Origin of the sequence: Cryobacterium tagatosivorans (assembly GCF_004402215.1) — a bacterium.
GTDB lineage: Bacteria > Actinomycetota > Actinomycetes > Actinomycetales > Microbacteriaceae > Cryobacterium > Cryobacterium tagatosivorans.
In genome coordinates, this window is sequence record NZ_SOEZ01000046.1 from 1 (window position 1) to 54,813 (window position 54,813).

The 54,813-nt window shown below is 68.6% G+C and carries 56 protein-coding genes and 2 riboswitches (1 of these 58 only partly in view); of the genes, 18 read left to right on the forward strand and 38 right to left on the reverse strand.

Annotated features, from left to right (window positions below; translation table 11 throughout):
- Positions 1–160: 160 nt before the first annotated feature.
- Positions 161–445, forward strand: a complete 285-nt coding sequence (locus tag E3O23_RS09330) for a hypothetical protein (protein ID WP_134490373.1) — start codon at positions 161–163, stop codon at positions 443–445.
- Between the two features lie 170 nt (positions 446–615).
- Positions 616–2,166, forward strand: coding sequence for a succinic semialdehyde dehydrogenase (locus tag E3O23_RS09335; protein ID WP_134490375.1), 1,551 nt, complete (start codon positions 616–618; stop codon positions 2,164–2,166).
- Between the two features lie 9 nt (positions 2,167–2,175).
- On the opposite strand, the gene E3O23_RS09340 is transcribed toward E3O23_RS09335, so the two are convergent.
- Positions 2,176–2,568, reverse strand: a complete 393-nt coding sequence (locus E3O23_RS09340) for a sec-independent translocase (RefSeq protein ID WP_134490377.1) — start codon at positions 2,566–2,568, stop codon at positions 2,176–2,178.
- Between the two features lie 87 nt (positions 2,569–2,655).
- Between E3O23_RS09340 and E3O23_RS09345 the strand changes: the two genes are divergently transcribed.
- The gene (locus E3O23_RS09345) at positions 2,656–3,288 is read left to right on the forward strand and encodes an O-methyltransferase (protein WP_134490379.1); all 633 of its coding nucleotides are present in this window, start codon (positions 2,656–2,658) and stop codon (positions 3,286–3,288) included.
- A 92-nt stretch (positions 3,289–3,380) separates the two neighbouring features.
- On the opposite strand, the gene E3O23_RS09350 is transcribed toward E3O23_RS09345, so the two are convergent.
- The 3 genes from E3O23_RS09350 to dapE form a co-directional block, all read right to left on the reverse strand.
- On the reverse strand, positions 3,381–3,557 hold the full coding sequence (locus E3O23_RS09350) for a DUF3117 domain-containing protein (RefSeq protein WP_134490381.1): 177 nt from the start codon (positions 3,555–3,557) through the stop codon (positions 3,381–3,383).
- Between the two features lie 64 nt (positions 3,558–3,621).
- On the reverse strand, positions 3,622–4,836 hold the full coding sequence (locus tag E3O23_RS09355) for a hypothetical protein (protein WP_241983410.1): 1,215 nt from the start codon (positions 4,834–4,836) through the stop codon (positions 3,622–3,624).
- An 11-nt stretch (positions 4,837–4,847) separates the two neighbouring features.
- Positions 4,848–5,966, reverse strand: a complete 1,119-nt coding sequence (gene dapE / locus E3O23_RS09360; RefSeq protein WP_134490383.1) for a succinyl-diaminopimelate desuccinylase — start codon at positions 5,964–5,966, stop codon at positions 4,848–4,850.
- A gap of 8 nt (positions 5,967–5,974) precedes the next feature.
- Between dapE and dapD the strand changes: the two genes are divergently transcribed.
- Entirely contained in the window at positions 5,975–6,952 is a 978-nt protein-coding gene (dapD, locus tag E3O23_RS09365) for a 2,3,4,5-tetrahydropyridine-2,6-dicarboxylate N-succinyltransferase (protein ID WP_134490385.1), read from the forward strand.
- A gap of 76 nt (positions 6,953–7,028) precedes the next feature.
- Positions 7,029–9,671, forward strand: a complete 2,643-nt coding sequence (locus E3O23_RS09370; protein WP_134490387.1) for a penicillin acylase family protein — start codon at positions 7,029–7,031, stop codon at positions 9,669–9,671.
- A gap of 81 nt (positions 9,672–9,752) precedes the next feature.
- On the opposite strand, the gene E3O23_RS09375 is transcribed toward E3O23_RS09370, so the two are convergent.
- The 4 genes from E3O23_RS09375 to E3O23_RS09390 all read right to left on the reverse strand — a co-directional run bounded on the left by E3O23_RS09375 (position 9,753) and on the right by E3O23_RS09390 (position 13,704).
- Positions 9,753–11,021: a citrate synthase gene (locus E3O23_RS09375; protein WP_134490503.1), complete on the reverse strand. Its 1,269-nt coding sequence runs from the start codon at positions 11,019–11,021 to the stop codon at positions 9,753–9,755.
- A 248-nt stretch (positions 11,022–11,269) separates the two neighbouring features.
- Positions 11,270–12,370 (reverse strand): succinyldiaminopimelate transaminase, encoded by a 1,101-nt coding sequence (dapC, locus tag E3O23_RS09380; RefSeq protein WP_255453298.1) that lies wholly within the window; start codon positions 12,368–12,370, stop codon positions 11,270–11,272.
- An 8-nt stretch (positions 12,371–12,378) separates the two neighbouring features.
- Complete coding sequence (fdxA, locus tag E3O23_RS18310; RefSeq protein WP_134490389.1) at positions 12,379–12,702, reverse strand: ferredoxin; 324 nt, start codon at positions 12,700–12,702, stop codon at positions 12,379–12,381.
- A 66-nt stretch (positions 12,703–12,768) separates the two neighbouring features.
- Positions 12,769–13,704 (reverse strand): PIG-L deacetylase family protein, encoded by a 936-nt coding sequence (locus tag E3O23_RS09390; protein WP_134490391.1) that lies wholly within the window; start codon positions 13,702–13,704, stop codon positions 12,769–12,771.
- Positions 13,705–13,864: 160 nt separating this feature from the next.
- Here E3O23_RS09390 and efeU point away from each other — a divergent pair, with 160 nt between their 5' ends.
- From efeU to efeB, 3 genes are read left to right on the forward strand one after another with little or no spacing between them, the layout of a single operon-like run.
- Positions 13,865–14,731, forward strand: a complete 867-nt coding sequence (gene efeU / locus E3O23_RS09395) for an iron uptake transporter permease EfeU (RefSeq protein WP_134490393.1) — start codon at positions 13,865–13,867, stop codon at positions 14,729–14,731.
- A gap of 32 nt (positions 14,732–14,763) precedes the next feature.
- Complete coding sequence (efeO, locus tag E3O23_RS09400) at positions 14,764–15,936, forward strand: iron uptake system protein EfeO (RefSeq protein WP_174776622.1); 1,173 nt, start codon at positions 14,764–14,766, stop codon at positions 15,934–15,936.
- On the forward strand, positions 15,933–17,219 hold the full coding sequence (gene efeB, locus E3O23_RS09405) for an iron uptake transporter deferrochelatase/peroxidase subunit (RefSeq protein WP_134490397.1): 1,287 nt from the start codon (positions 15,933–15,935) through the stop codon (positions 17,217–17,219). The genes efeO and efeB overlap by 4 nt, the downstream gene beginning before the upstream one ends.
- Positions 17,220–17,315: 96 nt before the next feature.
- Here efeB and E3O23_RS09410 read toward each other — a convergent pair whose 3' ends face one another.
- From E3O23_RS09410 to E3O23_RS09420, 3 genes are all read right to left on the reverse strand, one after another.
- The gene (locus tag E3O23_RS09410; protein ID WP_134490399.1) at positions 17,316–17,750 is read right to left on the reverse strand and encodes a hypothetical protein; all 435 of its coding nucleotides are present in this window, start codon (positions 17,748–17,750) and stop codon (positions 17,316–17,318) included.
- A gap of 110 nt (positions 17,751–17,860) precedes the next feature.
- Positions 17,861–19,771, reverse strand: coding sequence for a translational GTPase TypA (typA, locus tag E3O23_RS09415; RefSeq protein ID WP_134490401.1), 1,911 nt, complete (start codon positions 19,769–19,771; stop codon positions 17,861–17,863).
- 5 nt (positions 19,772–19,776) lie between these two features.
- On the reverse strand, positions 19,777–21,495 hold the full coding sequence (locus E3O23_RS09420) for an ABC transporter ATP-binding protein (RefSeq protein ID WP_134490403.1): 1,719 nt from the start codon (positions 21,493–21,495) through the stop codon (positions 19,777–19,779).
- Between the two features lie 49 nt (positions 21,496–21,544).
- Between E3O23_RS09420 and E3O23_RS09425 the strand changes: the two genes are divergently transcribed.
- Complete coding sequence (locus E3O23_RS09425; RefSeq protein ID WP_134490405.1) at positions 21,545–22,159, forward strand: PH domain-containing protein; 615 nt, start codon at positions 21,545–21,547, stop codon at positions 22,157–22,159.
- 28 nt (positions 22,160–22,187) lie between these two features.
- Here E3O23_RS09425 and E3O23_RS09430 read toward each other — a convergent pair whose 3' ends face one another.
- The 7 genes from E3O23_RS09430 to E3O23_RS09460 all read right to left on the reverse strand — a co-directional run bounded on the left by E3O23_RS09430 (position 22,188) and on the right by E3O23_RS09460 (position 32,388).
- A complete protein-coding gene (locus E3O23_RS09430) occupies positions 22,188–23,252 on the reverse strand; it encodes an ABC transporter permease (RefSeq protein WP_134490407.1) in 1,065 nt (354 codons plus the stop codon).
- Positions 23,252–24,784 carry an ABC transporter permease gene (locus E3O23_RS09435; RefSeq protein WP_134490409.1) on the reverse strand — a complete coding sequence of 511 codons (1,533 nt, stop codon included), beginning with the start codon at positions 24,782–24,784 and terminating at the stop codon, positions 23,252–23,254. Before E3O23_RS09435 ends, E3O23_RS09430 begins: the two co-directional genes overlap by 1 nt.
- Positions 24,785–24,885: 101 nt before the next feature.
- Positions 24,886–26,697 (reverse strand): ABC transporter family substrate-binding protein, encoded by a 1,812-nt coding sequence (locus E3O23_RS09440; protein WP_241983411.1) that lies wholly within the window; start codon positions 26,695–26,697, stop codon positions 24,886–24,888.
- A 336-nt stretch (positions 26,698–27,033) separates the two neighbouring features.
- Positions 27,034–28,782: a dipeptide ABC transporter ATP-binding protein gene (locus E3O23_RS09445; protein WP_134490411.1), complete on the reverse strand. Its 1,749-nt coding sequence runs from the start codon at positions 28,780–28,782 to the stop codon at positions 27,034–27,036.
- Entirely contained in the window at positions 28,779–29,726 is a 948-nt protein-coding gene (locus E3O23_RS09450; protein ID WP_134490413.1) for an ABC transporter permease, read from the reverse strand. The genes E3O23_RS09445 and E3O23_RS09450 overlap by 4 nt, the downstream gene beginning before the upstream one ends.
- On the reverse strand, positions 29,716–30,645 hold the full coding sequence (locus E3O23_RS09455; RefSeq protein WP_134490415.1) for an ABC transporter permease: 930 nt from the start codon (positions 30,643–30,645) through the stop codon (positions 29,716–29,718). Before E3O23_RS09455 ends, E3O23_RS09450 begins: the two co-directional genes overlap by 11 nt.
- A gap of 126 nt (positions 30,646–30,771) precedes the next feature.
- Positions 30,772–32,388, reverse strand: a complete 1,617-nt coding sequence (locus tag E3O23_RS09460) for a peptide ABC transporter substrate-binding protein (RefSeq protein WP_134490417.1) — start codon at positions 32,386–32,388, stop codon at positions 30,772–30,774.
- Positions 32,389–32,625: 237 nt separating this feature from the next.
- Here E3O23_RS09460 and E3O23_RS09465 point away from each other — a divergent pair, with 237 nt between their 5' ends.
- Together E3O23_RS09465 and E3O23_RS09470 are read left to right on the forward strand one after the other, a co-directional pair.
- A complete protein-coding gene (locus tag E3O23_RS09465) occupies positions 32,626–33,018 on the forward strand; it encodes a thiol-disulfide oxidoreductase DCC family protein (RefSeq protein WP_134490419.1) in 393 nt (130 codons plus the stop codon).
- Complete coding sequence (locus E3O23_RS09470) at positions 33,015–33,800, forward strand: CPBP family intramembrane glutamic endopeptidase (protein WP_134490421.1); 786 nt, start codon at positions 33,015–33,017, stop codon at positions 33,798–33,800. Before E3O23_RS09465 ends, E3O23_RS09470 begins: the two co-directional genes overlap by 4 nt.
- 76 nt (positions 33,801–33,876) lie before the next feature.
- Here the strand turns inward: E3O23_RS09470 and gcvP are convergent, their stop codons facing one another.
- The 4 genes from gcvP to E3O23_RS09490 all read right to left on the reverse strand — a co-directional run bounded on the left by gcvP (position 33,877) and on the right by E3O23_RS09490 (position 39,139).
- Positions 33,877–36,762 (reverse strand): aminomethyl-transferring glycine dehydrogenase, encoded by a 2,886-nt coding sequence (gene gcvP, locus E3O23_RS09475; RefSeq protein ID WP_134490423.1) that lies wholly within the window; start codon positions 36,760–36,762, stop codon positions 33,877–33,879.
- An 80-nt stretch (positions 36,763–36,842) separates the two neighbouring features.
- The gene (gene gcvH / locus E3O23_RS09480) at positions 36,843–37,214 is read right to left on the reverse strand and encodes a glycine cleavage system protein GcvH (protein WP_134490425.1); all 372 of its coding nucleotides are present in this window, start codon (positions 37,212–37,214) and stop codon (positions 36,843–36,845) included.
- Positions 37,215–37,267: 53 nt separating this feature from the next.
- A complete protein-coding gene (gcvT, locus tag E3O23_RS09485) occupies positions 37,268–38,413 on the reverse strand; it encodes a glycine cleavage system aminomethyltransferase GcvT (RefSeq protein WP_174776623.1) in 1,146 nt (381 codons plus the stop codon).
- Positions 38,414–38,483: 70 nt separating this feature from the next.
- A riboswitch (glycine riboswitch) is annotated at positions 38,484–38,586 on the reverse strand.
- Between the two features lies 1 nt (position 38,587).
- Positions 38,588–38,685, reverse strand: a riboswitch (glycine riboswitch).
- Between the two features lie 226 nt (positions 38,686–38,911).
- A complete protein-coding gene (locus tag E3O23_RS09490) occupies positions 38,912–39,139 on the reverse strand; it encodes a hypothetical protein (protein ID WP_134490429.1) in 228 nt (75 codons plus the stop codon).
- Positions 39,140–39,318: 179 nt separating this feature from the next.
- Between E3O23_RS09490 and E3O23_RS09495 the strand changes: the two genes are divergently transcribed.
- Positions 39,319–39,891 (forward strand): TetR/AcrR family transcriptional regulator, encoded by a 573-nt coding sequence (locus E3O23_RS09495; protein ID WP_134490431.1) that lies wholly within the window; start codon positions 39,319–39,321, stop codon positions 39,889–39,891.
- A gap of 15 nt (positions 39,892–39,906) precedes the next feature.
- On the opposite strand, the gene E3O23_RS09500 is transcribed toward E3O23_RS09495, so the two are convergent.
- Positions 39,907–41,571 (reverse strand): ABC-F family ATP-binding cassette domain-containing protein, encoded by a 1,665-nt coding sequence (locus tag E3O23_RS09500; protein ID WP_134490433.1) that lies wholly within the window; start codon positions 41,569–41,571, stop codon positions 39,907–39,909.
- A 12-nt stretch (positions 41,572–41,583) separates the two neighbouring features.
- Positions 41,584–42,213 (reverse strand): LON peptidase substrate-binding domain-containing protein, encoded by a 630-nt coding sequence (locus tag E3O23_RS09505; RefSeq protein WP_134490435.1) that lies wholly within the window; start codon positions 42,211–42,213, stop codon positions 41,584–41,586.
- A 123-nt stretch (positions 42,214–42,336) separates the two neighbouring features.
- Between E3O23_RS09505 and E3O23_RS09510 the strand changes: the two genes are divergently transcribed.
- Positions 42,337–42,693 carry a LysR family transcriptional regulator gene (locus tag E3O23_RS09510; RefSeq protein WP_134490437.1) on the forward strand — a complete coding sequence of 119 codons (357 nt, stop codon included), beginning with the start codon at positions 42,337–42,339 and terminating at the stop codon, positions 42,691–42,693.
- Between the two features lie 131 nt (positions 42,694–42,824).
- On the opposite strand, the gene E3O23_RS09515 is transcribed toward E3O23_RS09510, so the two are convergent.
- From E3O23_RS09515 to E3O23_RS09525, 3 genes are read right to left on the reverse strand one after another with little or no spacing between them, the layout of a single operon-like run.
- Positions 42,825–43,199 (reverse strand): rhodanese-like domain-containing protein, encoded by a 375-nt coding sequence (locus tag E3O23_RS09515; protein WP_134490439.1) that lies wholly within the window; start codon positions 43,197–43,199, stop codon positions 42,825–42,827.
- A complete protein-coding gene (locus E3O23_RS09520) occupies positions 43,196–43,747 on the reverse strand; it encodes a hypothetical protein (RefSeq protein WP_134490441.1) in 552 nt (183 codons plus the stop codon). The genes E3O23_RS09515 and E3O23_RS09520 overlap by 4 nt, the downstream gene beginning before the upstream one ends.
- Positions 43,734–44,252 carry a hypothetical protein gene (locus E3O23_RS09525; protein WP_174776624.1) on the reverse strand — a complete coding sequence of 173 codons (519 nt, stop codon included), beginning with the start codon at positions 44,250–44,252 and terminating at the stop codon, positions 43,734–43,736. The genes E3O23_RS09520 and E3O23_RS09525 overlap by 14 nt, the downstream gene beginning before the upstream one ends.
- 338 nt (positions 44,253–44,590) lie before the next feature.
- On the opposite strand from E3O23_RS09525, the gene E3O23_RS09530 reads away from it, so the two are divergent.
- From E3O23_RS09530 to trxA, 3 genes are read left to right on the forward strand one after another with little or no spacing between them, the layout of a single operon-like run.
- Positions 44,591–44,875, forward strand: a complete 285-nt coding sequence (locus E3O23_RS09530; RefSeq protein ID WP_092321283.1) for a metal-sensitive transcriptional regulator — start codon at positions 44,591–44,593, stop codon at positions 44,873–44,875.
- 25 nt (positions 44,876–44,900) lie between these two features.
- Positions 44,901–46,184, forward strand: coding sequence for an MFS transporter (locus E3O23_RS09535; RefSeq protein ID WP_420897659.1), 1,284 nt, complete (start codon positions 44,901–44,903; stop codon positions 46,182–46,184).
- Between the two features lie 17 nt (positions 46,185–46,201).
- Positions 46,202–46,579, forward strand: coding sequence for a thioredoxin (trxA, locus tag E3O23_RS09540; protein ID WP_134490443.1), 378 nt, complete (start codon positions 46,202–46,204; stop codon positions 46,577–46,579).
- Positions 46,580–46,595: 16 nt separating this feature from the next.
- Here trxA and E3O23_RS09545 read toward each other — a convergent pair whose 3' ends face one another.
- The 8 genes from E3O23_RS09545 to E3O23_RS09575 all read right to left on the reverse strand — a co-directional run bounded on the left by E3O23_RS09545 (position 46,596) and on the right by E3O23_RS09575 (position 50,143).
- Positions 46,596–46,775 carry a hypothetical protein gene (locus E3O23_RS09545; RefSeq protein WP_134490445.1) on the reverse strand — a complete coding sequence of 60 codons (180 nt, stop codon included), beginning with the start codon at positions 46,773–46,775 and terminating at the stop codon, positions 46,596–46,598.
- Between the two features lie 98 nt (positions 46,776–46,873).
- Positions 46,874–47,020, reverse strand: coding sequence for a hypothetical protein (locus E3O23_RS18140; protein WP_166790471.1), 147 nt, complete (start codon positions 47,018–47,020; stop codon positions 46,874–46,876).
- Positions 47,021–47,404: 384 nt separating this feature from the next.
- Positions 47,405–47,854 carry a hypothetical protein gene (locus E3O23_RS09550; RefSeq protein ID WP_134490447.1) on the reverse strand — a complete coding sequence of 150 codons (450 nt, stop codon included), beginning with the start codon at positions 47,852–47,854 and terminating at the stop codon, positions 47,405–47,407.
- A gap of 73 nt (positions 47,855–47,927) precedes the next feature.
- Positions 47,928–48,407 (reverse strand): DUF5956 family protein, encoded by a 480-nt coding sequence (locus E3O23_RS09555; protein WP_134490449.1) that lies wholly within the window; start codon positions 48,405–48,407, stop codon positions 47,928–47,930.
- Positions 48,404–48,814 carry a VOC family protein gene (locus E3O23_RS09560; RefSeq protein ID WP_134490451.1) on the reverse strand — a complete coding sequence of 137 codons (411 nt, stop codon included), beginning with the start codon at positions 48,812–48,814 and terminating at the stop codon, positions 48,404–48,406. Before E3O23_RS09560 ends, E3O23_RS09555 begins: the two co-directional genes overlap by 4 nt.
- Positions 48,811–49,278: a helix-turn-helix transcriptional regulator gene (locus E3O23_RS09565; protein ID WP_134490453.1), complete on the reverse strand. Its 468-nt coding sequence runs from the start codon at positions 49,276–49,278 to the stop codon at positions 48,811–48,813. Before E3O23_RS09565 ends, E3O23_RS09560 begins: the two co-directional genes overlap by 4 nt.
- Before the next feature lie 70 nt (positions 49,279–49,348).
- Complete coding sequence (locus E3O23_RS09570; RefSeq protein WP_134490455.1) at positions 49,349–49,564, reverse strand: PLD nuclease N-terminal domain-containing protein; 216 nt, start codon at positions 49,562–49,564, stop codon at positions 49,349–49,351.
- Positions 49,565–49,567: 3 nt separating this feature from the next.
- Positions 49,568–50,143, reverse strand: a complete 576-nt coding sequence (locus E3O23_RS09575) for an HhH-GPD-type base excision DNA repair protein (RefSeq protein WP_134490456.1) — start codon at positions 50,141–50,143, stop codon at positions 49,568–49,570.
- A gap of 132 nt (positions 50,144–50,275) precedes the next feature.
- Here E3O23_RS09575 and E3O23_RS09580 point away from each other — a divergent pair, with 132 nt between their 5' ends.
- Complete coding sequence (locus E3O23_RS09580; RefSeq protein ID WP_134490458.1) at positions 50,276–50,824, forward strand: SixA phosphatase family protein; 549 nt, start codon at positions 50,276–50,278, stop codon at positions 50,822–50,824.
- Between the two features lie 9 nt (positions 50,825–50,833).
- On the opposite strand, the gene E3O23_RS09585 is transcribed toward E3O23_RS09580, so the two are convergent.
- The gene (locus E3O23_RS09585; protein WP_134490460.1) at positions 50,834–52,243 is read right to left on the reverse strand and encodes an MBL fold metallo-hydrolase; all 1,410 of its coding nucleotides are present in this window, start codon (positions 52,241–52,243) and stop codon (positions 50,834–50,836) included.
- 236 nt (positions 52,244–52,479) lie between these two features.
- Here E3O23_RS09585 and E3O23_RS09590 point away from each other — a divergent pair, with 236 nt between their 5' ends.
- Complete coding sequence (locus E3O23_RS09590) at positions 52,480–53,076, forward strand: YybH family protein (protein ID WP_134490462.1); 597 nt, start codon at positions 52,480–52,482, stop codon at positions 53,074–53,076.
- 103 nt (positions 53,077–53,179) lie between these two features.
- Here the strand turns inward: E3O23_RS09590 and E3O23_RS09595 are convergent, their stop codons facing one another.
- The gene (locus tag E3O23_RS09595; RefSeq protein ID WP_241983412.1) at positions 53,180–53,932 is read right to left on the reverse strand and encodes an SDR family NAD(P)-dependent oxidoreductase; all 753 of its coding nucleotides are present in this window, start codon (positions 53,930–53,932) and stop codon (positions 53,180–53,182) included.
- An 84-nt stretch (positions 53,933–54,016) separates the two neighbouring features.
- Positions 54,017–54,813: the 3' portion of a redox-regulated ATPase YchF gene (gene ychF / locus E3O23_RS09600; protein ID WP_134490464.1), read on the reverse strand. It continues 277 nt past the right edge of the window; only the last 797 of its 1,074 coding nucleotides appear in the window; its start codon lies off the right edge, out of view; the stop codon is at positions 54,017–54,019.

A 54,813-nucleotide genomic window follows, 5' to 3' on the forward strand; every position in this document is an offset into this window, starting at 1 on the left:
CTGGGCATCTCCCCGAGGTAGGCCGGAGCCTCGCCGGCGCACCGCGCGCCGCCCGGGCTGGGCGCCGCCCGCCGACCGCCGCCGCGACGGCACACCGGGCCGGGGCTACACTGGCGCCAGATCGGCCGGCCCGTCGCGCCGACGAAAGCGAGGACGTCCCATGTTCACCTTGCACATCGAGCACACCGTGACCGACTACGACGCGTGGAAGCGCATGTTCGACGCGGATCCCCTCGACCGGAAGGGCTCCGGCGTCAGCGGATACCGCGTCATGCGGCCCACCGGTGACACCGCGGCCGTGATGGTCGAGCTCGACTTCGGCTCCCGCGAGGCCGGCGAACGGATGAGCGTGGCGCTCGCGGAGCTGTGGAAGGGCCCGGCGGCCGAGATGACGATCAATCCGCGCGCGACCCTCACCGAGACGGTCGAGTCGGGCACGCCCTAACAGGCACGCGGGAGGCGACCTCCCGCGTTCGCCGGCGCCGCCGCGTCGACAATTCCCAGCCCTGCAGACACGCACCGCCCACCCGCGGATGCGCACGCCCACGGCTGGGAATTGTCGACGTCCGGGGGCGCCATCCGGCACGCGGGCCGCTCACCCCTAGACTTGCCCGCATGCCTGCCTCCACGCTCGATCGACCCCTCATCACCGACCTCGACCGCGACGTCTCGTCCACCTCGGGGACGACCGTCGACGTGATCGCCCCGTTCAGCGGCGAGGTGCTGCACCGGCTGCCGGTGAGCACCCACGGCGATGTCCTGGAGGCCTACTCCGGCGCCCGCCTGGCCCAGCTCGCCTGGGCCAGGGCCGGGTTCGCCCGCCGCCGGGCCATCCTCCTGCGCGCACACGATCTGCTGCTCGAACGCCGGGAACTGCTGCTCGACGCGGTGCAGTCCGAGACGGGCAAGACCCGCGGCCAGGCCTTCGAAGAGGTCTTCCAGGCCGCCAGCGTGACCCGGTACAACGCCCTCTCCGCGAGCGGCGTGCTCCGCGGCGGGCGCCGCCGGGCCGCCATCCCGCTCGTGATCGGCACCCGCGTGCACTACCGGCCCAAGGGCGTCGTCGGGGTCATCACGCCGTGGAACTTCCCGCTCAGCCTCGCCGCGATGGACGTCGTCCCCGCGCTGGCCGCCGGCTGCGGGGTGGTGCAGAAGGCCGACAGCCAGGGCGCCCTGAGCATCCTCGCGCTGCGCCGCGCCTATATCGACGCCGGCGTCCCCGCGGCACTCTGGGCGGTCGTCACCGGCGACGGCACCGAAATTGGCGGCGCCGTCACGAACCAGGCGGACTACATCTGCTTCACCGGCTCGACCGCCACCGGGAGGCGCGTCGCGGCGCAGGCGGCCGAGAACCTGACCGGGGTGTCGCTCGAGCTGGGCGGCAACAACCCGCTGATCGTGCTCGATGACGTCGACCCGGCGAAGGCCGCAGCGGATGCCGCCTACGCCTGCTTCTCCTCGATGGGCCAGCTCTGCGTGTCGATCGAGCGCATCTACGTCGAGCGCGGCGTCGCCGACGATTTCCTGCGCGAATTCACGGCCCGGACGACGTCGCTCGTCCTGGGCGCCGGGTTCGACTACTCCGCAGACGTCGGATCGCTGACCAGCCAGGACCAGCTCGAGCGGGTCAGCGCGCATGTGCAGGATGCCCTCGCTAAGGGCGCCACGCTCCTGGCCGGCGGGCGGGCCCGCCCCGACATCGGGCCCTTCTTCTTCGAACCGACCGTGCTCGGCAGAGTCACCCCCGACATGCACTGCTACGCGAACGAAACCTTCGGGCCGGTCGTCGCGGTGTCGATCGTCGACTCCGAGCAGGAGGCCATCCTCGTGGCCAACGACAGCGAATTCGGGCTGAACGCCTCGGTCTTCTCCGGGTCGACCAGCCGTGGACTGCGCGTGGCCTCGGCGCTGGAGGCCGGCAGCGTCAACGTCAACGAGGGCTACCGGGGATCGTTCTCCTCGGTCGACGCGCCGATGGGCGGGGTCAAGCACTCGGGTCTCGGCCGCCGCAACGGTCCGGAGGGGCTGCTCAGGTTCGTCGACGCGACGACGGTGTCCCACGCCACCGGGCTGCTCCAGCTGCCCCGGCTCGGTCGCGACTTCGCGCGGCTGGCCGGTCCGCTGCTGCTCCTCGCGGTCGTCCTGAGGGCGATCCGCCGGCGCTGATCCGGGTCGCTAGGTGGCTTCGGTGTCGAATGGGGCCGGGGCGGCGGGCGTGAGGGCGGCGTTCTCCTTCGCACGCTTCCGCTGCAGGTAGGCGCCGTCCGGGTTGGGCGTCGCGCGCGACACCACGGCCGACTGCTCCTTGTCGGGGGCGTCCTCGCTGAGCGCTTCCCGGATGATCCGGCGCGGGTCGTACTGGCGCGGGTCGAGTTTCTTCCAGTCCAGGTCGTCGAACTCCGGGCCCATTTCGTCGCGCATGCGGTCCTTGGCCCCGTTGGCCATGTCCCGCAGCTGGCGGACGAGGCGGCCCAACTGCGCCGCATAGTGCGGGAGCTTCTCCGGACCGAGCAGGAAGACGGCGATGATCCCGATCAGGAGGAGTTTCTCGAACGTCAGACCGAACATCCATTCAGAATAACCCTCGGCGGGGCATCCCCGGACCAGCCGGGGCTCGGCCGTAGTCTTGAAGCACCCACCTACTGGAGTTGTGCCGTGACTGACATTGAATTGAACTGGAAATTCTCCGACGACCTGGTCGTGGAAAGCGATGCGCTGTCCAAGGCGAGGCAGCAGTCCCATGAGCTCGGTATCGACGCGATCGCGCCGTCCGTGGGCGCCCAGACCGCCGTCATCGCCGCGGCGACCGGCGCACGGAGCATCCTCGAGGTCGGCACCGGCGCGGGCGTCTCCGGCATCTGGCTGCTCACCGGCGCGCCCGGCGCGACGCTGACCTCCATCGACACCGAGATCGACCACCAGCAGCACGCCAGGGCGAACTTCGTCGAGGCGGGAATCCCGGCCAACCGGGTGCGCCTGATCACCGGCCGGGCCGCCGATGTGCTCCCGCGGATGAACGAGAGTTCCTACGACATCGTCTTCATCGACGCCGACCCGCAGTCGGTCATCGAATACGTCGAGCACGCACTCCGGCTGGCCAGGCCCGGCGGCACCGTGCTCGTGGCGCACGCCCTCTGGCGCGGCCGGGTGGCGAACCCGACCCAGCGCGACGACGTGGCGACCGGATTCCGCAACCTGCTGACCGAGATCGCCTCCTCGAGGGCCGTCATCAGCGCCCTCTCCCCCGTCGGCGACGGACTGCTGCAGATCACCAAGCTGCGCGCCTGAGCGGCCCGGTTCGGCCCGGTCACGGGCGTTAACGAAAGAGATCGGCCACGCGGCAAGCCGCGCGGCCGATCATCCGGTGCAGTCGTCCGGGCCTAGACGGCCGGGCTGACCACCCCGGCAAGTGCGTCGTGAAGCTCCTTCGCTTCAGCGTCATTCACAGAGACGACAAGTCGCCCCCCGCCTTCGAGCGGAACCCGCACGATGATAAGGCGCCCTTCTTTGACGGCCTCCATAGGCCCATCCCCGGTCCGTGGCTTCATGGCAGCCATGAACTCCCCTTTCATTCAGTCATCTGAACTTCTATTATCGTCTATTGCGGCCCCAAGACTGTAATTAGGGGGGTGTCCAGTCGGCGCCGTCGACGCGCCAGCAGATCAGCAGCCAGCCCCACTGGCCGGCAATGCAGAGCAGAACGACCCCGGCCCGGTACAGCCGGCTTCGCGGCTGGGCCACCGCCCCGAGCAGCGGGAAGAGCGGCATGAGCAGCCGGAAGGTGCTCGACTGGGGGAAGAAGACCGCGAACAGGTAGAGCGCGTAGGCCGCCACCCAGAACCGCAGGTCGACGCCGAGCCGCCGGACCGCCGGCGTGAACATGAACATCGTGAACGCGAGGACGACCGCGACCACGGCGACGATGCCCAGCGGCATGCCGAGCCACCACACTCCCCCCTGGAACCAGGCGGTGAACGGCACGAGTTCCTGGTAGCCGATGTACGGCGCCCGCCAGGCCAGCTCGGTGTCCGTGTACGCGGTGATCGAGCCGGTGACGGCCCACGCCGCGAGCGGCCAGGCGAGGCCCATCAGCCCGCTGAACACGGCGACGGATGCCGACAGCACCCATTCCCGGGGCGGGAACGGGTCCCTGGCCCGCGTGATCCAACGGTGCGCCACGTGCAGGGCGAGCGCGAACGCGAAGGCCAGGCCGCTCGGCCGGGTCAGCGCCATCACGGCGATCACCGGGAACAGCGCCAGGTACCGTCGCTCGAGCAGGAGGTAGAGCGCGAGGGTGAGGAAAAACAGGTACATCGATTCGGCGTAGCCGAACTGCAGGAGCGGCGAGAGCGGGGCGACGCAGAAGAGCACGACCGAGAACAGGGCGGTCCCGTCGGCGAGGACCCGGCGCATCAGCCGGTAGAAGAGCAGCGCGGAGCCCAGGCTGAACGCCACCGACACCAGGACGGCCACGGGAGCCCACTGCGCCCCGCTCAGCTCCATCAGCAGCCGAACGGCGGCCGGGTATCCGGGCATGAACGCCCAGGCGTTCTCCGCCACCTGGCCCTCCAGCGTCACCGGCAGGATCGACGGGTAACCGCCGACGGCCACGATGTTGTACCAGTGGCCGTCCCAGATGGTCGCGAAGTCGGCGTAGCGGGGTCGGGCGCCCGTCCACGCGTTCGCCTCCTGGAGGTTCGCCATGGCGAGCACGAGCGACGTGGTCACCAGCCGGGACGCGGCCCAGACGAAAGCAACCTTCGCCCACCAGGGCGTGAGCCGGTACCGGGCCCGCCAGCCCGCGGGGAGTCGCGCGGCGCTCGTGGTGGTCGGCATCCGGGGCCGCCTCAGTCGGTGGAAGCGGTCAACCAAGCGCGGAGGCCGTCTTCGCACTCCGTGATCTGCCGGAGGGAAACTCGTTCGTCATCGGCGTGGGCCTTGAGCGGGTCGCCGGGACCGTAGTTGACGGCGGGGATCCCGAGCGCCGAGAAGCGCGCGACATCCGTCCAGCCGTACTTGGGCCGGGGTTCCGCGCCGACGGCGGTGAGGAATTGCCGGGCGAGCGGGGCGTCCAGGCCGGGTCGCGCGCCGGCGGCCGAGTCGACGACGGTGATCTCGTAGCCGGGGAACAGCTCGTGCAGGTGGACGATGGCCTCGTCGACCGAGCGGCTCGGGGCGAACCGGTAGTTGACGTGCACCATGCACTCGTCCGGGATGACGTTGCCGGCGATGCCGCCGCTGATGCCGACGGCGTTGAGGCCCTCGCGGTAGACGAGGCCTTCGACCTCGACCTCGCGGGGCTCGTAGTTCGTGAGGGTGTCGAGGATGGGGGTGACCTTGTGGATGGCGTTCTCGCCGACCCAGCTGCGGGCCGAGTGCGCGCGCAGGCCGAAGGCCCGGATCTCGACGCGCAGGTTTCCGTTGCAGCCGCCTTCGACCCGGCTGTTGCTCGGCTCGCCGAGGATCGCGAAGTCACCCACGAACAGGTCGGGCCGGTTGCGGGCGAGCCGGCCCAGGCCGTTGAGGGAGTCGGAGACCTCCTCGTGGTCGTACCACATCCAGGTCAGGTCGACGATGGGCTCGGTGAGTTCGGCGGCCAGCTTCAGCTGCACCGCGACCCCGGCCTTCATGTCGACGGTCCCGCGCCCCCAGAGGTAGTCCACTCCGTCGAGCGTCTCGAACCGGGTGGGCAGGTTGTTGTTCAGCGGCACCGTGTCGATGTGGCCGGCGATCACGACGCGCTGCGCCCGGCCGAGGTTGGTGCGGGCGACGATCGTGTCGCCGTCCCGGATGATTTCGAGGTGGTCCAGGCCCGAGAGCGATCGTTCGATGGCGTCGGCCAGCCTCGTCTCGTTGCCGGACACCGACTCGAGGTCGCAGATCTCCCGGGTGATGTCGACGGACGACGCGGCGAGGTTCAGCACCTCGGGGCTCTGGCTCTCTTCGGTGGTGGGCACCCTACTAATCTAGAGCCATGGTCACCGCGCTCCCCTCCGCCCCCGCCCCGTCCCACGCGTGGGGGTACGGCCTGGCCACGATCGCCGGCGACGGGACCGTGCTCGACACGTGGTTCCCGGCCCCCAGCCTGGGCCGGCTCCCGGCCGGCCGGGACCGCTGGATCGTGCCAGCCGAACTCGAAGCGCTGGCCGGGGACGACACACGGCGTAACGTCCGGCTGGAAGCCGTCACGGTGGAAATCGACCTGCAGGCGCCGCCGGCCGGCACCTCGGACGCTTATCTGCGCCTGCACCTGCTCTCCCACCTCCTCGTGCTGCCCAACAGCATCAACCTGGACGGCATCTTCGGCCACCTCCCCACCGTGGTCTGGACCAACGCCGGCCCGGTGCACCCGGCCGACTACGACCGGTTGCGTCCCTCGCTCCAGCGCCTGGGCATCCAGTCGACCGGGATCGACAAGTTTCCGCCGCTGCTGAACTACGTCACCCCCGACCGGGTCCGGATCGCGGACGCCTCGCGCGTGCGGCTCGGCGCCCACCTGTCCCCCGGAACCACGGTGATGCACGAGGGCTTCGTCAACTTCAACGCCGGCACGCTCGGGTCCTCGATGGTCGAGGGCCGCATTTCGCAGGGCGTCGTCGTCGGCGACGGCGCCGACATCGGCGGCGGCGCCTCGATCATGGGCACCCTCTCCGGCGGCGGCACCCAGCGGGTGTCGATCGGGCAGCGCGCCCTGCTCGGCGCGAACTCCGGCGTCGGCATCGCCATCGGCGACGACACGGTCGTCGAGGCCGGCCTGTACGTGACGGCGGGCACCAAGGTGGTGCTCGTCGGCGAGGCCCGCACCGCGGACGGCGCGCCGCGCACAGTGAAGGCCGTCGAGCTGTCCGGCGTGGCCGGGCTGCTCTTCCGCCGCAACTCGCTCACCGGGGCGGTCGAGGTGCTGCGGCGCGACGGAACCGGTGTCGTGCTCAACGAGGCACTGCACGCCTGACCCGGTAGCATCCGTGTAGGGGCACCGACACCGGCAGCATCCGTCGCCCCGGCAGTTTCGATCACAAGGGAGTGATGTGGGTACCGACGCACCGCGCAGCAGGCGACACCGCAGGGCTCGGACCCTCTTCGCCCTGCTCGGGATCGTGCTCAGTCTCGTCCTGGTCGCAGCCGGGCTGGGCGTCTGGACCGTCGTGCGCTCCTTCCCGACGCTCTCCGGCGAGGTCGCCCTTCCGGGGCTCGAAGCCGACGCCACCGTCTACCGCGACGACGCCGGGATACCGCAGATCGTCGCGAAGACGTCGGCGGACCTGTTCATGGCGGAGGGGTACGTGCACGCCCAGGACCGTTTCTGGGAGATGGACTTCCGCCGGCACGTGACCGCCGGGCGCCTCTCCGAGCTGTTCGGGGAGAGCCAGGTCGGCACGGACACCTTCATCCGCACCCTCGGCTGGCGGGCGATCGCCGAGCAGGAGGTCAAGCTGCTCGACCCGGTCACGCTCGGCTACTACCAGGCCTACGCCGACGGCGTCAACGCCTACCTGGCCACCCACAAGGGCAGCGACCTCTCCCTCGAGTACGCGGTGCTCGGCCTGCAGAACGCCGGCTACCAGCCCGAACGGTGGACGCCGGCCGACTCCGTCGCCTGGCTGAAGGCGATGGCCTGGGACCTCCGCTCCAACCTCGACGACGAAGTCGACCGGGCGACGCTCGCCGCCACGCTCACCCCCGAGGAAGTCGCCGAGCTGCACCCGGACTACCCGTACGACACCCACCCGACCATCGTCGACGGCATGCCGCCCGCCGCCACGGTTGCCGAAACCGCTGCCGCGCCCGCCCCGAGCGAGCCGCTCGAGAGCACCGCCCTCGCCTCCCCCCTGGGCGACCTGCGCGCGGCGCTGGCCTCCGTGCCGGAGCTGCTCGGACCGGCCGGCGAGGAGATCGGCTCGAACTCCTGGGTGGTCTCCGGCGCGCACACCGACACCGGCAAACCCATCCTTGCCAACGACCCGCACCTCGGCCCGGTCATGCCGTCGGTCTGGTACCAGGTCGGCCTGCGCTGCGAAACGGTCAACGCCGACTGCCCGTTCGACCTGGCCGGCTACGGCTTCACCGGCATGCCGGGGATCATCATCGGCCACAATGCGCGCGTCGCCTGGGGCTTCACGAACCTCGGGCCGGATGTCGCCGACCTCTACCTCGAGAAGGTCACCGGCGACACCTACGAGTACGACGGTGCGGCGAAGCCGATGGTCGTCCGGAACGAGAAGATCACCGTCGCCGGGGGGCCGCCGGTGAAGATCGAGATCCATTCGACGGAGCACGGCCCGATCGTGAGCGGGCTCGAGGGGTCGGCGTTCCCGGGGATCGCGAGCGACTACCCCGTCGCCGCCGGGCTGCCGGCCAGCCCGGCTCCCGCGGTTCCGGCCGCGCCGGCGGCCGAGCCGCCGGCAACCCCGGCAGCGGCCGTTGCCCCCGCCGAATACCAGCTCGCCCTGCAGTGGACAGCGCTGACGCCGGGCCGCACGGCATCCGCGATCTTCGCCCTCAACGCGGCGACGGACTGGGAGAGCTTCCGGGCGGCGGCCGAGCTGTTCGAGGTGCCGTCGCAGAACCTGATCTACGCCGACGTGGACGGCAACATCGGCTACCAGGCGCCGGGACTCATCCCGATCCGCAAGAAGGGCAACGGCACGGTCCCGGTGCCCGGTTGGACGAGCGACTACGGCTGGACCGGGTTCATCCCCTTCGCCGCCCTCCCGACGACGTTCAACCCGCCCAGCGGGCTCATCGTCACGGCGAACAACGCGCCGGTCGGGGCCGACTACCCGCACCTGATCACGGCGGACTGGGACCTGGGCTACCGCGCGAGCGAGATCACCTCGCGCCTGCAGGGCCTGATCGACGCCGGGACGCCGGTGACGACCGACACCATGAGCGAGATCCAGGCCGACAACTTCAGCGCGGCCGCGGCGGCCCTCGTGCCGGTGCTGCAGGAGGTGCGCGTGTCCGGCAAGGCCCGCGAGGCGCAGGCGCTGTTCGACGACTGGGACTACCAGGTCGACGCGGACAGCGCGGCGGCGGCGTACTTCAACATCGTCTGGCGCAACCTGCTGGTCAACATGTTCGACCACAAGTTCCCGGAGGGGTCGGGGCTGACCGGCGGGGACCGGGCATTCTCGATCGTCGAGTCGCTGCTCGACCAGCCCGACTCCGACTGGTGGGTCAACGACCGGATCGGCGCCGTCGGACGCGACAGCATGCTCACCAAGGTGATGACCCGCGCCGCCGCCGAGGGCGCCGACCTGATGGGCGCGGATGCGTCCGCCTGGGAGTGGGGCAAGCTCCACACGCTCGAGCTGACGAACTCGAGCTTCGGCGAGTCGGGCGTCGCCCCGATCGAGTGGCTGTTCAACCGCGGGCCGTACGAGCTCGCGGGCGGATCATCCGTCGTGAACGCCATCGGCTGGGACGCCTCGGTCGGCTACACCGTCGACTGGGTGCCGTCGATGCGGCAGGTGATCAGCCTCGCCGACTGGGACGACTCCACCTGGCTGAACCTGGCCGGCGAATCCGGGCACGCCTTCCACACGAACTACGTGGACCAGATGCCGCTCTGGCAGCGCCAGGAGACGCGCCCCTGGCGCTTCAGCATGGCCGACGTCAAGAAGGCCGCCACAGACACCCTCCACCTCCGCGCCAGCGCCCGCGAAGACTGACCCACGCCGAACCGTGAGTTTGGCACCTTCCCGGGCCCCACGAAGGTGCCAAACTCACAGTTCGGCGGATGGGGATGGGGGTTAGCGGGCGGGGAAGTCGCGGGCGGGCGAGCCGATGTACAGCTGCTGCGGGCGGCCGATCTTGGTCGCCGGGTCCTCGTTCATCTCGCGCCAGTGGGCGACCCAGCCGGGCAGCCGGCCGATCGCGAAGAGGACCGTGAACATTCGGGTCGGGAAGCCCATCGCCTTGTAGATGACGCCCGTGTAGAAGTCGACGTTGGGGTAGAGCTTGCGCTCCTTGAAGTAGTCGTCGTTCAGCGCGATGTGCTCGAGTTCCTGGGCGATGTCGAGCAGGTCGTCCTTGACGCCGAGCGCCGCAAGCACCTCATGGGCGCTCTCCTTGACCAGCTTCGCGCGCGGGTCGTAGTTCTTGTACACGCGGTGGCCGAAGCCCATCAGGCGCACGCCGTGCTCCTTGTTCTTGACCCGCTCGACGTACTTCTCGACGCCCTCACCGGATGCCTGGATCTCGCCCAGCATCGACAGGACCGCCTCATTGGCGCCGCCGTGCAGCGGGCCGAAGAGCGCGTTGATCCCGGCGGACACCGACGCGAACAGGTTCGCCTCGGTGGAGCCGACCAGGCGCACGGTGGAGGTGGAGGCGTTCTGCTCGTGGTCCTCGTGCAGCATGAGCAGGCGCTCGAGCGCCCGGCTCACGACGGGGTTGACCTCGTACGGCTCGGCCAGCGTGCCGAAGTTGAGCTTGAGGAAGTTGTCGACGAAGCTCAGCGAATTGTCCGGGTACAGGAAGGCCTGGCCGATGCTCTTCTTGTGCGCGTATGCGGCCATCACCGGCAGCTTGGCGAGCAGGCGGATCGTCGAGATCTCGACCTGGGCCGGGTCCTTCGGGCTGAGCGAGTCCTGGTAGTACGTCGACAGCGCCGAGACGCCGGACGAGAGCACCGACATCGGGTGCGCGTTCGTGGGCAGGGCGTCGAAGAAGCGGCGCAGGTCTTCGTGCAGCAGCGTGTGGCGACGGATGCGCGTGTCGAACTCGTCGAGTTCGCTCGCGCTGGGCAGCTCGCCGTAGATGAGCAGCCACGCGGTCTCGAGGAAGCTCGACTTCTGGGCGATCTGCTCGATCGGGTAGCCGCGATAGCGCAGGATCCCCTTCTCACCGTCGATGAAGGTGATCGCCGAGCGGGTGGACGCCGTGTTGACGAAGCCCGAGTCGATCGTCGTCAGCCCCGTCTGCCGGGTCAGGGTGGAGATGTCGATGCTGCCGGCGCCGTCGGTGCTCTCCAGGATCGGGAACTCCGCGCTTCCGCCTGGGAAGGTGAGGGTGGCCATCTTCGGCTCGCCGGACGGGGTGCGTGTGACGTCGCTCACGGCGCCTCCTTGAAGTATGGCGGCGACGATGTCGCTACCTGATGGTCTGTGGCGGTCCGCCGCAGAACACTCCTGGTGCATGGCAACGTCAACCGGCTACAGCCTAATCGCCCCCGCAGCCTACTGTTGCATCCGCCAAGAGTTCGGCGGGTTCGTTGGTGATGTTCCACAACGGCTCCCGACCGGCTCGACCGGCTCGACCTCCGCGGTCAGGAGCGCAGGCGGGACGCGGCGGCCGCGATCCGTTCGTCGGTGGCGGTGAGCGAGAAACGCACGTGCTCGGGGTAGATGTCGCCGTAGAACGGGCCGGGTCCGGCGAGGATACCCAGGTCGGCCAGGCGGCCGATCGACGCCCACGCGTCCACGCCCTCTGTGGCCCAGAGGTACAGCCCGGCCTCGCTGTGGTCGATCCGGAACCCGGCCTCCCGCAGGGCCGGCAGCAGCACCTCACGGCGCGCCCGGTAGCGCTCCCGTTGCACGTCGACGTGCTCGTCGTCGCCGAGCGCGGCCGCCATGGCAACCTGCAGCGGGGCGGGGAGCATCAGCCCGGCGTGCTTGCGCACGGTCAGCAGCCGGCCGAGAACATCGCCGCAGCCGGCCGCGAAGGCGCCGCGGTAGCCGGCCATGTTGGACTGCTTGCTCAGCGAGTAGATAGCGAGCACATTGTCGCGGTTGCCCCTGATCACCCGGGGGTCGAGGATGCTGGGGATCCGCGTTGTCGACCACGGTGCATCCCAGCCGAGCTCGGCGTAGCACTCGTCGCTGACGATCACGGCGCCGAGTTCACGCGCCCGGTCGACGGCGCTGGTGAGTTCCGTGACGGTGAGGACCCGTCCGTCCGGGTTGCCGGGGCTGTTCAGCCAGATCAGTTTCGTCGTGGCCGGCCACTCCGCCGGGTCGTCGGAGGCCAGCGCCGTGGCGCCGGCCATGGCCGCGCCGATCGCGTAGGTCGGGTACGCAGCCCGGGGGTGCACCACGGTGTCGCCCTCGCCGAGGCCGAGCATGAACGGGAGCAGGGCGACGAGTTCCTTCGACCCGATCGTGGGCAGCACATTTCGCTCGGTCAGGCCGGTGACGCCGCGACGGCGTTCGTACCAGGCGATGATCGCGCGCTGCAGCTCGGGCGTTCCGGCCGTCTGGGGGTAGGAGTGGGCGTCGGTGGCGCCCGCGAGGGCCCGCTGGATCACGCCGGGCGTGGCATCCACCGGCGACCCGATCGACAGGTCGACGATGCCGCCCTCGTGGGCGCGCGCCCGGGCGGCAAACGGGACCATCTGGTCCCAGGGGTAGTCGGGAAGCGGCTTGAGCACGCGGGCGGCTAGTGCGTGACCTGCGGCGGGAGGACCGCGATAACCGGGTGGTCCTTCGGGATCACGCCGATCTTCGCCGCGCCGCCCGGCGAACCGATGTCGTCGAAGAACTCCACGTTGGCCTTGTAGTACTCGGCCCACTTGTCCGGCAGGTCATCCTCGTAGTAGATGGCTTCGACGGGGCAGACCGGTTCGCAGGCGCCACAATCGACGCATTCGTCGGGGTGGATATAGAGCGAACGTTCGCCCTCGTAGATGCAATCGACCGGGCATTCATCGACGCAGGCGCGGTCTTTCACGTCAACGCAGGGTAAGGCAATGACGTACGTCACAGTGAGCGGATTCCCTTCAGGAGCCGGATTTCCAGTCTAGGCTGGTTCGGCGCATCCGCGATCGGTTCACCGCTTCGCGGGCAGATTCGGCCAGGAGAGCACGAACGTCGCCACGAGGGCGGGCACGATCGTCCAGAGCGTGCCCGGCAGGCCCGCCGGGATGAGCACGGACCCGCCCGTGCTCCGCAGCGACAGCAGGAAGATCGCGCCGAGCAGGCCGATGGCGGCGGACAGCACGGCCATCCGGTCGCCGAACACGAGGCGCAGCCCGACCAGGAGCGCCGTCACCGCCAGGAGCGCGAGGATCAGGCCGATCGGGACCGTCACCGGCCCGATGACCAGGACGCCCTGGTGGGCGACCGTGCCGAGCAGGCCGAACGCGACGCCGAGGACCAGGGAGACCGCCGCGGTGGCCAGGCGGGCGCCCCTGGTCGGCGGGATGTCCGGGACCAGGCGGGCATCGGGCTCGCGGCGCAGAAACGTCTCGGTTCCGGTGACGGCGAGGAGCGTGCCATCCGGCAGGCCGACGGCGCCGTCGGTGACCGTCCACCGGCACGGGTAGGCGGCGAGGGCTGCGCGCTTGCACTCCAGCACGTCGCTGACGTCGATGGCGACCAGGCGACGGCCGGCGGCCTGGGTCACCCGGCGGGCGAGGAAGACGGGCGCGCCCAGCGCGTCTGCCGCCCGGGTCGCGGACTCCCGCAGGCCGTCCTCGGCCGAGCCGATGACCACCGCCGTGGCCCTGGCCTCGGCGACGGCCTCCCGGAGTGCCGAGTCCCGCTCGGCGGATGCCGCGGGAAGCGTCCGCGACTCGGTCACGGCCAGCTCGGCCAGTCCCGCGGCGGCGGCATCCGCTTCGCCCTGCGCCAGGGCGCCGAACAGCACCGTGACCCCGGCGCCGTCGGCACGGAGCCGGGCGATCGTGCCGCCGGTCAGCAGCGCTTCGTCGCCGGGCCGGTCGAGCACGAAGACCACGCGTTCCTCGCTGCCGGACATGACCATCGGGACCCCAGTGCTTTGTTACGCGTGTTACGGGCCAATCGCCCTCGTTCAAAAGCATAACTGGACAGGATCCGGCGCTCGCGGTTAGGGTGGAAGGAAGTAAGGTTAGCCTTACCAACCTCACCCCGAACCGACCGGCCCGAACCAACCAGGAAGACCCGTGCTCGCAAACTATCTGATCGGCCTGCGCGAAGGTCTCGAAGCTGCCCTCATCGTCACGATCCTGATCGCGTACATCGTCAAGATCGACCGCCGCGACGTGCTGGCGCGCGTCTGGCTCGGCGTCGGGCTCGCCGTGCTCCTGGCGCTCGGCATCGGCGCCGCACTCACCTTCGGCACGGTCGGCCTGTCGTTCGCGGCCCAGGAGACCATCGGCGGCGTGCTGTCGATCGCCGCGACCGGCCTGGTCACCTGGATGGTGTTCTGGATGCTCCGCACCGCACGCGACCTCAAGGGGCACCTGCACGGCAGCATCGACCGCCACCTCGTGGGCACCGGGATGGGTCTCGTCCTGGTCGCCTTCCTCGCCGTGGGCCGCGAGGGCATCGAGACCGCCCTGTTCATCTGGGCGGCCGTGCAGGCCAGCGGCGAGACCACCTTCCCCCTGCTCGGCGCGGGGCTCGGCATCCTCACGGCCGTCGCCCTCGGCGCCCTGATCTACGCCGGGATGCTCCGGATCAACCTGGCGAGGTTCTTCACCTGGACCGGCGGCATCCTGATCCTTGTCGCCGCGGGCGTGCTCTCCTACGGTGTGCACGACCTGCAGGAGGCGGGCATCCTGCCCGGCCTGCACCACCTCGCGTTCGACGTGAGTGCCGCGATCCCGCCGGACAGCTGGTACGGCACCCTGCTCAAGGGCACGCTGAGCTTCTCCCCCGCCACCACCTGGCTCGAGCTCGCGGCCTGGCTGGCGTACCTCGTGCCGACCATGACCCTGTTCATCCTGAAGAGCCGGCAGGGCCGGCCACGCCCGGCCGCCGCATGCACGGAAGGCGCCGCGGCTCCCGTCGTGGCCTCCGCCCGCTAGCCCCGCTCCCGCTACCCCACTTAAGGACTCCCATGCGCGCCCGCCTCGCCCTGCCCACCGCCGCCTGCTCCGCCGTTCTGCTGGCCCTCACCGGCTGCGTCGCCAACGGAGGCGGCACGGATGCCACGCACGCCTCGCTGACCGTCGACAGCAGCGCCACGGAGTGCGCCGTGTCGGCCGCGGAGGCGCCGGCCGGCACCGTGCGCTTCCGGGTGACGAATTCCGGCGACAAGGTCACCGAGTTCTACCTGCTCGCCGACGACGGCCTGAAAATCGTCGGCGAGGCCGAGAACATCGGCCCCGGCCTCAGCCGCGACCTGGTCGTCGAACTCGAGCCCGGAAAGTACTTCACCGCCTGCAAGCCGGGCATGACCGGCGACGGCGTCGGCAAGGCGGCATTCACCGTGACGGAGTCGGGCGCCGCCGGCGAGATCGACGCCGACCTCGCCGCGCGGATCGACACGGCCAACTCCGGCTACGCCGCCTACGTGCGGGACGTGGTCGCCGAACTCGCCACCGGCACCGACGCCTTCGCCGCCGCGTACGTCGCCGGGGACGACGACCTCGCGCGCAGCCTCTACGCCCCGACCCGCGCCCACTGGGAGCGCGTCGAGACCATCGCGGAGTCCTTCGGGGACCTCGACCCGAAGCTCGACCTGCGCGAAGCAGACCTCGAGGAGGGCCAGGAGTGGACCGGCTGGCACGCGATCGAGAAGGACCTCTGGCGCGCCGAGGCCGAGGCCGGCTTCCAGGCCTACGACGCCGGGAAGCGTGCGCACCTGGCCGGCCTGCTCGTCGCCGACACGCAGACCCTGAAGGGCAAGGTGGCGGACCTGAGCTTCACCCTGTCCCAGCAGACCAACGGCGCGATCGGGCTGCTCGAAGAGGTCGCCTCCGGCAAGGTCACCGGCGAAGAGGAGTTCTGGTCGCACACCGACCTCTGGGACTTCCAGGCCAACGTCGACGGCGCCAAGGTGCTCTACGCCGGTGTGCGCGACATCCTGGTCGAGAAGGACCCGAAGCTCGCCCGGCAGCTCGACACGGAGTTCGGCGCGCTCCAGGCGCTCCTCGACGAGCACCGGGTGGACGACGGGTTCGCCTTGTACACGGAGCTGTCCGGCGCCGACATCCGTGCCCTCGCCGACCAGGTCAACGCCCTCGGCGAGCCGCTCAACCGGCTCACCGCGACGCTCGTCATCTCGTGAGCGGCGCTTCTCTGCCCGACGCGACGCGCGGCGTCTCCCGGCGGGGCCTGCTCGGCCTGGCCGGAGCGGGCCTGGCCGGGCTCGGGCTCGGCGTCGCGGGTGACCGTGCGACCATCGCCGCGACCGGGGGCACCGGCACGGCGTCCGCGAGCAGCTACCCGTTCTACGCCGGGCACCAGGCCGGCATCGTCACCCCCGCCCAGGACCGCCTGCACTTCGCGTCGTTCGACCTCACCCCTGGCACGAGCCGGGCGGAACTGATCGAGTTGCTGCGCGACTGGACTCTGGCCGCGGCGGCCATGACCGCCGGCCGGGACATCGGCGAATTCGGCGCGGTTGACGGTCCGTACGGCGCACCGCCGGAGGACACCGGCGAGGCGCAGGGCCTGGACCCCGCCGGCCTGACCATCACGTTCGGCTTCGGGCCGACCCTGTTCGAGACAGCGGACGGCACGGACCGCTTCGGCCTCGCCGCGCAGCGACCGGCCGAACTTGTCCACCTGCCGCATTTCCCCGGCGACATGCTCAAGGAAGGGCAGAGCGGCGGGGATCTCTGCATCCAGGCCTGCGCGAACGACCCGCAGGTGGCCGTCCACGCCGTGCGGAACCTGTCCCGGATCGCGTTCGGCCGGGCCGCCATCCGCTGGTCCCAGCTGGGCTTCGGGCGCACCTCGTCCACCAGCACGAGCCAGGCCACCCCGCGCAACCTGTTCGGGTTCAAGGACGGCACGGCGAACATCAAGGCCGAGGAACCCGCCGCCGTCAACGACCAGGTGTGGGTCCAGCCCGGGGACGGCCCCGCCTGGCTGGCCGGCGGCTCCTACCTCGTGACCCGGCGCATCCGGATGACGATCGAGACCTGGGACCGCACGATCCTGCGCGAACAGGAGGCGATCATCGGCCGCAGCAAGGGCGAGGGCGCGCCGCTCTCCGGCGGCTCCGAGTTCACGGAGCCCGACTTCACGAAGACGGGTGAGGATGCTGCCCCGCTGATTGACCGGGCCGCCCACGTCCGGCTCGCTCATCCGACCCGGAACGGCGGACACCGGCTGCTGCGCCGCGGGTACAACTTCGTCGACGGCAATGACGAGCTGGGCAGGCTCGACGCCGGCCTGTTCTTCATCAGTTTCCAGCGGTCGCCGGAGCAGTTCTCCGCCGTGCAGCTGAGCCTGGCCCGGAACGACGCCCTGAACGAATACACCCGGCATGTCGGGTCGGCGCTCTTCGCGGTCCCGCCCGGCGCCAGGGAAGGCGCCTACATCGGGCAGGCGCTCTTCACCTGACCGGGGGCCGTCCCTCCGGTTGAGTCGCGGCCCCTCAATCCGCAAACGAAGGTACTTTCTCCGCAACTGAGCGAGCAGCGCCGCCCGCGGGGCGAATCAGGCGGGGCTGACCGTGTAGAGCAGTCCGTCCGAGTTGCTGGCGACGACGACGGTGTAGCTGTCGTTCTTCATCGCGACGACGCTGGCGTCGCCGGCCGAGACGCGAGTGTCACCGACGAAGCCGGCATCCTCGAGCGTCTTCCGGGCGTCTTCGAGCGGGTCCGCGGCGTCGGACTTCACCGTGACGACCCAGCCGTCCTTGTTGTCCCCGGAGCCGCGCGCGCCGAAGAGGAGCTCGCCGTCGATGACGGCGACCTCCTTCGGCCAGCCGGTCGGCAGCTTGCCGCCGAGGCTGACGTCGCCGCCGGTCGCGCCCTGGACGGCGCCGTTGACGGCCCCTTCGACCGAGCAGCCTGCGAGCAGCGGAACGCCCGCGGCGGCGATGACGATGGCGAGCGAGACGCTCAGGCTCTTCTTGTACGACTTCTTCATGGTTCTACGTCCTCAAAAACTAGCTACAAATGGCGCGAACCCGCAGTTGTGCAGGCTAAATCGATGATTTAGCGCGCACAACTGCGGGTTCGCGGATGGGGCAGGGGTGCCTAGCTGGCGTCCTGCTTCTTCAGGCGTGACGTCTGGCGCTGGCGGGCGGATGCCGCGAGCTCGACCTTGCGGATGCGCACCATGGCGGGCGTGACCTCGACGCACTCGTCCTCGCGGGCGAACTCGAGGCACTCCTCGAGGGTCAGCTGCTTGGACGGGGTCATCGACTCGAACGTGTCGGAGGTGGACTGACGCATGTTGGTCAGCTTCTTCTCCTTGGTGATGTTCACGTCCATGTCGTCGGCGCGCGAGTTCTCGCCGATGACCATGCCCTCGTAGACCTCTTCGGTCGGGTTGACGAAGAACGACATCCGTTCCTGCAGGGCGATGATCGCGAACGGGGTGACGACACCGGACCGGTCAGCGACGATCGAGCCGTTGCTGCGGGTGACGATGGTGCCGGCCCACTCCTCGTAGCCGTGGAAGATCGCGTTGGCGATTCCGGTGCCGCGGGTGTCGGTGAGGAACTGGGTGCGGAAGCCGATCAGGCCGCGGGACGGAACGATGAACTCCATCCGGACCCAGCCGGTGCCGTGGTTGGCCATGTTGTCCATGCGGCCCTTGCGTGCGGCGAGGAGCTGCGTGATCGCACCGAGGTACTCTTCCGGCGAGTCGATCGTGAGGTGCTCGTACGGCTCGTGGATCTTGCCGTCGACGCGCTTGACAACCACCTGCGGCTTGCCGACGGTGAGCTCGAAGCCCTCGCGACGCATCTGCTCGACCAGGATGGCGAGGGCGAGTTCTCCTCGGCCCTGCACCTCCCAGGCGTCGGGGCGTCCGATGTCGACGACCTTGAGCGAGACGTTACCGACGAGCTCGCGGTCGAGGCGGTCCTTGACCATGCGCGCGGTGAGCTTGTGGCCCTTGACCTTGCCCATGAGCGGCGAGGTGTTGGTGCCGATCGTCATCGAGATGGCCGGCTGGTCGACCGTGATGGTCGGCAGCGGGCGGACGTCATCCGGGTCGGCCAGGGTCTCACCGATGGTGATGTCGGCGAAACCGGCGACAGCGACGATGTCGCCGGGGCCGGCGCTCTCGGTCGGGTAGCGGTCGAGGGCCTTGGTGATCAGCAGCTCGGTCACCTTGACGTTCGCCACGGTGCCGTCGGACTTGACCCAGGCCACGGTCTGGCCCTTTTTGATCGTGCCGTTGAAGATGCGCAGCAGGGCGAGGCGGCCGAGGAACGGGCTGGCGTCGAGGTTGGTGACGTGCGCCTGCAGCGGGTGCTCGTCGTCGTACTGGGGCGCCGGGATGTGCTTGAGGATGGCCTCGAACAGCGGTTCGAGGTCGTCGTTGTCGGGCAACTGGCCGTTCTCGGGCTTGTTGCTGCTCGCCGCGCCGTTACGGCCGGAGGCGTAGACGACGGGGACGTCGAGGATCGCGTCGAGGTCGAGGTCGGGCACGTCGTCGGCCATGTCGCTGGCGAGGCCGATCAACAGGTCCTGGCTCTCGGCCACGACCTCGTCGATGCGGGCGTCGGGGCGGTCGGTCTTGTTGACCAGCAGAATGACGGGCAGGTGAGCCTCGAGCGCCTTGCGGAGCACGAAACGGGTCTGCGGCAGCGGTCCCTCGCTCGCGTCGACGAGCAGGACGACGCCGTCAACCATGGACAAGCCGCGCTCCACCTCGCCACCGAAGTCGGCGTGGCCGGGGGTGTCGATCACGTTGATCGTGATCGGGCCGTCGGTCGCGTGGATGCCCTTGTAGGACACCGCGGTGTTCTTCGCGAGGATCGTGATGCCCTTTTCGCGCTCGAGCTCGTTCGAGTCCATCGCGCGTTCTTCCACATGGGAGTGGTCCGCGAAGGAGTTCGTCTGCTTGAGCATCGCGTCGACCAGGGTTGTCTTGCCGTGGTCAACGTGGGCAACGATTGCAACGTTTCGGAGGTTATTGCGCGTGGCAATCGCCATAAGTTCTATTCCTTGTTTTGTCGTTTCGCAATCTGGCGAGCCTCGCGGCGAGCTCGTTGCTCGGCGGGGTCAGGCACAGGCACGGCGCTGATTAGGCGCTGGGTATAAGGGTCCTTGGGGGCACGAAGAATCTGGTCGCTAGTCCCCTGTTCGACTAGTTTACCCTTATGCATCACCGCAATGCGGTGCGAGAGCGCATCGACGACCGCCAGGTCGTGGCTGATGAACAGGCAGGCGAAGCCCAAACGGCCCTGCAGCTCCTGCAAAAGCTCCAGGAATCGGGCCTGGACGGACACGTCCAGGGCGCTCGTCGGCTCGTCGGCGATGAGCAGATCGGGGTGCAGGGCGAGCGCCCTGGCGATGCCGACACGCTGCTTCTGGCCGCCGGAGAGCTCGTGCGGGAAACGGTTGCGGTAGCTCGTGGGCAGTTCCACCTGTTCGAGCAGGGTCTGCACCCGCTTGTCCAGGTCGGCGCCCCGGGCCTCCCCGGACAGGTACAGCGGCTCGCCGATCGACTCGCCGATGGGCATCCGCGGGTTCAGCGACGACGCCGGGTCCTGGAATACGATGCCCGCCTTGCGCCGCAGCGGGCGCAGTTCCCGCATGCCGGCCTTGGAGATGTCGATGCCGCAGGAGATGAGGGTGCCCTCACGGATCGGCAGCAGGCCCACGGCCGCGCGGCCCAGGGTAGTCTTGCCCGATCCGGACTCCCCCACGAGACCGACGATTTCGCCCGGGAAGACCTGGAAGTTGATCTCGTCCGCGGCCCGGAAGGCCGGGATGCGCCCGCGCTTGGGGTATTCGATCGCCACGTTCTGGAAGTCGAGCACCGGCTTCGCGTCGACCGCGCGGAACGCCTGCGGGCGTTCGGCGATCTCGATGCCCTGGCCGAGGTGCGGCACGGCGGCGAGCAGCTGCTTCGTGTACGGATGCTGCGGCCGGTTGAAGATGTCGTCGATGACGCCGGACTCGACCGTGAGCCCGTCCTTCATGACCATCACCCGGTCGGCGAGGTCGGCGACGACGCCCATGTCGTGGGTGATCAGGATGATGGCGCTGTCGAGCCGCTTGTGCAGGTTGCGGAGCAGGTCGAGGATCTCGGCCTGCACCGTGACGTCGAGGGCCGTGGTCGGCTCATCGGCGATGAGCAGCACCGGGTCGCAGGAGATCGACTGCGCGATCATCGCGCGCTGGCGCTGCCCGCCGGACAGCTGGTGCGGGTACTTGTTGAACGACTCGGACGGGTTCGGCATTTCGACCATGGTGAGGAGCTCGATCGCGCGATCCTTGGCCTCCTGCGGGGAGAGGTCGTAGTGCGAGCGCAGCGCCTCGGTGATCTGGAAACCGACCGTGTAGACCGGGTTCAGCGCCGTCATCGGCTCCTGGAAGATCGTCGCGATGGAGTTGCCGCGGACCTTGCGCAGCTCCGCCTCTGGGATGCCCCGCAACTGCTTCCCGAGGAGGGTGATCGATCCGGTGACGCGCGCGTTCGACGGCAGCAGGCCCAGCAGCGCCATCGTGCCGGTGCTCTTGCCCGAACCGGACTCGCCCACGATGGCGAGCACTTCGCCGCGCCGCACCTCGTAGTTCATATTGATGGCGGCCGGGTACAGCTCGCCTTCCACCCAGAAGTCGACGTCGAGGTCCTTCACCTCGAGCACGATCTCGGGGAGGGTGTCGAAAACCACATCGTCGCTCGTCGCGACGGTCGCTGAATCAGTCATTGCTTGCCATCCTGTCTGGGTAAAGCGGGCCATCTGCGAAACTAGTGGTGTGCTGACAGAGTCGTTCCATTACCGCCCCCTGTTCGGGCGAATCCTCGCCGCCGCGATCGTCGTCCTGTGCCTGGTCGGCCTCGCCGGGCTGGCGGTGGCCGGCGACTGGGCGAACCTCGTCAGAACGGCCTGGCCGCTGGCCTTCTTCGGCGCCCTGGCGGTCGCCTTGTTCTGGCGTCCACGGATCATGATCGAGGAGCACGGCGTCACGGTCGTCAATGTGCTGCGCACGATCGAGGTGCCCTGGCCCGCCATCCAGCGCATCGACACCCGCTTCAGCCTGACCCTGTTCACCCCGGGCCGGAAGGTTCCGGTCTGGGCCGCGCCGAGTCCCGGCATCCGCGGAGCCGTTGCGGTCGAGCGGGCCGATGTGCGCAACCTGGGCGAATCCGCCTACGGTCCGGGCCACAGCGTGCGCCCCGGCGATTCGGTGAGCACCCCGTCCGGCCAGGTGGCCTTCGTGCTGCGCAAGCGCTGGGAGGCGCTGCGCGACGCCGGCCACCTGGACAGCGGAGCCATCGAAGAAGGGTCGGTGAAGGTCACCCCGCACTGGGCCACCATCGCCGCACTCGGGGTGCTCTTCGCGGGAACCGTGGCCAGCCTGGTCGTGTGACAGCACCGCCTGGAGCATCACGGCCACGTTAGGCCGAGACGCGCTTGTCGCGTGCCCGGCGGGTTGCCGCCCGCGCAAGCGCCCGCGGCGACGGCATCTTCTTCTGGCGGGGATCGAACGCGTCGCGCAGGCCGTCACCGATGAAGTTGACGCTCAGCGCGATGATGATGATGAAGATACCCGGCCACCAGAACAGCCACGGCCTGGTCGCGAAGGCGGATTGGTTCTCCGCGACGATGAGTCCGAGGGACGTGTCGGGCGACTTGACGCCGAAGCCGAGGAAGCTCAGCGCCGTCTCGCCGAGGATCGCGCCGGCCATCAGCAGCGTCGCGCTGACGATGATCACGCCGACCGCGTTGGGCAGGATGTGCTTGAAGATGATCCGGGCGTCGCTCGCCCCCGAGACGCGGGCCGCATCGATGAACTCACGTTCACGCAGCGAAAGGAACTCGCCGCGCACGAGTCTCGCCAGGCCCATCCAGGCGAACAAACCCAGCATCAGGCCCAGCACCGCGGCGCCGAGCGCCCCTGTGGCGCGACCGATGACCGCACCGATCACGATGAACGGGATCGTGATGATCACGTCGGTGAAGCGCATCAGCAGCGAGTCAGACCAGCCGCGGTAGAAGCCGGCCAGCGAGCCGACCAGCACGCCCACCGCGGTGCCGACGGAACCGACGAGCACCATGATCATGATCGACTGCTGCGCGCCGCGCATGACGAGCGCGAAGATGTCGTGGCCGACGACGTCCTGGCCGAACGGGTGCGGCCCGACGCCGAAGCCCGGCCCGGGGACCAGGTTCAGCGTCGGAATGCCGCGGTTGACCAGCGGCGGCGTCTCCCGCCAGTGCCACGGCCACCAGCCGGGGGTCGTGAGGCCCCACACGTGCAGCCCGACGGAGCTGTAGGCGAGCAGGATGACGAACGTCAGGACGACGATCGAGATGACCGCGCCGCGGTGACGGAAGAACCGCTTGCGAACGATCTGTCCCTGGCTGAGACCGACGGTTTCGCGCTGTTCGATCGTGGTTTCGTCGCGCTCGGGTTCACCGTCGTGCTGCGGATCCTGGAGGGCCAGGTTGAGGTCGACCATTAGGACACCCTGATTCTCGGGTCGAGGGAAGCGTACAAGAGGTCCGCGACGAGGTTGAAGATAACGATGAGCAGACCGGTGACCACAAAGAACGCCATCACCGGGTTGGGGTCAACCGCGACAAGCCCCTTCTGGAAGAGCTGGCCCATGCCGCTCCAGCCGAAGACGAACTCGGTGATCACGGCGCCGCCGATCAGCGCTCCGATGTCGAGCGCGATGATCGTTGCAATCGGGATCAGCGCGTTCCGGAGGGCGTGCCGGACGACGACCGTGCGCTGGGTGAGGCCCTTGGAGCGCGCGGTGCGGATGTAGTCCTGGTTCATCACCTCCAGCATGCTCGAGCGCGTGTAGCGGGTGAGCCCGGCGAAGGAGATCAGGATGATCGCGATCGTCGGCAGCAGCAGGTGGGTGAAGGTGTCGATGCCCTGCACCCAGAAGTTGCCGCCCAGGTTCGGAGTGGCCGAACCGAACGTGGCAATCGGCCGGCCGTTGATCCTGGTCGAGTTGAAGTAGTCATTCCAGTAGAAGAGGTAACCCTCGAGCGCGATGACGGCGCTGACGATGACGGACACGATGGCCGAGGTGCGAGCCGACTGCCAGCGGTCTCGTCCGCCCAGGAAATAGCCGATCGCGCCGCCGACCACGACGGAGAGCACCGCCAGGCCGAGGAACAGCGGCAGGGACATGAACCGGAAGACGTACCAGGTCATCGGGTAGTAGAGCGCGATGCCCAGTGCCGCCGTGACCAGCGACCCGCGCAGCGCGTTCTTGTTCTTCAGCCCGACCGAGATCGCGGTGACGCCCAGGGCAGCGGCGACCGCCGTGAGGATGACGCCGACGATGCCGACGCTGGGGGTGCTGAACCAGTCGGTCAGGTCGAAGTAGGCCAGGAGCGCGCCGGTCGACACGGTGGCGACGGCGAGTGTGGTCAGCCGCTTCCTGCCGTTCCCGCCGAGCACGGACATCCAGAGCAGGCCCGAGACTATCGATATCCCGATCAGGACCGCTATCCCGATGCTCGGCTCGGCCAACCAGTCATTGAAGCCGATGGCGATGTACTGCTTGAGCAGCACGGCCACCCAGAAGATCGGGAGAGAGAAGAAGAGGAACGAGGCGAAAGTGATGGAGTAGTCGTAACCGCTGTACTGGCGCAGGGCGGTCGTGATTCCGACCGCCAGGCCGACGACGATCGCGATCAGCTGGGCCGAGACGACCAACTGCAGTGTCGATCCCATCGCCTGCTGGAGCAGAACGTTGACCGGCAGGCCCTGGACGTTGACGCCGAAGTCACACTGGCCGACGAAGCACTGTGCGATGCCGCCGAGCCAGATGAAGTAGCGGAAGAAGGGGGGAACGTCGAGGTTGAGAAGCCTCGTGCGGGCCTCCATCAACTCGAGCTTGTTCGGAGCACTGCTTTCCCGCAGCTCTTTGAGCGGGTCGCCCGACATCGAGACGAGGATGTACATCAGGAATGTCGCGGCGAGTAGTACGAAGACTGCGGCGATCAGGCGCCGGGTTACGAATGAGGCCATGAGCGGTGGCGACCAGCCAATCTATGAGGATCTGGCAGTGGGCGCCGGGACCTTGCGGTCCCGGCGCCCACCGGATTTCAGTGGAAGTGGGGGCTCAAGCCCTACTTCTTGGCTGCAACCTTCCAGTCCCAGATGTTCCAGAAGATGGTCGGCGACAGGATCGACGGGTCAACGCCTTCGATCTTGTTGTTGAATGCCGTGACACCGGGGAACTGGAAGACGGTGACGCCGTAGAAGTTCTCCCAGATCAGCTTGTCGAGCTGCTTCTGCAGGTCGATCTGCTTCGCCAGGTCGAACTCGCCGTTCAGCTTCTTGATGACCTTGTCCACCTCGGGGTTCGAGAAGAACGTGAGGTTGTTGATGCCGCCGGTCTCGAACGTCGGACCGGAGCTGGTCACGCCGAGGCTCGTGGACTGCCAGCCGAACAGCGAGGCGTCGTAGGCACCGGGGGTACCGAGGAGGCCACCCCAGTTCTCGTTGCCACAGTCTTCGACCACGAAGCCGGCGAGTGCAGCCGACGTCTGGATGAGCTGGAACTCGTTGATGCGGCGCGGGTTGGTCGAGCTGTACAGCAGGCAGACCTTGGGGCTGGTCACGCCGGCCTCGGCGAGGAGCGCCTTGGCGCCCTCGACGTCGACCTCTGCGTAGTCGGCCGAACCGTTGGCCTTGACGGAGTCGTCGTAGCCCTCGGCGCCAGGTACGAAGATCTGCGAGTCACGCAGGGTCGCGTCCTCGCCGACGATCGGCTTGATCAGCTTGTCGATGATCTCCTGGCGCGGAAGGACCTTCATGAAGGCCTCGCGGACCTTCGGGTCGTTGAACGTGCCGTTCTTGGACTTGTCCATCTGAAGGTCGATGTGCTCGTAGGTGCCTTCGGCGCCCTTGATGACCGTGACATTCTTGACGCCGTCGAGGGCGGTCGTGATGTCAGCGGTCGCCTGGGGCGAGATGACGTCGACGTCGCCGTTCTGGAGCGCCTGCACTGCGGCCAGCGGGTCGCCGATGAAGCGGATGGTGACCTCTTCGATCGTCGGCTTGTGGGCGCCGGTGTAGTCGGGGTTGGCCTTGAGGGTGATGAACTGGTCGGCCTTGAACGAGGAGATCGTGTACGGGCCGGTGCTCAAGTACAGGTCAGGGTCCTTGGGCAGTTCGGTGAAGTTGAAGCCCGAGTTCCAGAAGCTGGAAATCGAGGCGAGCTTCTTGTCGTCCTTGTCCTGGATGGCCTTGATGACGGCATCCTTGGCCTTCTTGTTGTCCTTGATGTCGAGGGGGTTCTTGCCGACGACGTGTGCCGGCAGTGCGCTCGGGAAGGCAAGCTCCCAGTCGACGTACGGGGTTTCATACACCATCGTGATGGAGCGGCCGTCGTCCCCGATCTTGGGCACGTCGTGCACGAGGCCGAGGCCGGAGTCGGGCTGGGCGCCGGAGTCGAAGTAGACGATGTCCTTCGGGAAGGCATCGGTGAACTCGCCCGTGTCAGGGTCGGTGAACTCGGCCGGGTCGAAGTCGGGGGTGTCGAGCGAGCGCGAGTTGGCGGCCCAGTTGAGCAGCATGTCGGCGGCGTCGACGGCCGTGCCGTCAGACCACTTGACGCCGTCCTTGATGGTGTACTTGACCGTCAGCGGGTCATCGGAGACCATTTCGTACGAGCCGAACTCGGTGTTCTTCACGAGCTTGGGCTCGTTGTCGTACAGGTTGAACCAGTCGTTCGTCATGTAAATGATGTTGGCGTTCGCCGTCGCGTTGCCGAACGAGGTCGAGCCGTTGTACGAATAGAACGGCTGGTTCCACGCGACGTTGACGCTCGTTCCCTTGTCGAGTCCGGACTCGGCCGTGGGGGCCGCGCATCCGGACAGGACGAGGGCGACGGCGCCAACGGCAGCAACTGCTGCCCCGATGCGTCTGATTCTCATTGTTCCTCCTGTGCAATGTGTGCAAGCGGCAGGGACTCCGTGCGGGCCTCGACGCCGTGCTGGTTGCTACTGACCCTAGAGAGGTCGACACTCCCACCGCGCGCGACACGAGAAAACGTTACACATTGGTAATCAGGAGCGAGGAATAGTTCAATTTCTGCATGAAAGTTGCGTCAGGGACGGAACATTTTGACCGGATCCCGCGCCTGCGCCCCCCGAAAGGGAGACTTCCGCCGTTAACGAATTCGACGGAGATTCCGTGCCGCGGCGCTCAGCAGAGCCTCACAGCGCCCCTTTCGGGCGGAATCTCCGTCGAATCGGCGGAACGAGTCGGGGTTAGCGACCGAACTCGAAGTTGCCGCCGGGGATGGCGGAGAGCAGTTCCTGCGTGTACAGCTCGCGCGGGTTGTCGAACACCTCGTCGGTCGTGGCCGCCTCGACGATCTGCCCCTTCTTCATGACGCAGACGTTGTCGGCGACGAGCCGCACGACCGCGAGGTCATGGGTGATGAAGAGGTAGGTCAGGTCCAGCTCGGCCTGCAGTTCGGTCAGCAGGTTGAGGATCTGGCCCTGCACGAGCACGTCGAGGGCCGAAACGGCCTCGTCGAGCACGAGCACGTCCGGCTTGAGCGCGAGCGCCCTGGCCACGGCGATACGCTGCCGCTGCCCGCCGGAAAGCTCGCTCGGGTAGCGGAATCGCGTTGCCGACGGCAGCGAGACCTGGTCGAGCAGTTCCAGCACGCGCGCCTGGCGTTCCTTGGCCGTTCCCACCTTGTGCGCGAGCAGCGGTTCGGCGATCGTGTTGCCCACGTTGTACTGCGGGTCCAGCGAGCCGTACGGGTCCTGGAAGACCGGCTGCACGCGGCGACGGAACTTGAGTAGCTCCGCGCCCTTGAGCCCGGCGACGTCCTGGCCGTCGAACTCGATCTTGCCGCTGGTGATCCCCTCGAGCTGCAGGATGAGCTTGGCCACCGTTGACTTGCCGGAGCCGGACTCCCCCACGATCGCCGTGGTGGTGCCCTTCTTGACCCCGAACGAGACGTCGTTCACGGCGAGCAGTTCGTCGCTGCGGAACCCGCCCTTGCGGATGCGATACACCTTGGTGACGCCCTGGACCGAAATGAGGTCCCGGTCGGGAGCAGCGCTCTCGCGCCTGGACGCCCGGGCGATCAGGCCGGTGTCGAGCGATCCCTCTGAATAGATCTTCTCGGCATCCGCCTGCGGGTTCTTCTTCGCCTGGATGCGCCTGGAGGCCAGGCTCGGCGCCGCGGCGACGAGACGCTGGGTGTACGGGTGCTGCGGGTTGGCGAGGATCTCCTTGGACGGCCCCGACTCGACGATCTTGCCCTTGTACATCACCACGAGCTGCTCCGCGCGCTCGGCGGCGAGGCCGAGGTCGTGCGTGATGAACAGCACCGAGGTGCCGTAGTCACGCGTGAGCGTGGCCAGGTGGTCGAGGATCTGGCGCTGCACTGTCACGTCGAGCGCCGAAGTCGGCTCGTCGGCGATCAGGAGCTTCGGCCGGGCCGACAGGCCGATTCCGATGAGCACGCGCTGGCGCATTCCGCCGGAGAACTGGTGCGGATACTGCTTCAGCCGGTCAGCGGCGTCGCTCAGGCCGGCCTCCTGCAGCACCTCGATGGTGCGCTTCCTGGCCTCCTTGCCCTGCGCGACGTTGTTGGCCTTGATGGCCTCCTCGACCTGGTAGCCGATGTTCCAGACCGGGTTGAGGTTCGACATCGGGTCCTGCGGAACGTACCCGATCAGTCGGCCGCGCACATCCTGGATCTCCTTGGCGGAGAGTTTCGTCAGGTCGCGGCCCTCGAACAGGATCTCCCCGGCCGTGACCTTGCCCGTGCCGGCCAGCAGGTTGATGATGGCCTGCGCGGTCGTGGTCTTGCCGGAACCGGACTCGCCCACGATGGCCAGGGTCTGGCCCTCGTGCAGGGTGAGGCTCACGCCGCGTACCGCCGGGACGAGGCCGTGCTGGGTCTGGAAGCCGACCTCGAGGTCGCGGATTTCCAGCAGCGGCCTGGTGGATTCCGGAACGGTCTGGTACAGGTCTTCGTTCGCTAACTGGGTCATCGTCGGGCCCTCGCAGCCGGGTCGAGTGCGTCGCGGAGAACGTCGCCGAGCATAAGGAAGGAGAGCACGGTGACCGACAGTGCCGCTGCGGGATAGAGCAGGACCTGCGGGTTCGTGCGAATAGATGTCTGCGCCTGGCCGATGTCATTACCCCACGACATGACGTCCGAGCCCAGGCCGATGCCCAGGAACGACAGCGTCGCCTCGGCGACGATGAACGTTCCCAGGGACACCGTCGCGATGACGATGACCGGGGCGAGCGAGTTCGGGATGACGTGGCGCAGCAGGATCTTGAAGTTCGACACGCCCAGGGCGATCGAGGCCGTCACGTAGTCGGAGTTCCTCGCCGACAGCACGGCGCCGCGCATGATGCGGGCGATCTGCGGCCAGGCGAAGATCGAGAGCACGACCGCGATCGTCACCGGCGTGCGGGCCGGCAGGACCGACATCAGCACGATGGCGCCGAGCACGGTGGGCACGGCGAAGAAGATGTCGCCGATTCGTGACACGAAGGCGTCGATCCATCCGCCGTAGAACCCGGCCAGGGCGCCGATAATCACTCCGAAGAGCGTCACCAGCATGGTCGCGAGCAGGCCGACGGTGACCGAGGCCTGGGTTCCGAAGACGATCCGGGAGTAGACGTCACAGCCCTGCCTCGTGAAGCCGAGGGGGTGTCCGGCGGCGGGTCCGTCGTTGCTGTTTCCCAGGTCGCAGGTGTCCGGCGCAACCTGGGTGAACAGGCTGGGGAACAACGCCACGACCACGATCAGGAGGATCAGCGCGGAAGAGATCCAGAACGCGGGGCGGCGCCGCATCGAGTCCCAGGCATCCGCCCAGGTGCTGCGCGCCTTCTGCGATTCGTCGAGGCGGTCGACCGCGGCGACCGGAGTGTCCTCCAGCGCCGCGACGTAGTGGGTCTGCCCGATCGGGCTATTACTTGGCATAACGAATCCTCGGGTCCAGGGCTGCGTAGAGCAGGTCGACGAGCAGGTTGGCCAGCACGAAGATGACGACCATCACGGCGATGAACGACACCACTGTCGGGCCCTCACCGAGCTTGATCGCCTTGTAAACGGTGCCACCGACACCGTTGATGTTGAAGATGCCCTCTGTCACGATCGCGCCGACCATCAGCGAACCCAGGTCGACGCCGAGGAAGGTCACGACGGGAACCAGCGAGTTGCGCAGCACGTGCACGGTGACGACGCGCGGGCGGGACAGCCCCTTCGCGGTCGCCGTGCGCACGAAGTCGGCATTGAGGTTGTCCGACACGCTGGCGCGGGTGAGCCGCACGATGTAGGCGAACGACACGGATGCCAGCACGAGCGCCGGCAGGATCAGCTCGTTCAGCGGCGCCTCTCCGCTGACCGTCGTGCGGGCCCAGCCGAGCTGCACGCCGAAGACGAATTGCATCACGAAACCGATGACGAAGGTCGGAACGGAGATCAGCAGCAGGCTGACCACGAGCGCGCTCGTGTCGAAGAACTTGCCCTTGCGGAGGCCCGCGATGAGGCCGACGAGGATTCCGGCGACCGCTTCGAAGAGCAGCGCGAGCATGGCGAGGCGGGCGGTGACGGGGAACGCCGACGCCATGACGTCGGCTACCGGGCGGCCGGAGTAGGTCGTGCCGAGATCGCCCTGGAGGAAGCCGACCATGTAGTGGAAGTACTGCACCAGGAGCGGCTGGTCGAGGTAGTACTGGGCGCGGATCTGGGCGATCACACCGGGGGAAGGCGTCCGGTCGCCGTACAGCGCCGCGATGGGGTCACCGGGTAGGGAGAAGACCATGAAGTAGATGAGGAACGTGGCGCCGAAAAACACCGGGATCATCTGGAGCAGGCGCTTGCCCGTGTACCAGAGCATCAGGTTCCCTCGTTGGAACTAATGGGCATAGCAGTCGCAATCACTGGTTGAATCTTGTCAGTGCAATGCCCGGGGCGGCCGTATGGCCCCCCCGGGCATTCCACTCTGGTGGATAACGTGCGGGTGTTACTTCTTGGTGATGTCCGTGTACAGCGGGACCGAGTCCCAGCCGAAGACCACGTTGTCGACGGTGTCAGCCCACACACCGGTGACGTTCGAGTACCAGAGCGGAAGGGTGGGGAGGTCCTTGAGCAGGACTTCCTGTGCTTCCTGGTACTTGGCGGTTGCTTCCTCGACAGAGGAGGCGGATGAGCCCTCCTTGAGGAGGCCGTCGAACTCGGCGCTGCTGTAGCCTTCCTTGTTCGATCCGGCACCGGTCTGGTACAGCGGAGCGAGGAAGTTGAACAGCGACGGGTAGTCGGCCTGCCAGCCGGCGCGGGTGGCACCGGTCAGCTTCTTGGCGTCACGGTCGTCCAGTGCTGCGGCGAACGTGGGGTAGGCCTTGCCTACGGCCTTGATGCCCAGCGTGTTCTTGATGCTGTTGGCAACAGCGTCGACCCAGGCCTGGTGGCCACCGTCGGCGTTGTACGCGATGTCGAAGGTTCCGGTGTACGGCGAGATGTCGTCGGCCTCGGCCCACAGCTTCTTGGCTTCCTTCTCGTTGTACTCGAGAACCTCGGCGCCCTTGAGCTTGTCGGAGTAGCCGTCAATGACCGGGGACGTGAAGTCGGTGGCCGGCGTGCGGGTTCCCTGGAAGATGACGTCGGTGATCTCCTGGCGGTCGATCGACATGGAGATTGCCGCGCGGCGAAGCTCGCCTTCCTTACCGCTCCAGTGCTTGAGGTAGTAAGGCATGTTGAGCGCCTGGAAGATCGCGGCCGGCTGGTTGACCGAGCGCTCCGGGAAGTCGGCTTCGTAGGTTTCGAACGCGGAGTCCGGCACGGCGTCGAGGACGTCGAGGTTTCCACCCTGGACATCCGCGTAGGCGGCATCCTGCGTGTCGTAGAAGACGATGCTCAGGCCACCGTTGGCGGGCTTGCGCACACCGTCGTAGGCCGGGTTGGTGACGAGGTCGATCTTGACGTCGTGCTCCCAGGCACCTTCGCCCTTGAGCATGTACGGGCCGTTGCCGATCGGGTTCTCACCGAATGCAGCCATGTCCTCGAACGCGACCTCGGGCAGCGGCGAGTAGGCCGCGTAGCCCAGGCGCAGCGGCCAGTCGGCCTCGGGCGCGACGAGCTCGACCGTGAAGGTCTTGTCGTCGATGACCTTGAGGCCGGTCAGCTCGGAGTCGGCGTCGTAGCTGAAGCCGGCGATGTCGTCGAAGAAGTAGGAGGAGCCCTGCGCGTTGCTGAACAGTGCGCCGTAGTTCCAGGCGTCAACGAAGGACTTGGCCGTGACGGGCTCGTCGTTGCTGAACTTCCAGCCATCCTCGAGCGTGACGGTCCAGTTCTTGGCGTCATCGGACTCGATCGACTTGGCGACCTCGTTCTCGAGCTCACCCTTGCCCGTGTAGGAGACCAGTCCGGCGAAGACAGAGGTGACGACCTTGCCGCCACCGGTCTCGGCGGTGTTGGTCGGGATCAGCGGGTTCTGCGGCTCGGAGCCGTTCGTGGTGATGATGGCCTTCGAGTCACCCTTGGGCGCTGCGGCCTTTTCGGTGCCGGCAGCACAGCCCGAGAGCGTGAGGGCCCCGACGGCGGCGAGAGAAATGGCAACAATGCCAAGTCTGTTGATCTTCAATTTTCCTCCTGTGCAAAAGTGGGCGCGTTCCTCAGCTTGTGGCCGGCGAAACGCGCGCGATAAACAAAGACCCTAGGTCGACGGCGTCGATTGCGCAAAACCTGAGGGAAACCGTTACCGATGAGCAACCTGCGAGGTCGAAACCTGCAGGGATTGGTGTTTTTGCGCACCTTTCCTGCGACAGACTGGGCGTTCGGTGGGAACTCCGCGCCTCGGCGACAGTGAGAGGATGGAGTCATGGCGAGTGTTCCCGGTGCGGAAACGACGGTTCTGATCTTCGACGGGGACTGCGCATTCTGCACGAGCGCCGTGCTCTGGCTGGGCCGCGTGCTGCCCGCGATGCCGCCAACGTCGCCGTACCAGTGGACTGATCTCGCCGCCTACGGACTGACCCCGGCCGACGGCCGGTCCCGGGTCTGGCTGGTCACCGACGGGCGGCGCTACGGCGGCGCCGCGGCCGTGGCCGCCCTGCTGCGGCACCAGGGCTCCCCGGCGCTCCGGATGATCGGCTGGATCGGGACCCTGCCGCCGCTCTCCTGGCTCGCCGAGCTCGGCTACCGGCTGGTCGCCCGGTACCGCCACCGACTGCCTGGCGGCACTCCCGCCTGCCGGATGCCGGCCGAGCGATGAACCTCCCGGACGCCCGTCCGGCCGTGAGCGGGACGCGACTGGCCTGGGAAGTGGTGATCGTCCTCGGGCTCTCGCTCGGGGCATCCGCGGTGTACTCGGTCGTGTCGATCATCGCCAAGCTCACGAAGGGCAAGCCGCTCGCCGAGCAGTCGGCGGCGATCAACGCCTCACAGTCCGAGCGCGAATGGCTCGACTTCACCTACCAGTTCCTGGGCATCTTCTTCCAGCTGTTCGCCGTCGCGCTCGTGCTCTACCTGCTCTGGCTGCCGGGGAAGAGCGCATTCCGCCGGATCGGTTTCGACCTCGGCGAACCCCGGCGGGATCTCGCCCGCGGGCTGGGGCTGGTGCTGGTGATCGGCATCCCTGGCCTGGCCTTCTACCTTGCCGGTCGCGCCCTCGGGATCACCGTCGCCGTCTCGACCACTCCCCGCGACTACTTCTGGTGGACCATCCCGATCCTCGTGTTCGCCGCGCTGGGCGCCGCGCTGTCCGAGGAAGTCATCGTGGTCGGCTACCTGTTCACCCGCCTGCGCGAGTTCGGCTGGTCGACGTGGACGGTCATCCTGTCGTCGGCCGCGCTCCGGGGCACGTACCACCTGTACCAGGGCGTCGGCCCGTTCTTCGGCAATGTCGCGATGGGCGCGCTCTTCGGCTGGTGCTACACCCGCTGGGGACGGACCATGCCGCTGGTCGTGGCGCACTGGACCCTCGACATCGTCTCGTTCGTCGGCTATCCGCTCGCGCTCGCCTGGTGGCCCGCCCTCGTTGCTCCCACCACCTAGCCGCGAAACCGCAGTTGTGCGCGCTAAAACGTCGTTTTAGCGCGCACAACTGCGGTTTCGCGGGAGGGGGACGGGGTTACTCGAAGGCCTCGGGCGGCGGGCAGGCGCAGACGAGGTTGCGGTCGCCGTAGGCGTTGTCGATCCGGCGCACCGGCGCCCAATACTTGTTGCGGATGAGCGACCGCAGCGGGTAGACCGCGGTGGCCCGGTCGTAGGGGTGCTCCCACTCCCCCTCGATGACCGACTGCGCGGTGTGCGGCGCGTTGTGCAGCGGGTTGTCGTCCGCGGGCCAGGTGCCGGCGGCGACGGCATCCGCTTCGGCCTTGATCGCGATCATCGCTTCGATGAACCGGTCGATCTCGCCGGGGTCTTCGCTCTCGGTGGGTTCGATCATCAGCGTGCCCGACACGGGGAAGCTCATCGTCGGCGCGTGGAAGCCGTAGTCGACGAGGCGCTTGGCCACGTCGTCCACGGTGACCCCGGTCGCCGCCGTGAGCGGGCGGAGGTCGAGGATACACTCGTGCGCGACGAGGCCGTTGTCGCCGGAGTACAGCACCGGGTAGTGCGCTTCCAGGCTCTTCGCCACGTAGTTGGCGGCGAGCACGGCGGCCCCCGTCGCCTGCTTGAGGCCGTCCATACCCATCATGCGCACGTAGGCCCAGGTGATCGGCAGGATGCTCGGGCTGCCGTACGGGGCGGCCGAGACGGGCCCGCCCTCGTGCCGCACGCTGCCGCCGAGCAGGTAGTGGTCGTCGCTCTGGGCGAGCGGGTGCCCGGGCAGGAACGGCGCGAGATGCGCCTTGGCCGCGACCGGGCCGACGCCGGGTCCGCCGCCGCCGTGCGGGATGCAGAACGTCTTGTGCAGGTTGAGGTGCGACACGTCGCCGCCGAAATCGCCGTAGCGGGCGAAACCGAGCAGCGCGTTGAGGTTGGCGCCGTCGACGTAGACCTGGCCGCCCGCGTCGTGCACGGCCCGGCAGATCGCGCCCACCTCGTGCTCGTACACGCCGTGGGTGGACGGGTAGGTGATCATCAGCGCGGAGAGGCTCTCGGCGTGCTCCGCGATCTTCGCGCGCAGGTCGTCAAGGTCCACGTTGCCGAGGTCGTCACAGGCGACGACGACGACCTTCATGCCCGCCAGCACAGCGGATGCCGCGTTCGTGCCGTGCGCGCTGGACGGGATCAGGCAGACCGTGCGCTGGTCGTCGCCGTTGGCGAGGTGGAAGCCGCGGATGGCGAGCAGGCCGGCGAGCTCGCCCTGGCTGCCCGCGTTGGGCTGCAGCGACACGGAGTCGTAGCCGGTGACATCCGTCAGCCAGGTCTCCAGCTGGTGGATCAGGGCCAGGTAGCCTTCCACGTCGGCGCGCGGCGCGAACGGGTGAATGCCGCCGAACTCGGGCCAGCTGACGGCCTCCATCTCGGTGGCGGCGTTGAGCTTCATCGTGCAGGAGCCGAGCGGGATCATGCCCCGGTCGAGCGCGTAGTCGTAGTCGGCGAGGCGCTTGAGGTAGCGCATCATGCTCGTTTCCGAGCGGTGCGTGTTGAACACCGCGTGGGTGAGGTACTCGCTCGTGCGGCCGAGGCCGGCCGGGAGGCCTTCCGTCACGCCGGAGAAGTCCACGTGGCCGAACGCGTCGCGGCCGCCGAAGGCGCCGACGACCTTGGACAGGTCGGAGGCCGTGGTCGTCTCGTCGACGGACACGCCGACCGTGTCGGCGTCGACGAAGTGCAGGTTGACGCCGGCTCCGGCCGCGCGCGCCACGACCTCGGCGGCGCGGGCGGGAACGGAGACCCGGACGGTGTCGAAGAAGGAGTCATTCACGACGTCGGCCCCGGCGGCGCGAAGCGCGGCGACCAGGCGGCCGGCGCGGTCGTGCACCTCGGTCGCGATCGCCTTGAGCCCCTCGGGGCCGTGGTAGACGGCGTACATGCCGGCCATGACCGCGAGCAGCACCTGGGCGGTGCAGATGTTCGAGGTCGCCTTGTCCCGGCGGATGTGCTGCTCGCGCACCTGCAGCGACAGGCGGTAGGCGGGGTGGCCGGCCGCGTCGACGCTGACGCCGACGAGACGGCCGGGGAGCTGGCGTTCGAGGCCCTTGCGCACGGCCATGTAGCCCGCGTGCGGACCACCGAAGCCCATCGGCACACCGAAGCGCTGGCTGGTGCCGACGGCGACGTCGGCGCCGAGTTCACCCGGCGAGGAGACCAGGGTCAGCGCGAGCAGGTCGGCCGCGACGACGGCGAGGCCGCCCTGCGCCTGGGAGGCGGCGATCACGCCGGCCGGGTTCCAGACCCGGCCGGATGCGCCGGGGTACTGCACGAAGATGCCGAAGTGCTCGCCGAGGTCGTCGGCCGTGGTGCTCTCGTCGAGGTCGACGATGGCGAGCTCGATGCCCAGCGCGTGCGCGCGGCTGGCGAGGAGCGCCTGCGTCTGGGGCAGGGCATCCGCGTCGACGACGAACCGGTGGGAGCGCGACTTCGAGGCCCGGCGGGTCAGCAGCATGCCCTCCACGACGGCGGTCGACTCGTCGAGCATCGACGCGTTGGCGGTGTTCAGCCCGGTGAGGTCGGCGACCATGGTCTGGAAGTTGATCAGCGCTTCCAGCCGGCCCTGGGAGATCTCGGGCTGGTAGGGCGTGTAGGCCGTGTACCAGCTCGGGTTCTCCAGGATGTTCCGCTTGATCACCGCGGGGGTGATCGTGTCGTAATAGCCCAGCCCGATCATCGACCGCTTGACCGTGTTCTGGTCGGCCAGGGTGCGCAGTTCCAGGATGGCCTCGCGCTCCGTGGCGGCCGGCGGCAGCACGCTGTCGTCGGCCTGGCGGAACTGGTCCACGTGGATCGACGGCGGGATCGCGGAGTCCACGAGCGACTCGACCGAGTCGTAGCCGAGGGCGGCGAGCATGTGGGACTGCGCCGCCGCATCCGTTCCGATGTGACGCTGGGTGAAGGGCTGAGACATGTGTGCGTGAACCTGCGCGTTCTGGTTGTGTGGCTGGTCGCCGGGGAAAACGGGTGCGGGGTGGGGCCGGTTGGCCGGCGCTACTCGCCGACGAGGGCGGAGTACTCGGCGTAGCTGAGGAAGCTGGGCAGCTCGGTGAAGGAGACCTTGATCAGCCAGCCCTCTCCGAACGGGTCGCTGTTGACGAGCTCCGGGCTGTCGACGACGGCGTCGTTGATCGCGCTGACCGTGCCGTTGACCGGGGCGAAGAGCTCGCCGACCGACTTCGTCGACTCGATCTCGCCCACGACGGTGCCGCTCGCGACGTCGCTGCCCACGGCGGGCAGCTCGACGAACACGACGTCGCCCAGTTTCTCGGCGGCATAGGCGGTGATGCCCACGGTCGCCGTGTCACCGTCGACCAGCACCCACTCGTGCTCGGCCGTGTAGTGCAGTTCAGTCTTGTCTGCCATGGGATTTCCTCTCGCGGGGGTGAATGCTGCTGATGGTCACTGCTGCCGGTTCGTTATTTCTGGCGCTTGTAGAACGGGAGCGAGGTGACGGTGGCCGGGATCCGGCTTCCGCGCACATCGACGAAGACTTCGGTGCCCAGCTGGGCCAGGGCCGGCGCCACGTAGGCCATGGCGATGGGGAAGCCGAGGGTCGGCGACAGCGCGCCGCTGGTGATGACGCCCGCGGCCTCGGTCGCGTCGGCGCTCGGGAAAATCTCGTAGTCGGCGCGACCGGCTCGCTTGCCCGCCGAGACGAGTCCGACCAGCACGCGCGCGTCGGCGCTCGGGCCCTCCTCGCTCGCGGCGCGGCCGATGAAGTCGGTGTCCTTGGCGAGGCTGACGACGCGGCCGAGGCCGGCCTGGGCGGGATAGGTCGAGGTGTTCAGCTCGTGGCCGTACAGCGGCATGCCTGCTTCGAGGCGGAGAGTGTCGCGGCTGGCCAGGCCCGCCGGGACGAGGCCGTGGGCCTTGCCGGCAACGACGAGGGCGTCCCAGAGGGCTGCGGCATCGGGGACGTCGACGTACAGTTCGAAGCCGTCTTCGCCGGTGTACCCGGTGCGGGCGATCAAGACCGTGCCGTCTCGGTAGGTGCCGCCGAGGGCCCGGTAGTACTTGAGCGCCGACAGCTCGCCGTCGACCTCGAGGCCTTCCGTCGCCTCCAGGATGGCGCGTGAGTTGGGGCCCTGCACGGCGATGAGGGCGACGTCGTCGCTCTGGTCGACGACGGAGACGTCGAAGCGGGCGGACCGCGCGGAGAGGGCCTCGAAGGCCTGGAACCGGTTGCCGGCGTTGGCGACGACGAGGTATTCGTTTTCGTTCGTGCGGTAGACGACGATGTCGTCGATGATGCCGCCGGCCTCGTTCAGGATGAGGCTGTACTTGGCCTGCAACAGCTCGATCGCCGAGAGCTTGCCGGCGAGGGCGTAATCGAGGAAGGCCCCCGCGTCGGGCCCGGCGACGACGATCTCGGCCATGTGCGAGAGGTCGAAGATTCCTGCCGCGGTGCGTACCGCGTGGTGCTCGGCGAGGTCGCTCGAGTACCGGACCGGCATCTGCCAGCCGGCGAAATCGGTGAAGCTCGCACCGGCGTCGACGTGGGCCTGGTGCAAAGGAGAATACCGAGTGGGCGTGGTGGGGGCTGAGGTGTCTGCCGAGGTCATGAGTTCTCCAGGTCTGGTCGGCCGCATGGCCGAGCGAGATTCGCTGGGGTCGACGATGACCCCTGGGAACTCCCCCTCTGTCATCCGGCCTGAGAGCTTCGTCGCACCTCGATTGGGGCGTGACTTTCACCGTGGGCGAGCCGCGTATGTGCCGCGACTACTTTTCAGAGTGGCCAGTTCGATGCGGTACGCGTACCTGAGAGATTGTCGGGGAGGATTGCTCCTTCGGTGTTCGCGCGTCCTGCGACGTCGAACTCTCCCGCATCGACCGTGTTGGCCCGGTATTCGGTTGTGGTTTGTGCGGTCCCAGCTTACCGCTCGCCGGGTGCATGCTGGTGTCATGACGGCATCCACGGCTCCGGTGCCCGGGCCGACCTGCCGTCTGGTCACGGAAACGGCGTTTCCGGGGAAGCCGGAAAAATAGCCCAATACCGGCAGACGGCTCGGCAGACGGCTACCGGCACACCCCTACTGGCAGGCCACTACTGGAACACCGGGCTACTGGTACTCCTGGCACGGGTCGCACCACCAGCCGCTCGCGCCGACCGGGGCCATGGCCACGAAGCACGTTCCGCACGGCGGGGCCGCATGCAACTCGCCGCTGGCGGGGACCTCACTGTCGTCGAGCAACCTCAGGAGCGGATAGGCCGCCGCGGTCTCGGTCTGGAAGACATCGTGGGGGGACTGGGCACCGTCGTCGTCGAAGCGCAATTCGGTGTAGCTCATGCCGGCTCTCGCTCTCGTGGGGAGTGCGACCGGTTCCCGCCCCTCAACGAGAACGATCGTTCTTCCCAATCCTAGGCAGTCCGTATGCGCTGTCAATGGTTTCAAAATAATTGCAGCCCGACGCAAAACGTGACGCAAATTCAGGAGAGCAGGCTCTCGCGGCGTAGACTGCGGCCATTATGACGGAGTTGCGGCAGGCCGGCCCGAGGGAGCGAATTCTCGCGACGGCCTACGAGTTGTTCTCGCATCGGGCGGTTCGCGATGTCGGCGTGGCCGAGTTGATCCACGAGTCGGATGTCGCCATCGCGACGTTCTACCGGCACTTCCACTCGAAAGACGCCGTGGTCCTCGCCTTCCTCCAGATGCGCGAGGAAGTCTGGACGCTCGGCTCGATTGAGGCCGAGGCGAGGCGCCGAGGGGGAACGCCGGAAGAGCAGCTGCTGGCCGTTTTCGACGTCTTCGATGACTGGTTCCACCGCGCCGACTACGAGGCCTGCCCGTTCGTGAACATCCTCCTGGAGATGGGGCCGGGGCATCCGCTGACCGTGGCGAGCATCCGGCACCTGGCGCGGATCCGCGAAATGGTGCGGGGGCTGGCCGAGGAAGCGGGCCTGCGCGACCCGGCCACGCTCGCCCGGTCGTGGCACATCCTGATGAAGGGCTCCATCGTGTCGGCGGCCGAGGGGGACCTGGAGGCGGCACAACTCGCGCGCGCGATGGCCCGCTGCCTGATCCAGGTACACCGCGGCTAGGTCAGAGGCGGCAGGTCAGGACTCGGTCAGCCGACCGGACTGGACGCTCCAGTGGCGGTCGATGCGCACGTTGTCGAGCATCCGCCGGTCGTGGGTGACCAGCAGGAGCGTGCCCTCGTAGGACTCGAGGGCCTGCTCGAGCTGCTCGATCGCGGCCAGGTCGAGGTGGTTCGTGGGCTCGTCGAGCACCAGCAGATTGACGCCCCGCGCCTGCAGGAGGGCCAGCGCGGCCCGGGTGCGCTCCCCCGGCGACAGCTCGTCGACGAGGCGATGGACGTGGTCCGCCTTGAGGCCGAACTTGGCCAGCAGCGTGCGGGCCTCGGCCGAGGCCAGGTCGGGCACGAGGGCCTCGAAGCTCGCCGACAGCGGCAGGGCGCCGGCGAGCAGGGTCCTGGCCTGGTCGATCTCACCGATCGCGACGTTGGCCCCGAGGCTCGCGGAGCCCTCGTCCGGCAGCTGCCGGCCGAGGAGCGCGCGCAGCAGGGTCGACTTGCCCGCCCCGTTGGGCCCGGTGATCCCGATGCGCTCCCCCGCGTTGACCTGCACGGTCACCGGGCCGAGGGTGAAGCCGCCCTGCCGGAACACCGCGTTGCCGAGCGTCGAAACCACGGCGCTCGAGCGAGGGGCCGAGCCGATCGTGAACTCGAGCTGCCACTCCTTGCGCGGCTCCTCGACCTCCTCCAGCCGGGCGATCCGGCTCTCCATCTGGCGCACCTTCTGCGCCTGCTTCTCACTGGATTCGGCGGATGCCTTCCGGCGGATCTTGTCGTTGTCCGGCGCCTTCTTCATGGCGTTCCGCACGCCCTGGCTGGACCATTCCCGCTGGGTCCTCGCGCGGCCGACGAGGTCGGCCTTCTTCTCCGCGAACTCGTCGTAGTGCTCGCGTTTGTGGCGGCGGGCCGTCTCGCGCTCCTCCAGATAGGAGTCGTAGCCGCCGCCGAAGATCCGGTTCGCGCCCTGAGCGAGGTCGAGTTCCAGCACGCGGGTCACGCACCGGGCCAGGAATTCACGGTCGTGGCTGACCAGCACGACCCCGCCACGGAGTCCGCGAACGAAACCCTCGAGCCGCTCGAGCCCGTCGAGATCGAGGTCGTTGGTGGGCTCGTCGAGCAGCACCACGTCGAACCGGGAGAGGAGGAGCGCGGCGAGGCCGACGCGGGCGGCCTGCCCGCCGGAGAGCGAGCTCATCAGGGCGTCCTCGGCCAGGTGCCCACCCAGCTCCAGCCCGAGCTCGGCGAGCACGATCGGCAGCCGCTCGTCGAGGTCGGCGGCGCCGCTGGCGAGCCAGCGTTCGAGCGCACTCGAATACACGTCGGCGGGATCCTGGCCGTCGACGCGCGGGTCGGCATCGCCGAGGGCCGTGGCCGCCTCGTCCATCTCCCGTGTGGCCGCGGCGCAGCCGGTGCGGCGGGCAATGTAGCCGGCGATGCTCTCGCCGGGCACGCGCTCGTGTTCCTGCGGGAGCCAGCCGACGAATGCGTCCGCCGGGGCGAGGCTGACCGTGCCGGCCTGGGGTTCGAGGATTCCGGCGAGCAGCCGGAGCAGGGTGGATTTGCCGGAGCCGTTGACCCCGACGACCCCCACGACGTCGCCGGGGGCGACCGTCAGATCGAGAGAATCAAAGAGGGTGCGGTGCGCGTACCCGCCGGCCAGGCCCTTGGCCACGAGTGTTGCGGTCATCCGTCAATGTTCTCATTGGTCGTCCTCCTCCTCCGGCCACTCGTCCGGGAAGGCCTCGCCCAGGGCTGCGGTGTATTCGATCACCGAGTCGAGAAGTTCCTCCATCGTGGCCGAGCGCAGCAGGGACACCTGGTCCAGGGGGCCGAGCGGGGCAATCCCCGCGAGCTGCCACGCGGCCGCTGCCGGGTCCTCCGACAGTTCCACGTCCGGCGGCCACAGCTGGTCGCTGAACTCGCTGGCCCTGGCGAGCGCGTGCCGCACCTCGCGCTCGGCGCGTTCCCGCAGCGGCAGGAGGCGGTCGTCCCAGGAGAGCTCGGCCAGCTCCCTGACCTCGGCCTGCGGGTAGGGATCTTCATCCAGCCACTCGAGCACCTCGAACCGGCTCCCGCCCTGGGCGACCAGGCCGACGAAGCCTTCCGGGGCCACCATCTGCACGATCCGTGCGAGCGTTCCGTGCCGGAACCGTTGTTCGCCTCCGCCCACCTCCTGGCCGCGCTCGATCAGGACCACACCGAACTCGGCCGGGTCCGCCTCGAGGATCCGGGACAGCATGACCAGGTAGCGCTCCTCGAACACGCGCAGCTGCAGCGGCATGTGGGGGAACAGCACGGATCCCAGCGGGAACATCGGCAGTGTGGTCACCTGCCCAGCGAACCACGGCCGAGCCGGAACGCCAAGGGCCGGCGCTCGCTTTCGCGGGTGGCCGCCCCGGCGCTACCCTGAGAAGTCGACCGCGATTCGCGCGGACAATACGAAAGGTCGTCCGTGGACATCTCGCTTCTCCGGCTCTTTGTCGCCGCCGCCGAGGAGAAGCACTTCGCTCGCGCCGCGGAGACCCTCGACGTGTCGCGGATGACGGTGAGCGCGTCGGTCCGGGCGCTGGAGGCCGAGCTCGGCTATCCACTCTTCGACCGCACGGCCGAGACCACGACGCTGACCGACGAGGGCGTGGCCTTCCTGGCCACCGCCCGGCAGGAGATCGCCGCGGCCCCGGCCCCCGCGCCGCCCCAGGCGCCGCCGGTGCAGAAGGCCGGCGGCAAGGCGAAGGCGTCCAAGGGCAAGGGGCGCACACCCGACGTCAAGGGCCAGACCCGCCCCGGAAAGCGCCGCCAGTCCCGCTAGCGGCCGGTCGCACCACCGCCAAACTCGCCCGTCCCCCCGGTTGACTTGCGGACAAAGTACCTTCGCCCTGCCCGGGAAGGTACTTTGTCCGCAGTTCAGCGGGCTCCGGACAGCGGGAGACGGACTGCTGGTCAGGGGGTCGTGACCGTCTCCAGCCCGGTTGCCCCGGCTGCCTCGGAGATGCCGCCGCCGTCGATGACGTTGGTGAAGCCGAGGCTTTCCATGCGCGCGGCCGCGGACGAGGACCGGTTCCCGGAGGCGCAGTAGACGACATACTCGCCGTCCTTCGGGAGCTCGGCCAGGCGGCTGTCGAAGTCGGGCGACTGCACGTCGATATTGACGGCGCCCTCCAGGTGGCCCGCGCTGTACTCGTCGCTGGTGCGCACGTCGACGACGACCGTGTCGGCGGTCACCGCAATGGTGGGCTCCGCAGCGGGCGCCGCGCAGGCGGCCAGCCCGAAGACTGCGGTCAGTGCGAGGGCGATGGTGGCAAGGGTCTTCTTCATGTGGAACTCTCTGTCGTGGAGGGGGTCGGGGTCGTGGAGGGGGTCGAGGTCATAGAGGGGGTGGCTCGGAAGCCTGTGGTCGCGGACGGGCGAGGAAACAGGGGCCGACAGGTGGTGCAGGCGACACCGTCTTCGCCGGGTTCGGCCGCGGTCGCCTCGCGCTCGCTTTCGAGCCGTTCGCGCAGGGCCCAGGCGAGCAGGGCGAGCGCGGCCACGGCAACGACGGGGCGAACGGCGCCGGTCAGCACGGGTTCGAGGGAGCGGGCATCCGTCGCCAGGTACAGCGCGATCAGGCCAAGGACGGGCCAGCGGGTGTCGCAGAGGGTCGCCTCGGCGCCGATCGGGGCGCCGAAATAGCCGGCGACGACCAGGCCGATCAGGCCGGATCCGGACGCCACGGCGGCGTAGGCCCACCAGGGGCCCGCCGAGGCGGTGTCGAAGCCGAGCAGGCCGGACGCGAGCGTGACGGCCGCGAACGCCGCGGCGGCCACGCCAAACGCGATCAGCCGGCGGCGGGTCGGCCACCGGAGGAGGTCAGCGAACACCATCGGTGTCCTCCGGGCTGTCAAAGGTCCGCGAAGACGCGGAAAGGGCGTTGGCCGGGATACCGGCTCCGACGTTTCCCGTGGCGGTATCCGACGCGCGAGCCGGGATGCGACAGGTGCTTTCGCGGGTGAGGCGGGCGTACAGTGCCCAGCCGAGAAGGACGATGGAGGCCGCAGCGAGGTAAGGCTGCACCGGTTCGAAGAACTGCATCGCACCGGTCGTGCCGAGCGCCAGGAGCACGAGTTTGTTGCAGACCGGGCAGCCGACCGCGAAGAAGGTGACGACCCAGCCGGTCAGGCCGAGTCGCCCCACCGCGCGGCTGGGCTCTGCGCCGTCCGGGTGGGCGATGTACGTCGCCGTGACGAGGCCGGCCAGGACCGCGCTGACCAGCAGGACGGGCCAGGACCAGACCGTCGGCGGGACCTCCCGGGCAAAGAACGGCGTGTCGATCAGGTCGGTCGGAATCGCGATGAAGACAACGGTGAACGCCGCCGTGCCGACGGCCACCCACCAACGCCGACTCGGCCACCGCCGGAGCTCTCCGCCGGCCACGCCCAGCCCGCGGATGACTGCGCGCAATCGCGACGCAACGCCCTGGGTCGACCTCGCTGGACCGTTCCGCATTCGCCTCAAACCTCATCCGTACCGGGGAACCTCGTTGAGGGCCCCATCTGCTTGATATCGTTGATACCCCGACGGGTATTCTGATACCCTAAGGGGTATATCGGCGCGAGGCAAGCCCGCGGCGCGCAGGGCACGGAAACGAGCGTCAACCGCAGGGGATTACCCGGCAAGACGCTCCCGTGGCCCGACGATGGGATCCGAAAGGGTATGGTGGCGTGATTATGGCTGCAGCAGCAACTCACCCCAGTGATGACATTCGCAAGACTCTCAACCGCCTCAAGCGCGCCCAGGGACAGCTCGGCGCCGTGATCGCGGCCGTCGAATCCGGTGCCGATTGCCGCGCCGTGGTCACCCAGTTGGCCGCCGTCTCCAGCGCCATCGATCGCGCCGGCTTCACCATCATTTCCACAGCGATGAAGGACTGCCTGATCGACACCGGATCGGACGGCGAGGCCAAGCAGCTCAACGTCAACGAACTCGAGAAGCTCTTCCTCTCCCTCGCCTGAGCCACGGCGATCCGCGAGCCAAGCTGTGAGCACTGACGAGACCCTGCCCCTCCTCGGCGTGACCCCCGTCGACGTCGAGCGGGACTCCACGCTCCAAAAACGGGTCGTGCGGGTGCTCGTGGCCGGGCAAATCCTCGGCGGCGTCGGCATGGGGGCGACCCTGTCGCTGGGAGCCCTGCTTGCCGCCGATCTGTCCGGCTCCAGCGCGTGGTCGGGAATGGCCGCGACCATGAGCACCCTGGGGGCGGCCTTCGTCGCCGTGCCCCTCGCCCGGCTGGCCCAGGCCAGGGGCCGACGGATCTCGCTGGCGACCGGATCCCTCGTCGCCGGCAGCGGGGCCATCCTCGCCATCACCGCGGCGGCCCTCGACACCTTCCCTCTCCTCCTGCTCGCGCTGATGCTCCTGGGCGCCGGATCGGCCACGAACCTCCAGGCCCGTTTCGCCGCTACCGACCTGGCCGGCGCGCGCTTCCGGGCGCGGGACCTGTCCCTCGTCGTCTGGTCGACCACGATCGGCGCCGTGCTGGGCCCGAACCTGTTCGGACCGGGCGAGGCCCTCGGCGCCGTGCTCGGGCTGCCGGCCATGACCGGCGCCTTCGCGTTCTCGCTCCTGGCCACGGTGGCCGCCTCCGTCGTGTACGCGCTCGGGCTGCGGCCGGACCCGCTGCTCACGGCACTGGCAGCCCGCACCGTGAGCCTCGTCCCCCGGCCTCGCCGGGGAGGACTGGCCATCATTCGCGCCAATCCTCCGGCGCGCTTCGCCGTGGTCGTGATCGCCCTCAGCCACGCCACCATGGTCGCGCTGATGTCGATGGCTCCCGTCCACCTGCGCGACCACGGGGCGACACTGACCATCGTCGGGCTGACGATCAGCCTGCACGTGGCCGGAATGTACGCCCTCTCCCCCGTCTTCGGCTGGCTGGCCGACCGGGTCGGACGGCTTCCGGTCATCCTCGCCGGCCAGGCCATGCTGCTCGGCGCGCTGACGATCGCCTGGCTCGGCGACGGCTCCCAGGGCGCCATGACGGTGTGCCTGGTCTTCCTCGGGCTGGGCTGGTCGGCATCCGTTGTCGCGGGGTCGGCGCTCGTCGCCGAGGCGGTAGACGTGCACGACCGCTCGTCACTGCAGGGGTTCTCTGACCTCTCGATGAACGCGGCGGGAGCGTTGGCCGGGGCGCTCGCGGGCCCGGTCCTCGCGCTGGCGGGATACTCCGGCCTCGGGCTCTCCGCCATGGCACTGGTCGCCGTTGTGGTCGCCGGGTCCGTCGCCCGGCTGCGATACCCTCAGGGGTATACAAATTACCCCTAGGGGTATATTCTTGACTCATGGCAACCATTGACATCACCGAGAAGACTTTCGACGCGACCATCGCCGGCAACAGCATCGTGCTGGTGGACTTCTGGGCGGCGTGGTGCGGCCCCTGCCGCATGTTCGCCCCCACCTTCTCCGCGGCCGCGGAGAAGCACCCCGAGATCACCTTCGCCAAGGTCGACACCGAGGCCGAACAGGGCCTGGCGGCGGCCGCGGGCATCCGGTCGATTCCGACCCTGATGGCCTTCCGCGACTCCGTGCTGGTGTTCTCCCAGCCCGGCGCACTGAACGCGAGCAGCCTGGAGGAGCTCATCACGGGCGTTCAGGACCTCGACATGGATGAGGTGCGCGCCAGCATCGAAGCACGCGGCACCGGCCCGCAGGCGGCCTGAGCCACGCAGGGGGCTGCTATTCGGGCAGCTCCTCGGCCTCGTCCCCGGCGGCCGATTCAATGTCGGATTCTTCCCAGTTCTCGACGTTGGTGAGCGAGGGGTACGGACCCAGCTCGGTTTCACCCTCCTCCGTCATGTCCCCCACCGGAGTATCGGCACCGGGCTGGGCTGATGGGTTGGTCTTGTCGTCGCTCATCGTGGACCTCCGCGCATGGTTGCAGCGAACACCTCGCTGCGGCCGAGGCTAGGCCCGATGCCGGCGTGCGTCTAGTGCCCGAACAGGGCGTCGGAGGGTCAGCCGCCCGTCCAGGCCTGCACCACAAACGGGGTGCCGGTCGCGTCGCAGGCGGTGAACACCCCGTCGAGCGCGAGGTTCCACTGTGACGATTGTCGAAACACCATCCCCTCCGGCGTCGCCTCGGTCGGATTGACCGTGGACATGACGGTCGCAGGTGACTTTCGCCGCGACGGCATGGGCGGGTGAGACCGGCGGTGCTCCGCGGATGCCTCCGCCTGGCGCTCACGGATCGCGCGGGAGGCCTCCGGTTCGCCGAGGGAACCGCCGTTCGCGGAGAAGACCCGACGCTCCAGGTCGCGCAACTCGTGCAGCGGGGACGGTGTTCCGTCCGGCCTCCGTCGGGTGTTCCAGCCACCACAGGGCGTGGAGCGCGTCGTGGCGTCCGCGGTAGTCGCGGCGCACGGCCTCGAGGAAGTCGGGATCGCGCCGGGCCCGGGAATACGCATCCTCGCCGGCCTCACGAGCCACAGCGGGCCCCCGGTGTCCTGATCGTGCCCTTCATGGCCAACCCCCTGACTGACGCCAGCCTACTGGTCGGCCTCGCGGGATCCCGCCAGGCTTCGGATCAGCGTCACGACCTGCACGATCATGCCGATGACCGTGCCGACCATGGCCAGGACGATCACGATCCGCACGAGCAGGGACCAATCGAAGGCTCCCGGGAAGTCGAACGGAAACACCTGCCAGAACAGCACGAGCCCGGCCAGCCCGATTCCGAGGGTGACGAGGTCGCCGACTGCCCGCACCCAGCGCCAGTCGAGGAGCAGGTTGAAGAAGTTGACCACCATCCCGGCGATCAGCGACGCGTTCACCAGGCCCAGCACCTCGCGGAAGTCCGCCGTCAGGAACGGGATGATCTGCCAGCCGGGCCACACGTTGACGAGGTACAGCAGCACCCCATTGATAGCGATGGCAAACGCGTAGCCGACCCGGCGGGAGGCGCTGCCGGTCTTGCGGGTCGAAGCGGTGCTGGTCATGCTCACCTCCGTCACGGGTCGCGCGGTACCGAGAGTAGACCCTTCCCCGCGTGCTCGCTCCGGGGGCCCGCCCCTATCGGTACAGCCTCCGCACTGCCTCCCGCATGACCCGGAGCACCACGTCCGGCATCACGCCGTCGGCGTCGGTGGCCGGGCTGGTGTTCACGATTCGGTCGAATTCCCCCGCGAAGTCCCGATCAGCTGGCCAGTCCTCGGGCAGGCGCAGGAACCAGGTGAAGCCAACTGGGCGGGGAGGGACGCCCGCATCCGCCAGGTAGAGATTGATCGAGTCCTCCAGGCCCGCTCGGTCGGCGGGGGTGAACGGCTCGTCCCGGCTGGTGATCACTCCGCCGGTCTCGCAGCTCACCTTGACGCGGCGGGATGAGTCATCCTGCGGCATCCGCCCGACTCTGCCTGGTCCGGCGGCCCAGGCTTTCAGAGAGCCCCAGCCGTTCTCTTCGAGCTCGACCCAGCCGACGGTGTCAGGCAGCAGCGGAGCCTCGTCCCACAGCCGTCCCGTCCCGTTGGCGTCAATCGCCGCGAGATCAATCACGCCGCCGGCGCCTGTGAGAAGCGGACCGTGTTGCCCGAGGGGTCGCGGAACGCGCAGTCGCGTGGGCCCCACGGCTGGTCGATGGGCTCCTGCAGGACCTCGGCGCCGGATGCGCGGAGCGTCTCGAAGGTCGCATCGAGGTCGTCGGTGCGGAAGACGATGATCGGCAGGACGCCCTTGGTCAACAGCGCCTGGAGCGCGTCGCCGTCGGCCTGGGACCGTCCGGCGTGGGGCTCGGACAGCACGATCCCGAGGTCGGGTTGCGCCGTGCTGCCCAGCGTGACCCAGCGGAACGGGCCCGAAGCCACGTCGTTCTGAACCTCGAGGCCGAGCGCGTCCCGGTAGAAGGCGAGCGACTCGTCGACGTCGTTGACGGTGATGTTTGAGTATTGGAGTGAAATGGTCATGCGGCCACGCTAGGCGGCCGGGGTCGCGAGCGCTTCTCGAATCCTGCTCGACTCGTTTCGCCCCTCGCTTCGGGCCGAGGCCGGGTGTCCACCTTCGCCACGCACGCGGGCATCGCCGTCACGGCGTGGTGCTCCCGGCTGCGGTAGGCGCTGGGCGTCTCCCCAACGAGCTCGGTGAATCGCGAACTGAACGAACCGAGCGAGGTGGAACCGACGACCATGCAGGCGTCGGTCACGCCCAGCCCCGCGCGGAGCAGGGCCATCGCCCGTTCGATCCGGCGGGTCATCAGGTAGTTGTACGGGGTTTCGCCATACGCCGCCCGGAACTGCCGGGAGAAGTGAGCGGGCGACATCAGCGCGCGGCGGGCCATCGTTGGCACGTCGAGGGGACGGGCGTACTCCCGGTCGATCAGGTCCCGTGCACGGCGCAGGTGCGCGAGGTTGGCGAGGTCCTGCGGATCCATGAGATGAAAATACCACCCGGCGACGTCACCGCCCAGATACCTTCCACGCGTACCGCTGCCGGCGGTTTACCTACCGGCGGCGGCCCCAGATGAAATAGGCGATGGGGCCGAGGAAGTTCACTCCGATGATCGCCGCCCACACGCCCTTGGGCCCGTTGACGCGCTCCGCCGGCGACCGAGCGAGGTCGGCCCACGCCGTGGCGGCCAGCGAGATTTGCACCGACACCGCAACGAGTGTTGCCGTTCGCTGCTTGGCAGTCATGTCCTTCCACTGCGGTTTCTTCATCTCTTACTCCTGACCCTTCTTCGCGGCGGCCTTCGCCGCTCGCTTGGTCTCCCGCACGCGTGACAGTGTGTCGGCGTCGACGATGTCGGCGACGGAACGAAACGAGCCGTCCTCCCCGTACGGGGCGGATGCTTCACGCCAGCCCGGCGCCGTGACCCCGAGCCGTTTGCCGAGGAGGGCGAGGAAGATCCTGGCCTTCTGTTCGCCGAAGCCCGGGAGCCCCTTCAGCCTTCGGAGGATCTCGGCGCCGTCCGGGGAGCCGGAGGTCCAGATGGCGGAAGCGTCGCCGTCCCAGTCTGTCGCGACGACGCCGGCCACCGTCTGCACGCGCGCGGCCATCGACCCGGGGAAGCGGTGCACCGCCGGCGTCTGCCGGAAGACCTCGACGAAGGCATCCGGGTCATACCCGGCGAGCGCAGCGGGGTCGAGGGTGCCGATTCGGTCGCGGATCTTGGCCGGCCCGGCGAAGGCGGTCTCCATCGCGATCTGCTGGTCGAGGAGCATCCCGAGCAGGAGGGCGAAGGGGTCCTCGCTGAGGAGGGTGTCGGCGGCGGCGTCGCCGGTGAGGTGCAGCGTCATCCGCCCATTGTGGCACCGGGCGCCTGCGCCCGCGCACCCAGCTGTGGCCGACTCGGACAACTGTGGCCGGCACACCGGGAACACTTGTCCGAGTCGGCCGCAGTTGCCGGGTCGGCTGGGTACGCTCGGCGCATGACGCCCTTCCGTGTGCCCACCTGGACTGACGGGTCCGCCGCGCCGGCACCCCGGATGCCTGAGCGCACCCTGATCCTGCTGCGGCACGCCAAGTCGGACTGGTCCGGCGGCGAGGCCGACGTCGATCGGCCGCTGGCCGAGCGCGGCGTGCGCCAGGCGGCCGAGGCCGGGCGCTGGCTCGCGGGCAACGCCCCCGGCATCGATCTCGCCGTCGTGTCGCCGGCGAACCGGGCTCGCGGCACCTGGGAGCTGGCCTCGGCCGAGTTCGACCACCGGCCGCCGGAACGGATCGACGAGCGCCTGTACGCCGCGTCGGCCGGCCGACTGCTCGAGGTGCTGCGCGCCCTGCCGGACGAGGCGGCCACCGTCGTCCTGGTGGGCCACAACCCCGGGATCGAGGACCTCGTCTCGATCCTCACCGGCGAGACGGCCTCGATGCGCACCTCGGCCCTCGCGGTGCTCGGGCTGGCCGGGTCGTGGTCGACCGCCGGCCAGTCCCGAGCGACGCTGCGGGCGGCCGGCAGGCCACCCGCAGCGTCGCGGTAACAGCCCGGGTCAGCGAATGGAGGCCGACTCCCTCGACTCCTGCTGGGCGACCCAGCCGAGGTAGCTGCCGTCGAGCTCCACCACGTCATAGCCCTCGTGACGCAAGGCGCTGGCCACGACCGAGCTGCGGACGCCGCTCTGGCAGTAGGTCACGATGGTGCCCTCGGCCGGGAGCTGGTCCAGGTTCCAGAGGACGCGGCCGCCGTGCAGCTGCGGTGAGCCGGGGATGTGGCCGGCGGTGTGTTCGCTCCTGGCTCGGACGTCGAGCAGCAGCGCCGACTCGAAGCCGTCGAGCTCCTCGGGCTGGACCAGCCGCGGGGTGCTCAGCGGCAGGCCTTCGAGCCCGGTGACGTAGCCGCTCACGGCGTCGATGCCGACGCGCACGAGGTGGTCCCAGTATTCCTGGGCCTCGTCCTGGTCGGCGGCCAGGAGGACGAGCGGACGGGAGTCCCGCTCGGGGTCCACGGCCCACGCCGCGTAGGTCGCCACGCTCTTGCCTGCGGGGATGTTCAGGGAGCCGAGTACGGTGCCTTCGTGCACCTCGGTGTTGTGGCGAGTGTCCACGAACGTCACCGTGTTGTCGGCGAGGTCGTGGGCGACCGACTCGGCGGGCAGCTCCTGCAGCGGAGCACGCTCGCCCATGATCGCCGGACCCTGCCGGTTCTGGCGCTTCATCCGCCCGAAGTAGGCGGGCGCGTCGGGTTGTCCGTCGAGCAGTTCGTTGATGAAGCCCTCTTCGTCGCCTGCGACGAGGTAGGGGCCCCACCAGGAGTACAGGCGCTCATAGCCGACCGTGGTGGACGGGACGGCGCCGAGCGCCTTGCCGCAGGCGCTGCCGGCACCGTGGCCGGGGTGCACCTGGACATAGTCGGGCAGGGTGAGGAACTTGTCGCGGAGGCTTGCGAACATCTGCTTCGCGCCGGCGAAGCGGGTGTCGACGCCGCCGGCCGCCTCGTCGAGCAGGTCCGGACGGCCGAGGTCGCCGGAGAAGACGAAGTCGCCCGAGAGCAGGTAGCCGGGCTGGTCGCTGAACGCCCCGTCGGTGACGAGGAAGGACAGGTGCTCGGGGGTGTGGCCGGGGGTGTGCACGGCCTGGACGGTGATGTTGCCGATGGTGATCGCGTCACCGTCGTGCAGCCGCTCGCCCTCGAACCGGTACTGCCAGTCGGCTCCGCCCTCGCCGGATACGTAGATGGTCGCGCCGGTGGCGGCGGCGAGTTCGCGGGTGCCGGAGAGGTAGTCGGCGTGGATGTGGGTCTCGGTGACGGCGACGATCTTCATCCCGTTCGCCGCGGCCACGGCCTGGTAGACGGCGATGTCGCGGCGGGGGTCGATGACGACCGCCTCACCCTTGCGCTGGCAGCCGATCAGAAAGCTGGCCTGGGCGAGGTCCTCGTCATAGATGCGTTCGATAAGCATGTGGGTCTCCTTCGTGGACGTGTGGCGGAGGTCCCCGCGGGGTCCTTCCGTTCGTCTGTACTCCAGAGTAATACCCCCAGGGGTATAAGCGCAAGGCCCTCCGAGGCGGTCGGACGTGGCGCAGCGGGAGCGGCTGCGGGAGCGGCTGCGGGAGCGGCTGCGGGCCCAAGCGGGGCGGGCGTCCCCTACCGGCTCGGCAGGATGCGGCCTAGCATCGGCCGTGACCATCGTGGGAGGTGCCCGTCAGCGCGGACAGTGATTTCCGTTGGTGCCTCGCCCGCCAGGCGGAAGCCGAAAAGGCGCTCGTCGCCGGTGACGTCGCTCCGCGGCTGGCGCTCTGGACGAGGAACGACCCTGTTTCCCTGCTGGGCGCGTGGGGCCCGAACAAGGTCGGCTGGGATGCCGTGAGCCGCACCTTCCACTGGGTCGCGGACCGGCTGGGCGAGGGCACCAGCAGTGATTTCCGGTTCAACATCGACGTCGCCGAAGCCATCGGCGACATGGCCTACACGGTTGGCTTCGAACGCTTCAATTCCATCGGGGCGGACGGCACAGTCGAGCCGGTCACCGTCCGCGTGACCCACGTGTACAGGCGCGAGGACGGCGAGTGGAAGATCGTCCACCGCCACGGCGACCGGCTCCCCCGGATGAGAGCCCGCCCTCGGCCTGACCTGGCCGCCGGTCGGGGTTGGCCTGCAGCGGCATCGGCGTGCCCGAGTTTGACTGTTGCGGTCGAGTTTGCCGGGCACACCAGGTCAACTCGACCGGAACTGTCAAACTGGGCCAATCGGCGCCATGGGCACGGCGACCGCGTGCGCAGGGCTAAACGTTGAAGCGGAACTCCACTAAGTGGCATCGCCGAGCAACCTTTAGAGCCACGTTTCGCGCCATCCTGGCTATCTCCGCATCGTCGCTGCCAGCAGCGCAGTGACTCCCCTACTCCCTGCCGTCCTCAAGGGGGATGAGCATCGTCCGAAATGGGCCGGCAACGGCGTGGAGGTCCCAAATGCGATCGGCGACGCCGTCGATGCCGTTGACAAGCTGAAGCTGAGGAATGCCTCCCGGGATCACGAGTTGGCTGACACGGACTCCCTCACCCTCGAGTGCGTCGTGGAGCATCTCACCGTAGGCGCTCTCAGCCGGGAAGGCGACCGATGTGCCTGCGAAGTCAGCGCGGGCCTTCACCGAGGTTCCGCCGTTGATCAAGATGATGCTGCCGCTTCCTGCCTGCCGCATTGCCGGGAGCACAGTACGCACCGCGTGAATGAGCCCGAGAGCCGAGAACTGCAATGCCTCCAAAGCCAGCTCCGGAGTCATTTCAAGCACCGGCTTCAGATAGTCACGCGACGGGAGCGGACTGTACTGCAACGTGGAGATGGGTCCCAGCTCTGCCGCGGCACGCGCCAGTGCATCTTCAAGCGCCGCCGGTACCCGTACATCCGCAGCGTAACCACTCACGGTGAAGCCGGCAGCAGTGAGCTCCGCAGCCATGGAGTCCAGCTTCGACTGGTTCCTCGAGATCAGGGCGATTGAGAAGCCCTCGCGCCCGAACCTTCGCGCAACTGCTGCTCCGAGTCCCGGTCCGGCTCCGATGATGGCGATGACAGGCACGATGGTCTCCTTCGATTGATGATGGTGTGGTGTCTCGAGTGAGGTCAGATTGGACGACAGTTCTTCGGGATCACGCACCTGAGCAAGTTCGCTTACGCGAAGCAAAAACTGAGAGCTTCTGCTGCGAGCGGTACGCTCGGGCCTCCTCCGACCTGCCCGAGCCTAGACGTTGAAGCGGAACTCCACGACGTCGCCGTCCTGCATGACGTAGTCCTTGCCCTCGATGCGGGCCTTGCCCTTGGCGCGGGCCTCCACCACCGAACCGGCGGCGACGAGGTCGTCGAAGGAGAAGACCTCGGCCTTGATGAAGCCCTTCTGGAAGTCGGTGTGGATGACCCCGGCGGCCTGCGGCGCGGTCCAGCCCTTGTGGATGGTCCAGGCGCGCGTTTCCTTGGGCCCGGCGGTCAGGTAGGTCTGCAGGCCGAGCGTGTCGAAGCCGATGCGGGCGAGCTGGTTGAGCCCGCTCTCCTCCTGGCCGGTGGAGGCGAGCATTTCGGCGGCATCCTCTTCGTCGAGTTCGAGCAGTTCCGACTCGAGTTTGGCGTCGAGGAACACGGCCTGGGCCGGGGCGACGAGGGCCGCGAGGGTGGCGAGCTTCTCGGCATCCTGCAGCACGGCCTCGTCGACGTTGAAGACGTAGATGAAGGGCTTGGCGGTGAGGAGGCCCAGTTCGCGGATCGGCTCGAGGTCGATCGTCGAGGCGGACAGGGGCTTGCCGGCGTCGAGGAACGCCTGCGCGGCGAGGGCGGTTTCCAGCACGGCCGGGTCGAGCTTGCGGCCCTTGGTGTCCTTCTCGAAGCGGGTGACGGCCTTCTCGAGGGTCTGCAGGTCGGCGAGGATCAGCTCGGTGTTGATCGTCTCCATGTCGCCGGCCGGGTTGACGGCGCCGTCGACGTGCACGACGTCGGGGTCGGCGAAGCCACGGATGACCTGTGCGATGGCGTCGGCCTCGCGGATGT

What these genes read in the sequence shown, in the direction of transcription:
- E3O23_RS09390 (WP_134490391.1), bottom strand. Translation starts at nt 13,704, where the DNA reads ATGGTCATGTCCGGCAGCGAGGAACGCGTGGTCTTCGTGCTCGACCGG.
- E3O23_RS09465 (WP_134490419.1), top strand. Translation starts at nt 32,626, where the DNA reads ATGGCGAGTGTTCCCGGTGCGGAAACGACGGTTCTGATCTTCGACGGG.
- typA (WP_134490401.1), bottom strand. Translation starts at nt 19,771, where the DNA reads ATGGCGATTGCCACGCGCAATAACCTCCGAAACGTTGCAATCGTTGCC.
- E3O23_RS09570 (WP_134490455.1), bottom strand. Translation starts at nt 49,564, where the DNA reads ATGAAGAAACCGCAGTGGAAGGACATGACTGCCAAGCAGCGAACGGCA.
- E3O23_RS09410 (WP_134490399.1), bottom strand. Translation starts at nt 17,750, where the DNA reads ATGAAGAAGTCGTACAAGAAGAGCCTGAGCGTCTCGCTCGCCATCGTC.
- E3O23_RS09585 (WP_134490460.1), bottom strand. Translation starts at nt 52,243, where the DNA reads ATGCTTATCGAACGCATCTATGACGAGGACCTCGCCCAGGCCAGCTTT.
- dapD (WP_134490385.1), top strand. Translation starts at nt 5,975, where the DNA reads ATGGTCACCGCGCTCCCCTCCGCCCCCGCCCCGTCCCACGCGTGGGGG.
- gcvT (WP_174776623.1), bottom strand. Translation starts at nt 38,413, where the DNA reads ATGACCTCGGCAGACACCTCAGCCCCCACCACGCCCACTCGGTATTCT.
- E3O23_RS18140 (WP_166790471.1), bottom strand. Translation starts at nt 47,020, where the DNA reads ATGTCCACGGTCAATCCGACCGAGGCGACGCCGGAGGGGATGGTGTTT.
- E3O23_RS09440 (WP_241983411.1), bottom strand. Translation starts at nt 26,697, where the DNA reads ATGAGAATCAGACGCATCGGGGCAGCAGTTGCTGCCGTTGGCGCCGTC.
- E3O23_RS09470 (WP_134490421.1), top strand. Translation starts at nt 33,015, where the DNA reads ATGAACCTCCCGGACGCCCGTCCGGCCGTGAGCGGGACGCGACTGGCC.
- E3O23_RS09550 (WP_134490447.1), bottom strand. Translation starts at nt 47,854, where the DNA reads ATGACCAGCACCGCTTCGACCCGCAAGACCGGCAGCGCCTCCCGCCGG.
- E3O23_RS09350 (WP_134490381.1), bottom strand. Translation starts at nt 3,557, where the DNA reads ATGGCTGCCATGAAGCCACGGACCGGGGATGGGCCTATGGAGGCCGTC.
- E3O23_RS09580 (WP_134490458.1), top strand. Translation starts at nt 50,276, where the DNA reads ATGACGCCCTTCCGTGTGCCCACCTGGACTGACGGGTCCGCCGCGCCG.
- efeO (WP_174776622.1), top strand. Translation starts at nt 14,764, where the DNA reads ATGCGCGCCCGCCTCGCCCTGCCCACCGCCGCCTGCTCCGCCGTTCTG.
- E3O23_RS09520 (WP_134490441.1), bottom strand. Translation starts at nt 43,747, where the DNA reads ATGGTGTTCGCTGACCTCCTCCGGTGGCCGACCCGCCGCCGGCTGATC.
- E3O23_RS09430 (WP_134490407.1), bottom strand. Translation starts at nt 23,252, where the DNA reads ATGGTCGACCTCAACCTGGCCCTCCAGGATCCGCAGCACGACGGTGAA.
- E3O23_RS09355 (WP_241983410.1), bottom strand. Translation starts at nt 4,836, where the DNA reads ATGCCGACCACCACGAGCGCCGCGCGACTCCCCGCGGGCTGGCGGGCC.
- E3O23_RS09500 (WP_134490433.1), bottom strand. Translation starts at nt 41,571, where the DNA reads ATGACCGCAACACTCGTGGCCAAGGGCCTGGCCGGCGGGTACGCGCAC.
- E3O23_RS09495 (WP_134490431.1), top strand. Translation starts at nt 39,319, where the DNA reads ATGACGGAGTTGCGGCAGGCCGGCCCGAGGGAGCGAATTCTCGCGACG.
- E3O23_RS09490 (WP_134490429.1), bottom strand. Translation starts at nt 39,139, where the DNA reads ATGAGCTACACCGAATTGCGCTTCGACGACGACGGTGCCCAGTCCCCC.
- E3O23_RS09515 (WP_134490439.1), bottom strand. Translation starts at nt 43,199, where the DNA reads ATGAAGAAGACCCTTGCCACCATCGCCCTCGCACTGACCGCAGTCTTC.
- E3O23_RS09420 (WP_134490403.1), bottom strand. Translation starts at nt 21,495, where the DNA reads ATGACTGATTCAGCGACCGTCGCGACGAGCGACGATGTGGTTTTCGAC.
- E3O23_RS09445 (WP_134490411.1), bottom strand. Translation starts at nt 28,782, where the DNA reads ATGACCCAGTTAGCGAACGAAGACCTGTACCAGACCGTTCCGGAATCC.
- E3O23_RS09375 (WP_134490503.1), bottom strand. Translation starts at nt 11,021, where the DNA reads ATGGCCACCCTCACCTTCCCAGGCGGAAGCGCGGAGTTCCCGATCCTG.
- E3O23_RS09340 (WP_134490377.1), bottom strand. Translation starts at nt 2,568, where the DNA reads ATGTTCGGTCTGACGTTCGAGAAACTCCTCCTGATCGGGATCATCGCC.
- E3O23_RS09565 (WP_134490453.1), bottom strand. Translation starts at nt 49,278, where the DNA reads ATGGATCCGCAGGACCTCGCCAACCTCGCGCACCTGCGCCGTGCACGG.
- gcvP (WP_134490423.1), bottom strand. Translation starts at nt 36,762, where the DNA reads ATGTCTCAGCCCTTCACCCAGCGTCACATCGGAACGGATGCGGCGGCG.
- E3O23_RS09435 (WP_134490409.1), bottom strand. Translation starts at nt 24,784, where the DNA reads ATGGCCTCATTCGTAACCCGGCGCCTGATCGCCGCAGTCTTCGTACTA.
- E3O23_RS09530 (WP_092321283.1), top strand. Translation starts at nt 44,591, where the DNA reads ATGGCTGCAGCAGCAACTCACCCCAGTGATGACATTCGCAAGACTCTC.
- E3O23_RS09575 (WP_134490456.1), bottom strand. Translation starts at nt 50,143, where the DNA reads ATGACGCTGCACCTCACCGGCGACGCCGCCGCCGACACCCTCCTCAGC.
- E3O23_RS09335 (WP_134490375.1), top strand. Translation starts at nt 616, where the DNA reads ATGCCTGCCTCCACGCTCGATCGACCCCTCATCACCGACCTCGACCGC.
- E3O23_RS09560 (WP_134490451.1), bottom strand. Translation starts at nt 48,814, where the DNA reads ATGACCATTTCACTCCAATACTCAAACATCACCGTCAACGACGTCGAC.
- E3O23_RS09545 (WP_134490445.1), bottom strand. Translation starts at nt 46,775, where the DNA reads ATGAGCGACGACAAGACCAACCCATCAGCCCAGCCCGGTGCCGATACT.
- E3O23_RS09330 (WP_134490373.1), top strand. Translation starts at nt 161, where the DNA reads ATGTTCACCTTGCACATCGAGCACACCGTGACCGACTACGACGCGTGG.
- gcvH (WP_134490425.1), bottom strand. Translation starts at nt 37,214, where the DNA reads ATGGCAGACAAGACTGAACTGCACTACACGGCCGAGCACGAGTGGGTG.
- E3O23_RS09450 (WP_134490413.1), bottom strand. Translation starts at nt 29,726, where the DNA reads ATGCCAAGTAATAGCCCGATCGGGCAGACCCACTACGTCGCGGCGCTG.
- trxA (WP_134490443.1), top strand. Translation starts at nt 46,202, where the DNA reads ATGGCAACCATTGACATCACCGAGAAGACTTTCGACGCGACCATCGCC.
- E3O23_RS09455 (WP_134490415.1), bottom strand. Translation starts at nt 30,645, where the DNA reads ATGCTCTGGTACACGGGCAAGCGCCTGCTCCAGATGATCCCGGTGTTT.